Annotated in this window: 7 protein-coding genes (1 of these 7 running past the window's edge); all 7 read right to left on the bottom strand. The window is 54.9% G+C overall.

Annotation, left to right across the window (positions count from 1 at the left end; translation table 11 throughout):
* Positions 1-48,878, bottom strand: the 5' portion of a protein-coding gene (locus tag HYT79_01980; protein MBI2069345.1) for a DUF885 family protein. Its footprint begins 4,363 nt before the window's first position; the window shows 48,878 of its 53,241 coding nt (coding positions 1-48,878); its start codon is at positions 48,876-48,878; its stop codon lies off the left edge, out of view.
* Positions 48,879-49,122: 244 nt separating this feature from the next.
* A complete protein-coding gene (locus HYT79_01975; GenBank protein MBI2069344.1) occupies positions 49,123-52,299 on the bottom strand; it encodes a hypothetical protein in 3,177 nt (1,058 codons plus the stop codon).
* 63 nt (positions 52,300-52,362) lie between these two features.
* On the bottom strand, positions 52,363-54,219 hold the full coding sequence (locus HYT79_01970; protein MBI2069343.1) for a hypothetical protein: 1,857 nt from the start codon (positions 54,217-54,219) through the stop codon (positions 52,363-52,365).
* 178 nt (positions 54,220-54,397) lie between these two features.
* Entirely contained in the window at positions 54,398-55,906 is a 1,509-nt protein-coding gene (locus tag HYT79_01965; protein ID MBI2069342.1) for a hypothetical protein, read from the bottom strand.
* A 128-nt stretch (positions 55,907-56,034) separates the two neighbouring features.
* On the bottom strand, positions 56,035-56,718 hold the full coding sequence (locus tag HYT79_01960; protein ID MBI2069341.1) for a hypothetical protein: 684 nt from the start codon (positions 56,716-56,718) through the stop codon (positions 56,035-56,037).
* Between the two features lie 100 nt (positions 56,719-56,818).
* Positions 56,819-57,115: a hypothetical protein gene (locus HYT79_01955; protein ID MBI2069340.1), complete on the bottom strand. Its 297-nt coding sequence runs from the start codon at positions 57,113-57,115 to the stop codon at positions 56,819-56,821.
* 7 nt (positions 57,116-57,122) lie between these two features.
* A complete protein-coding gene (locus HYT79_01950; protein ID MBI2069339.1) occupies positions 57,123-57,656 on the bottom strand; it encodes a prolipoprotein diacylglyceryl transferase in 534 nt (177 codons plus the stop codon).
* Between the last annotated feature and the right edge of the window lie 15 nt (positions 57,657-57,671).

Genomic DNA, 57,671 nt, shown 5'->3' with positions numbered 1-57,671 from the left:
CGGATATCCGCCGGATCGAAACGATCCTGGGTCTTTTGACGGCGGAAACGACCGGTCAAACGATTAATAATCGCTTTTAGAGTCCAAGCCTTCTTTTTTTCCTTTGTGCCCGCGCTGTCCTGCTCGTTTTGTTTGACTTCTTTGACTTGCACGGCGTTTTTAAACCCGATCTTTTCAAAAGCCTTATTCCACGCCAGAACGCCGCGCCGCACCGCTTCTCTGTATTCCTGAGGGATGGTATCGTCCATCCAAAAAACAATGGGCTCCTTGGGCTCAGACAGCGCGGCCGAAGGGTCTTTCTTTTCAAGCTTCCACCGGTGAATAATGGCGGCGTTGAGATTGCGCGCCTGATCATTGCTCCAATCCTCGAATGCCGTGGCAAAATGCCCGATGCGTTCATCCGCTGGGCGGGCTTTTAATTCGCCTTGAGGCAGCTCAGAAAGGCTGTAGCGAAGGCCGATATCGACATTTCTTGTGTCCGCCAACGAGCTTCCATAGTCGCCGCTCTCCTTGCCGGAGAAAACAAGCCTGGATTTGATCTCAACGTTTTTCGGATAGGCCGACACATCTTCCAGACGACTTAACTCTTTGTCAATCTGTTTGTTTCCATAAAGCGCGGTCAAATACGATTCAAGCTGACCTGTCAAATCCTGAAGAAAGGTCTCGTCAATCTCAACAAGCAGGTTTCCGGAATTCTTTTGGGCGCCGGCGATTTTCGCCTTGGCGATGACTGAGTCGGGGAGGGAGCGTTTGATGGCCTTGGCCAGGGCGCCCCCCGGCGGAGCCCGGAAAGCGGTGTTTTTGATGACCAACTCAAGATGAGGGCTTTCCTTGGGACGCCGGAAATAAACCAAGAATTCCCCCAACGGCATTAAGGGATAAAGAAAGTATTCGCCCGTGCCCCGCTCCAGAGTGGCGGACAACAAAAATGGTTTCTCCAAACGATCCGGGCTGATTTCCATTTGCCAGCGGCCCTTCTGTTTGGAGACTTTAAAAAACGATTTGTCCGGCCCGCCGGCGATTTCTTTTTTGGGCGCGGATGGCTCCAACAGCTTGAGAACCGATTCCCCCATCAAAACGCCGATCGTCGCCAGCATGGCCCCGCCGATAAAATGAGACAAACGAAAAGGATTTCCGTCGAGCATGTAATTAAACGCGTGCGTCCAGCCGCTAAGACCAAGAATCAACAGGCTCGTCGTGATTTTCCACGGACCGGCGCCGATGCGGCTCTCAACTCCCCCCTGGGCCCTTGCCGTCAAATTAAGCATCAAATAAAACGCCATGGGCACGAAAAAGAAAAGGAAAAGATCCGCTATATTCATGACCCACCACCCGGGATCGCTGACCGTGCCCACGGCGATCCAGTTGATGGCGCTGCCCGCGCCCCAAGTCAATAACTCGAGCGCCGAGGAAATGGCGGCGCCGAATACAAAACCCAAGGCAATATCGAGGGCGCCGGCAACTTTGTGAATATAGGGAAGCTCGGCGCCGTATTTATGGGTCAGCATTCTAATCCCGGCCCTGATGATGAGCATGGTCAAGACAAAAGGCAAGGTCAGCGCCAACAAAGAACCGATCAATTGCGGCCGGACATGATAAGCAACACCCAGCCCATCCGTTGAATAAAGCGCAAACAGTTTTGTTCCCGTATCCAAGCCAAAAGCGACAAGAGCCGCGGCCATGAAAATCAACATACCGCGGCTCCACAACATTTCTCGAAGAAACGGGCTTTTAAAAATTGAATTCCCCGGCGAACGGATTTTGGCAAGAATCCAACGAACGATAGGGTAGCCGATGACCATTGTCGCTATGGAAACAGCGACGCCTAGAATAGCGCCGCCCGCGCCGTAGAGCTGATAACCGGTAAAAGCCGCTAACGCTGCGATTGAAAAACCGGCGATCATCGCCATGATCTCGATCAGAACAAAACCGCCGTTTCTAACGCCGCTGCGCCTGGAGCCGCCTGAAGCCGACGGCGAAGGCCGGCCGGTTTCCCCTTCCATGCCTGAGCGTAAACGGGCCAAATTCCCCATGGCTGAACGAAAAACATCAGACTCCTTCGCGCTTTGAACTTTTACCTTGGCCTGCATCCTGAGCGACTCAAGAACTTTGGGGTATGCCTCTTGTCCCCATCCCCTTGAAATATCGCTCCAACCTCCCACCCAGCGAACCATCTCGGCAAGCCCGCCCGGATAAATCTGATTATTGACAAGGAAGGCGATCCAGCGGGCGCGGGGCAACTCATAAACCCCTTTGGTATCGGTCAAGCGTTTTGCGAACGCTTCATTGAATTTTTGGCGCAAGTTTTCAGGAATGGGAAAACGCAGCGCCATGGCTTCAAAACGCTCGGTCGGTGAAAATGTCTCGTTTTTGGGCAAAGCATCGATGATCTTGCCCCAAACAACATCGAGTTTTTCCCCCAACGCCGCATTCCAATAAGCCCAGTCCACGACGCTGTCCACCCTGTCACCTCCATAACCGCGGGAGGCTTCGATCATGGCTTTAATGCTGGGCCGGAGGTTCGGCCACTCATCCGATCTCTCGGCAATGGCGACCAGGGCTTCATAAATTTGCGAAACCCGGGCTCTTGACTGACTGGCCATGGCAATCAGGCGCTCGACTTGCTGCCGATTCAATCCATCGGAACGAATCCAAGCGGCCAAGGCCTTGTAGTATTCCTCACGATTGGAATAATAAGGCTCCTGCCCCCGGCCCCAAAGGCCGAGGAGAAGGTCAAAAACCTCTTCCCGTTCTTCGGGAGGAATAATCGGCGCAAGATAGCCGACATAATTAACCAGATTGAATTCTCTTTCCTTGACGCTCCGGCCCTCATCTAAACGGGCATAAATTTTTTTCATTTTCTTCTTCCAAACACCCAAATACCGCCGTATTTCTTGTTGAGGTAAAGAATCCTTGGTAAGGACCAGGGCCCGGTCCAACAATTCCACGGGAACGCCTGCAAGATTCCCTTTGAAAGCCGCGTGAACCCAGCGCCTCGTCATCCGGATCGCGGCCGGTGTCTTTTGCGGAGGATCAAGATACAACTCATCAGGCCTCGGCACGCGGCGCATGCGGGCTAAACCCTGCGCGGCATAAACACCCCAAGAAGTTAAAACAATGAGTTGGGCGACGATCTCAAGAACAATGATAAAAACGCGCCCCGGCCATCCCCAGGCGGAAGACGGCCAAAAAGCCGGCAAACCGGTGAACGAAGCGTAGATGGAAAAACCGCCCAGGAAAAGCAAAAACAAAGACAAAGCGACCATGCCCACGACATTGGCGATGATGAATCGCCGTTGGGTTTTCATGGGTTTGACCAGGTTTCTCGATACCTGGCTCCACCGTTCGCCGAAAATTCTGGCGGCTATCGGCGTATAAAAACTGGCCGGCCAGGAAGGGCCGCTGCGATTCCAGATCTGCCGCAGCGCGCCGTCGAACTCATTCTTTGAAAAATCGCGCAATGATTTCAAATGGCCGTCCGTGACCAACGAAGGATGCCGCTCGAGCAAATCGAATAAATACGCGTATTCTGTTCCCTGCGAAGTCGGCAGAAAACGGTTGGCGGCCATCAGCTCCTGCATGGCTTCTTTGGGCAGCATTTCACCGGCCAAGTGCAGGCCGACAAGCCGGTTGACCGTTTCTTTAGCCGATAGAAGTCCGACCGTCAGTTGGCGCAATTCCTCAAGCTCTCTGGGATAGTCTTGAGTCAAAAATAAAAACATTTTGTCCGGAGACGAGCGGGCATCGGCGACGGTTAAAGGCGCCTGGACCTTTTTTTCTTTAGAGTCCTTGTTTGGCTCGGTCTCATCGATACGCCCCATGGTTTCGTCGATCCGCCGCTTAAACGATAGGCCGCCTTGCTCAACGGATGCAGAATCTTTTTGCTCCTTCGTTGCCGTGGTATTCTCTTTAGCCTGTGGCGGCGGTTCCGGCAACTCTTGAAGCGGCATCTCAAGCCAAAACTCCCAAACGCCGTCCTTATCGGATTTATAACCGAACAAGGCGTCCGGGATTTTTTCGATCAAATGCTTGACTTGAAGCATATCGAGATTCGCCTCTTTGCCTTCATTCTTGAGTTGGCCCCCGCGAGCCCGCACCGCCTGCTCATCAGTCATGGGAACGGAAAAATGATCTTTAAAAAAACGCAATAGACGCTGCTCGTCGGCGAAGTTAAGCCCCATAGGAATGCGCAAAGAAAAAACAACCGCCTGGCCGGCGTATTCGGGTTGGCCGTAGACGAATTCGATTTTTTTGCCCGGCGTGGCCAATCCTGCGAACGCTTCAAGCCAAGTCAAGACAGTTTCCAAAGAATCCGGACTTGTCCAACGTGATTGGGCCTCTTTGCTGAGATCAGACAATTTGGCTTCAAGCGCGGCATTTTTACCATCCTCAGCCGTCTGCTCCCAGCTCAAATCCCCCGAAATGCCGGCCATTGCAGAACGTCCCTGCACCATCTGGCGCTCATATTTATCCATCTGGCTCAACGATGTGTTAATTGCCGGCGCCAGGGTGTTTGGCCTGAACGCGCCCAGAGGATCCTTAAGTTCGATTTGAACGCGCCCGGGGAAAAGAATGGCCTCAAAAGCGCGCATGTCTTTGGTGATGCTTGAATTTTCTTTCAGCGACTCTTCAAGGAGGGTTCTGAGCTTGGCGCCTACCGGTCCCTCAGGCAGCGGCATCAGATCGAGTTTGGGAGGCGGATTCGGCTGCAAAGCAAAGTCAAGCCTGCCCTCTTTCAATTCCACATTAACGATGCCCCCGTTGATCAAAAGCCCTTCCTTTCGTTTCTGAAGAATGAAATCAGCCAACGGCGTGGTTAAATTCTGTTCAATAGCGCGTTTAATCGGCCGGGCGCCGTATTTTTTATCAAAACCGATTTTAGCCAGCCAAGCAACCGTCTCCGGGCTCACGTCCAAGGCCAAATCCTGATCCCTTAAGCGCAGGTTTAAACCCTTAAGAGCGATACGCGCGATCGCCTGGGCCTGGGATTCATCCAAAGCATTAAACTCGACGATTTTATCGATGCGATTAATGAATTCCGGACGCAGGCGCTGTCTAATGGCTTCCATCACATTGCCGCCCGCCCCTAAATTGGAGGTCATGACAATAACCGTATTTTTGAAATCAACGGTATTGCCTTTGCCGTCCGTCATACGGCCGGCATCAAGCATCTGAAGAACCGCATCCAGAACCTTGGGGTGCGCCTTCTCGATTTCATCAAGCAAAACAACGCTATAAGGCTTGCGGCGCACGGCTTCGGTCAACTGGCCGCCCTGATCGTAGCCCACATAACCCGGAGGCGCACCGAATAGGCGCTGGACCGAAAACTGCTCCATATATTCTTCCATGTCGATGCGGATAACGGCATCAGGGTCGTCAAAGAGAAACTCGGCGAGTTGCCGGGTCAACTCGGTTTTACCCACGCCCGTGGGCCCGGCAAAAAGGAAACTGCCGATGGGTTTGCCTGGGTCCGAAAGGCCGGCTTTGTTTTTTCTTATTGTGTCGGCCAAAGCCTTAATCGCCTCATCCTGCCCGACGATACGCTCAGTGAACCAAGGCTCCATTTTTTCCAGACGCTCATAAACATTGTCCTCCAGGCTCATGGAATCAATGCCCGTTTCCTGGGCTAATTTGCGGGCCACGTCTTCCTTGGTGACGCTGCGCAAGGCAACGGTTTGCTGGCGCGCCTCCAGAGAAATAATGGTTTGATAAATCGTGACGATTTGATTGTACAGGCGAATTTGCTCGGCCTCGCTGCTCTTAGGGTCTTTTTTGAGCGCGGCGTAACGCTCGATCAAAATCCTCATCCTGCCCATCAGCTGATCGATTTGCACTTCAAGGCCGTCCCGCTGAACCTCAGGCTTGATCTCCGTCATCACCGACTCAAGAAGCAGGCGTGCCTTTCTGGGTTGAAAACGCTCGGGTAAAAACCTGTTGGAAAGGCGAACCGCGGTCCGGATTGCGTCCGGCTCCACTTTAACGCCGATTTTTTCCTCTAAGTAGCCCTTGATCCCTTCCATAATTTCAATGGTTTCATCTTCGCTGGGTTCTTCGATCATCACGGTCTCAAAACGATCGGCGAAAGCCGGATCCTGTTCAACATATTTGCGGTATTCGCCCAGCGTGGTGGCGCCGATGACCGTGATTTCGCCGTTTCTTAAAGGGGATTTAAGAAGATCGGGGATGGAATTTCCGGTCGCCGTGTTTTTCAAAAGGGTATGCAGCTCATCAACGAACAGAATGACATTGTTTTTCGTCTTAGCCAAAACATCCCGAAGCATGATCAAACGCTCCTCGATCTCGCCGCGCACGGCGGTGCCCGCGGCCAAACGCCCCACGTCAAGCTCTAAAATGCGCCGCCCCTTCAAGCCCGGCAAACGATTCTCATAAAGATATTTGGCGACGGCCTCCACCCTGGCTGTTTTGCCCACGCCTTTATCGCCTAACAATAACGGGTTATTCTGAAAACCGGAAGGCTTAGAAAGAATAGTGACCATACGCTGAATATCCTTAACGCTGCCGATCACGGGGGCCATGTCCTTGGCGCCGATATCATTGGTGTACTCATAAAGAACTTTAATTTCATCGCGGGTCAAGCCCAATGAATCAAGATAAGAGTCCAGGGGTTTGGGCGGTTCGGGAGCAAGGCTGACCGTAGATAATGCCCCGACGCCCAACGCAAAACCAGCCAGCAGCAATGAGCCTGCGGACGGGCCGAAAAAAAACGCCGCTCCCAGCAAACCCAGCTCAAGAAAAGCCGCAATTTTAGCCCAGAGAGAGCCGGCCATAAATAAGAAAAATAATGAATTCAGCGAGCCGCCCCCGCCGCCTTTTTCTTTTTTCTTATCGCTTGAACCGGCCTGCTCGATAACGACGTCGCCGGAATGTTTTTTTGCGGCCGCCGCTTCTTCAATGTCTTTCTTTAGAGCATCCCAAGCCCCGTATTTTTGATCCCAATCAAGGAACTGCTGCCAAAAGCCGCTTTGATCGAACAACTCCTCGATGAGCTTCCCATCCTCTTTGGTCAATGTGGTCCGTTTAAGCTCCTTAAGAATGCCTTGTCGAAGCTCAATGAAAGCCGCGTCGCGGTCCAGATTCTCCCCGCCCTCCAAACGTTTGCGCCACTCAACCAACTTATCCAGCACAGGGTTTTCAGCCGCATGTTCCGCCTTATGCGCATTGACCGAGGATTGCACGCGCTCATCAGCCTTGGCCAACTCCTTCATTTTCTTGCCGAAAGCGATGAGGATATCATCCAGTTCTTTCTGAGCTTTCTGCTGGAGGTCGCGGTCATTGGGATTGGGCAAAATATTGGTATCTTTAATTTCCCTTTCCCGCATGGAATTGCAGGTGCCGATGGCGATAGCCAAAGACCCCAAGGTCCAAATGTCGACAGGCACGACGCCGCTGGCGCCGCCGGCCAGCCATACGGCAGCCAAAAAAAATCCCAAAATTTTCGTCCAGCTCGCCGATAACCCTGAGGGCGATTCGGAATTTCCGCCGGTTCCAGGACCGCCGCCGTTGTCTTGAGTTTTCAAAATTTTGTATGGGTCATCGGCCAGATCGATCAAATAAAGAGCCGGGTTTAAATTGTCTTTAAACGCCTTTTCGATCATTTTGGGCCCCGGATAAAATCCGCCTTCGCCCAAATCCCTGGGCGATAATTCGGTGGTGAAGGAAAAAATACCCAACTCATGATAAAGCCAATCCCCCCATTCACCGGACGCCAAATAAAGCTCGGAGGCGGGCATGGGCCGGTATTTATTCCACCTCGCCATCGTTGTCGCTGCTTTCTCAAAAACAGCCCGGTCCTTAACATTGGCCACCGGATCGTAAGTATGGGAATTGGGATAAAGAACCAACTCGCTGAAGGAGTGATACGACATCGCGGCTTTGATATTTTTCCTGGCCTTGAGAAAATCGCGGACAATTTGAGTCTCCGGCTCCGAGAACGGTTCCGGACCCCGGTAAGTCTCATCATCAGGATCAGGCGAGGCGCCGGGACCGCCCCATCCTTTGGCGTAATTGCGGTTTAAGTCGACGCCCACGCCGCCGGCTTTATTCTTCTGCCTATTTTTTCTCCACCATCGATAGCGCCCGGTCTCGATATCGTGTTCTACGCCGTCGGGATTAACCATGGGGATAATGTAAATATCCCGGTTCTCCAGAAGATTTTTCATCGCCGGATCGTTACGATTCTCGGCCAAATGTTTGGCCAAGAGCAGACTCATTTCCGTGGTCAAATGTTCCCGGGCATGATGCGTGCCAAAAAAAGCGACCCCGGGCTTTTGGCTCGCGTGGGGACTGTCACCTTCCCTTTCGCTGGTGTTAAAACGAAGAGCCCAAATATCGCGACCCTCCACGGATTTCCCCAAAGAGAATAGAGAAATCAGATCGGAATGCTCCTTGGCCAATTTCTGAAGTTCACCGATCATCTCCTGATAGTTGTGATAGATTTCATCTTTCTTTGGGAAATCATCCGGTCTAAAATCAGACAGGGCTCTTGCGCGCAAAACATCAAACCCGCCCTCTCGAATGCGCGCGAGCGAGCGTTCATGCGCCGTGCCTTCGACAAGCCCGCCGTCAAGATCGATTCTGCTGATGGCCAAACCTGATTGAATCAGTCTGGTGCGCTCAACGCGGTCCTTGGCGCGGACAACAACCCAGTATCGGCCGTCTGATTCAACGTCTTGGCTGCCCCATGTCCAAAACGCGAGCGAACTGAACAGCCATTTGAAAAAACCAAGGAATTTATTGTCCGGCTTTCGGGAGGGAGGAATTAAATCGGTGGGAGAAGAGACGCTTTGGGAGCCGTCTCCGGCCGGCGGAGCCCTTGAGCCGTCCTGTTGAGGACCCCGACGCCCGCTCATGGTGAGCTTGTCGAACCATAAGCCCGGGGAAGCCTTTCGCTCATCCTTCGACGAGCTCAGGATGAGCGGCTGGTTTCCAACGGGGCTATCTACCTTAGGGCGCTTTTTTTTTATCGTGGATGAAGAAAAGGGCCACTTGGTTTTGGCTTTTTTCTTCAAGTTTTCAGCGGAGCCTTTCTCTGAAACCGTAACCTCATCAACCTCGACACCGGTTTCCCCTAAGATATTCTCGAGCTTATTCCTGGCCTGCGCAAAATTGTCTCCGTAAACCAGGGCATAGGCCACATAATCATAGCCGGACGCAGGCCCGGTGATTTTGTCCCCGGCTCTCTTGACCAGGCGCAGGTAAACGTCTTTGCGCCGCGCCAATTTTTCAAAACCTTCAAGCTTGGTTATTTTTCCGGCGAACGGCGAAAGCCACATATAGGCCTCGGCGGCCCGCCGCGCTTTAGGCAAACCGTTCTTATCCATGGGCGGCAGATATTGATCGATGGGCATGCCCATGGCTATCATGGCGTTTAACACGGGAAAATCAACGCCCCAAACTTCTTTGGCGACAATGCCCACGAATTCCCCGCCCATTCGGGTGTTGTTTTCAATCAACTGAATCCCGCCGTCCGTCACCATCAACTCCACATGATAATGGCCGTCCGGAAAATCAGCCAATAGCTTTTCCGCGTACTCCTTGATTTTGACCTGCTCTTGGGCTGGAAGTTGAGAGGGGTAACCGTCGCGATAATCACGAGGGTCCTGGGCGCTGACTTTTTTGTTGTCGGCGATAAAAACAGCCTTGATTTTGCCGTTTTGCTTTAAAACATCAACATCATGCTCATCAATGCCCATGGCCCGGTATTCGGCTTTTTCCTGAAGATATTCTTCAAGCACCACGGGCCCCATGCCGTCGATGAATTCCGGATAATACCGTCGTACCACATCTTTAGGCTGTTCGGAAATCCATTTTTGCAGCCCGAGATAAACCTGTTCCAGTTCTTCCTGGGATTTGACATAACGATAGCCTTTGCCGGAGGCGGCGCTGGGCACTTTAAGCACGGCCGGAAAACCCGCGCTTTTGCCCGCTTCAAGGAGCCGCTCCTTTATGACCTCAGGATCAGAGGAAGGCATGATTCGGAAAAATTTTGCCATGGGAAGTCCGGTCGCCTTAAGGTAACCCCGCATTTCTCCCTTGTCCCGCGCCGTCAGAATCAGCTTAAGCTCCCGGTCCGAAAGATACCCCAGCGCGTTGCGAAGGCGGGCCCAGGCCACCACGTTTCTGTCAAAAAATACCCACGGCTGCCCGTCGATTTTATTTTGATCCAGATAACGGGTGACTGTTTCGACGAACTCTTTGTATTCGCCGGTGGGATCGGTCATGGAAACCGGAATGAACTCATCCGCCAGAATTTTCCATGGGCTCTCCGGCTCATCCACCAGAACGATTTTGACTCCCGCTTTTCTTAAATTATTCACGACGAATTCTCTGCCGTCTAAACCGCCGATCATCATCAGGCGCTTGCCGCGCAACTCTTTCGGCGCCGGAACAGGTTGAATAAATCGCCGGTAAGCCCATTGCCCGGCTTTAAATAAAAGAAACGGAACAATGGCCCCCGGCACAGCCACCATCCATAAAACGATCAGCACGTCCACCAAAGCAAAACCATAACTCTTGGAACGCGAACCGGATTGATCGATAAAATCGAGCCCCGACTGATCCTGATTGACATCAAGGCGAATGACATCGCCGTCCTTCCATTCTTCATCCAAAATCTGATCGGCTAAGGGGTCCTGCACCCAGGTTTCAACGGTGCGCTCAACCTCGCGCGCATTGTAATCCGGGTCATAAGCGGCTTTGGCCAAAAAATCAACCGCTCGCTTCGTCCAAACCAGTTTGATGCCTTTGTTTTCTTTGACCGCAGCGGCCACTTCGGCCAGCCTTAAACGAACGATGGGCTCCATATGCTCCGGCGCCAGAGCATCAAAAGTGATAATCCCCTTTCTCACGCGATTAACCAGCTCTTTGCCCAATAGTTGGACTAAAAACGGTTCGACTTGCGCGGTTGAGACGCGGCGCGGGCCCCCGTCTTGCAGGCCTCGGCCGAACCCGATTTCTTTTTGCCTGCCGAAAAGTTCCTGGCCCACATTGCTGGTCATAATGAAGATGGTTTGGCCGAATTTAGCCGTGCGGTTAAGGCCGTCCGTCAACGTCCCATAGTCGAAAATTTGCAGCAAAACTTTAAGAACTTTGGGGTGCGCTTTCTCGATTTCGTCCAACAAAACAACGGAAACCGGATTCTTAATCACATCATCAACCAGCGTCCCCTCTTGCTCCTCCTGCTTGTTGCCCACATAACCGGGGGCTGAGCCGATCAAACGGCTGACTTTATGTTCCTCTTGGTATTCGGACATATCGCGCCGCAGCAAAGGAACTTCAAAATAATCCGCCAGAGCCCTAGCCAATTCCGTTTTGCCGACGCCCGTGGGGCCGAGGAACACAAAATTGCCCAGAGGGCGCTCTTTGGCCCGCGCCGGGACTACGCCCGCGGCGCGAAGTTTAAGCCTATTGACGACATCCTTAATGGCGCCATCCTGGCCGACAATTTTTCCTTTTAAGGCTTCTTCCGCAGCTTCCAGACGCTCGCGATCTTCAAAAACAGAGGATTTGTCTTTTTTGACGACGACAAGAGCCGTGCTTTCCTGGACTTTCGGCGCCTCCAAAACGGGCTCTGTCGTGCGTTTGGTATACCCGGAAAGACTCTCAGGGCTCACCCCGTGCGCCAATAAATGCGCGGCAGCCATGGCTTTGACATAATGATCGACATCCTCCGTGCTTTTGACAAACTCAAGGCTTAGATAAATTTTCCCCTCATAGGGGAAAGCGCCGTATGTTTCCACATGCTCGGCCTCCAGCTCATTTAACGGGCTTGAAAGCGGAACGACGAAAACATTATCTAAATCGATGGCAGGCAGCTTGGATTTTTTAAGCGTTTGATTGTATTCATCCAAACGATTTTGAAGCGTGGGCAATGAAGCGACGCCGAGGGGTATCAACCCAAGGCTGTTCGTCAACAGCTTGGCGCCTGTAAAGCGCCCCTCTCCGGAAACCGTCAAACCGAACCACGGCGTCAACGCCGCCAGCAAAGGATTCAGCACTCCTGAAACCATAAGAATAAAAACAACAGTCAAAGCCCAAACAGGGCCATGCTTCTGCATTCTTTCGTAACGATGCGCCCAACGCCGGGGAAGCAGGTTCTGCGCAATCTGCCCGCCGTCAAGCGGCAAAAAGGGCAGCAGGTTGTAGAAACCAAGCAGCATATTAATCCCTGCAAACATTAATACGGCATTAGTCGTTATCAGCGGAAAAACAGATTGAAGACCGAGAGGATAAAGGAGAAACAAAGCTAAGCCGCCCAACAATAAATTGACTGCCGGGCCCATGGCTAAAACCGCAATATGCCCCCAACCGCGCAGCTCTCGTTTTAAATGATGCTCATCAATGGGGACAGGCGCAAAAATCCAAGGCTTTTTGAAGCTCAAATTTTTATTGAAATGAGCCAAGGGGTTAAGGCTTAAGCGGCCTGCTTGTTCGGCCGTTCGATCGCCCAATAATCTCGCCGTCAGCCCATGGCCCAGCTCGTGCAGGAGTCCGCTGACAATGACCATGGGTATAAAAAGAGCCACATAAAAAAGCTTGGTCCAATCCATCGCCGATAATAAAGCCAGGCCTCCGGCCATCAACATCAGCGGCAGCACGGAAATCCTGGCTTGGCCGCGCTTGTTGGCCCAGCGGAATTTAATTTCCGCGGCATTTTTAAAGAAAGGAGCCAGCTCGTTTTCTTGTTTTTTGGTGAATTCCCCCTCCTCCCACGCTTTCAAGAGGCTTTGACGCTTGAACGTCGTGGCCGAACGCCGTAAGCTGGTCAGTGAAAAGACAATGTCTTGAACCTGGGTCCAAAGAGCCGGGCTCTTTTTCTTGGTGACGACCTTGGCTTTAGTGGTGTAAAGAACGCGCGCCCGGTACTTCGTGCCCGCTAACTCCTCTTTGTTGGCCTGTTGCGCGAAATCAATCAGCGCGTTCTTGGCCGCGTCTTTATCCTGAATTCCTTTCCTGATCCCTTCGCCAAGAGATTTGGCCTGAGTCGTGAGTTTTAAAAACAGATCGACAAGCTGTTGGCCGTCCGTTTTTTTGAGCTCGGAGCGGGTCGGTAAATTCTCGGCGGTCATGACCTCCGCATCATCGCCGGGCTCCAAGACTTCTTCGACGGCCTCATCTTCATCCTCGTCCACCTCTTCCGCTTCTTCATCGCGGATGACGGCATGGTCGCTATCCATGGATTCCAGAATAACCAAGGCCTGAGGCAACAGTTCGACAAAATTCGAATTCTCGATGCCGTTGGGGAATAAAGCCTGCATTTCCTCTTCACCCAGGCCCTCTTCGATGCGGCGGGCCAAAGCGACGGTATCCAAGCGGGCGAAACGCTCGTCGTAAACTTTCAATTCCTCCAGTTTGCGCCGAAACGCATACCAGGCGTCCCGATCCCGGCTTTTCTTGGGGATATCCAATTTCTTGGCGCCCATTTCGATTTCCAGGACTTTATCCGATCCCGAGATCGATTTGACCTTGAATTTTTGGGCGTAGGCCAAGAGGGATTCCCGCACCACGGAAATTTCCGGCCGCAACTCGCGTAAACGTTCGAACAGGCTGGCGACATGCCCCACTTTCTGGGCATAGTCATCGACAAGGGTTTGCTCTTGGGTGGCGGGCTGATTGGAGGCCGCAGTTTCGGCCTTGCCGCCTGGCGCTTCTGGCGTCGAGGCAATCTCACGAACACTCTCCTTTTCCTGAGATGGCCTCGCCGTTTCCGGGCCGGCGCTCTCAACAAACGGCGGGGCCTGCGCCCCCTGGCCTTCGCCGACATTAACCTTATCGGAAAACTGCTTATCCGCGGATCCTGATGGATCGGAAACCGAGTCTGAACCGCCTTGATTGTTGGGGTCGATTTTGCTTAACGCATTTAAAATTTCGAGCGTAGCGCGCGGCCCGCGTTCCGCCTGAGTCCTGCCTTCGGTCGGCCAAACATAAAGGTTCGGCATTCTCGGATTGCCTGTTCCGCCGACGCTGATCGCCAAGGCGCCGGGCAAAGCGCTTGCCATAACTTCGTCAACGCTATTGCCGGTCACAGGCAAACCTAGCCGTTGAATCCAACCCGGACGCTTGGTCAACCACTCCCAATAATTAGGAGTAAAAAAACTGTCCCCGATGACCGCCGTCTCTTCGGGGCGCTCAAGGCCCAGAATCTCTTTAATGCGGCGCACGCTGAGACTCTTGTCGAATTTTCCAAGTTCAATGTAAGGCGGCCTTGTTTTTGGATCTTTAGCCTCTTTGGCCCTAGACTCATAGGATAAACCCTTGGCTTTGATCACGGCATTAAATTTATTCGCCAACGCCATCAGTTTCTTGATATCCGTCCCCAATTTAAATATCAAGACTTTATGATAACCGCTCTCGGATTCTTTTTCCAGCTCGATTCCTAACTCAGCAGCCTTCGTTTTAAGCCCGCCGAGAGCCTCTAGAAGAATCGTCTCCTCCTGGCCGGGTTTTTCCCAGTCCCAAGCCTCCTCAGTGTGAATCCTCACCAACTCTCCATTCTCATCGAATCTCCAAATCTTGCCGCCTTTCTCTCCGGCGACGATCATCCCCGCTCTCTGTTCGGGCGTCATGGGCATCAATGAAGCAGGAAAGTCGTCTTTTTCGGCGCGGTCGCTGATCACGACGACCTGCGTCCGTCTATTAACCTTAGCCAAAGCTTCGGCCATCTCCGGAGTTATGGGTATTTTCCATGGGCCGATGGTATCGTCATAATCCAAGAAAACGGCCTTCAATTCTTTATTAGCCAGCCTGCTGGAAAGAACTGTCTTATGGGGTTTGGTCATGGAGGGAAGGGAGAGCGTTAAACCTGCAAAACTCAAAGCGGCAAGAATCTTTCGTTTTGCCGCATAGCCCAACGTATCGAAAGGCGCGGATTTAAAGGCCAGCCAAAAAACAAGCGAAGCGGCGGCGCTCCCTACGCCAAGCAACGCCCACCAGGGCAACCCGGCGACAACGGCAACGGCGCCCAGCAAAAGCTCAGGAAACGCCAAGGCCGCTATGGTGACAAGGACGACAGGGAAGAAAATATTGCCCGCCACTTTCTGCCATAAAGGCATAGGCGCTTTGACAACCGGGGCTTGACCCGCTTTCTGCCCCCAATTCTTCCAGCCTTTCCAGTTCATGAATAGGCCAAGACCCATGGGTCCCAAGAGTCCCCACAAAGCCTGCATCCCGATAATCCAAACAATGCGCAAAACGCTGCCGACGCTGCTGACGATAAAACCGGTTCGATATCCTAGAGCCAAAAGAATAGCCGTGGGCAACCCAATAGCCGATGCCAGAAAATCAGTCACTCCAAGCAAAGTCGCCGGGTTCTTGACATACCAAAGATAGCCGAGTCCCCCGAGAGCCAACAAAACCAAAGGCGCAGCGATACGCCAGTCGCTCAACGGCGGCTTCACCTGACGGCCTTCTTCCTGTTTCGCCCACGTTCTCCAGCCAAGCCAGGACAAAATCGTATAGACAATGTTCATGGGCAACAATGCAAAACCCTTCCCGGCGGCCAAGACGGACAGCGTGATGAAAATACCCCCGAGGGAACCAAAGAAAAAGCTCTCTTTAATTTTTCTCGTCGACAGCCAAGAGGAAGCAAGAAAAAAACCCGAAGCAATCCAATCCCATGTTCCCAGTCCCAAAGACAAGGCCAAACCCGCGCTGATAAAACCGACGGCGGTCAACCAAGGATTTTTTTTGCGATGGCCCACGCCGAATGCGATGAGGCTGCCCAAGCCGGCTGCGCCGACGCCGATCAAGAGCAAAGACGAGGGAGCAAGTAAAGCGCCGACTCCGGCGACAGCCAAAACGCCGATCACTTCCACGGAAGCAAAGCCTCGCGACTTGCCCTTAGGCCTCTTGACGGTTTTTCTGGAGGAGTTTTCAGCAACGCGCAAGTCTTCCTTGGGCATCAAGGAAAGCACAGGGCTATATTCAATTTTAAAGAGGTGTTTGATCTTATTCCACAAGGCATGATCGCCATGACCCTGCTCCATGGCCAATCTCTTTAATTTAGGCAAGTCCAAATTAAAATGAGTTTTGGAGTCCACGCTGTTTTCGTGAATCTTCTCGATCATCTGGGCGTTGGCTTGAGGATCGCTGTCTTTGGTGGGCAAAACAACCGTCTGCGATTCTTTGACGATGGCGATTCTGCCCTGAGTGCCCTCGAGTTTTTTGAGACCCTCTTTTTTAGCCGCTTCCAGCAGCGCTTCTTCAACCAGCAAACGTTCGTTCTCAAGGCCGCGCAAATGATCCCTTTGCACGGATAAATCATTCGCGGCTTTCTGCCATTCCAAAACTTTCTGACGCTCTTTGTCGGCCAGCCGAACGATGGGCTTGATCTTGAGCTTCTGCTGATAATAAATTTCGTTCTGTTTAAACTCGTCTTTAAACTGAAGAATTTGGTGATTGACGCGCAAATCTTCCTTGGTTTGAGCCTCCACGCCTTCAGGCGTGACTTCATACCCCTGGGAAAACATTTCAAAGTCGTAAAACACCCGCACCTTGCCCTTAAAACCGGGGAACAGCTCGTTGACGGCGCGCACGTAGCCGACGGTCTGCGGATAACGTTTTTTAATGGTGCTGATCGTCGGCGCGATGCGGATGGTCTTAAAGTCGTGAATCTCGACGACCTCCGCCTCGCGGCCGCCTTCATCCTTCTCCTTAAAGAGCATGACGAAATCCGGGACGGCCTTTTCCCAAAACACGACGCCGTCTTCATCCTCGATGGGATAAAGAACCTCTTTTTCTACGGAAATCACTTTGACCAATTTGCGGTCGCGGATGATTTCATCATTGAATCGCTCCAAATACCGCTGGGCCCGTTTTAAACCGTCCGTTTTCCAATCATCAATCGTGAAATCAGGATTGGGAAGTTCGATGGCCACCTTGTTTTTCTTTAATTCAGCCAAGGTTTCTTGCCAATGCTTTGAATAAGAATCGGTGATTCTATCCTTGCCGAATTTCGAAGCATCGGGCTGTTTGCCGCGGCGCGCTTGGTCCATGACCCACCGGTGGAAATCCTCCAAAGCCAAATGCACCACTTTACCCACGACCAGTTCAGGCCGGGTGGAATGTTCCTCGCCGCCTATAAAGTAACGGCCGGCAAAGCGGACCTTGGAATAATCAAAGGTCTGGCGCCTGCTATGAGAAAAATACCCATCGCGGGCCACGGACGCGCTCGGATTGACCCGGGTGGTGGTTAGAACCAATAGGCTCGCCAACGGCGCCAGAATGGAAACAAGAAGGCCTAAAAGCCCGGATTTTTTCAAAATCTCAACGGCAGCCACGGGAATTCTTGTAACCCAGCGGCCGATTTTCTTTAAAAGCTTTTCGTCTTTTTTGACCGAGGCATAACTGAGGGATGAATAGTCTTTCCAGCGCCCCTCATCCTGAAGAACGCTGACGAGCTCGGCATAGCCCTCAGGGTTATCTTTTTTGGTCGGCGCCGCGACCGTAGTCTCATCATAAACCTCCACCTGATCTTCGTCATTAGCCACCAAGATCGGCGCGTTTCTCTCTTTGGCGATGGCGATTAAGGTTTCGGCTAAAACATTCTCCTTGTCGTTTAAGTCCTTGAGAATTTCCTTGGTTTCCCGAATTTCCGCGCCGACGGCGTACAGGCGGTCCACCTGCTGACGAATGAAACCGAGGCGATCTTTCTCGGGCACCGCAATTTTTAAGCCGTTTTTCTCGCGGTATTGATCCATATTGGCTTCGACAATTTCGGCAATTTTGTCCGCCTTGCGCATCCGGGCCGCGGCATCGGCCTGAGTTTGCTTTAAAATATCCAAAGAAAATGTCTTGCGGGAATATTTGGTTCGAAAAACCAAATTGCCCTCAAACTCATCCTCGGCCAATTCGGGGTATCCCCGCTGAATGATCAAGGCATACATCGCCTGCTGGAAAAACATCCGGTCGATTTCCGCATTGGAAGGCACCTTCAAATGGGTTTTCATGTCGACGATGGTCGTCTTGTGATAAACGCTTCCATCGGTCCGGCGCTTTCTCATGCGGATGGCAAAATCAGGAATACCCATGACGGATCTGCGCTCGCCGGTCGCCGGGTCCTCAAGGGATGAATGCAGAATGGTCTCGATAAAAATCACGTCCTCGGCGTCGGGTTCGATGATTTCCCCGTTCATCAGGTAATCCCAATAAATCTTCAAGAACAGCCGTCCGCCCCGGCGGTAATTCTCAACGCTTGAGCCCGGAGCAACGACTTTTTTGCCTTTGGATAATTCCTCGGCAACCACTTCGCGCCACATCCGTTCATAAGTCACCAAGGTATTGGCCAAACTCAACTTGCTCACAGGCTTATGCATGAGCAGGGCGCGATGAATCGTTTCCTCCAGCGTGCGATGAACTGCGGTGCCCATGACCAGTTGAGCGCCGATCGAATTCGGAGGGTCGTTCAAATGGGTTCTTAAAATATATTGGTTGATAAACTCGTCAAATTCATCGGGAAGCATCCCGTTTTTAAGGGGTTTGGGATCAGGCAGATCGCGCAGCATTTTGAGCATCGTCGGCGAATAAGGCTTCCCCGGACTTCCGGGTTTGGCTCTAAACCCGCGCCGTTGTTCCTCGGTCGGCGCCCGGTTGGTGACGGTGCCCGCTAACATGCCCAGCCCTAAGAGCACGGCCGCGGCCATCCAACCCAAGGCGAACAGCGTGCCGGCGGCCGCCAAAACCAGCATAACCCCAACGGTGGTGAAACCGCGCTGGCCCTTTTTGGCTCTCGTTGAGCGCGCCGCGCCGGCCAAAGATTTCTGACGTGAAACGCGAGGTGTCTGCTGGGGTGCATGTTCCTTTTCGCGTTCCACGCCAGAAACCTCCGACCGAGCCGGGGCGTTCGCGTTCTTTTTCTTGCGCACCGCAAGCCTGCCTAACGTCCCGGTATCCGCGGCCTTGGCCACTTCAAACACTTGCTCGAATTCCTGCTTGAATCCGCGAACATCCTCTTCTTCGGTCTCAAAAAGCACGTTTTCGTAATTAAATTGCTCGGCATTGTCCGTGTAATTGAACGAGCCGTTGACCAGCAATTCGCCGTCGACGATCATGAATTTATGATGCATCTTGTCATGAAGCTCATTGCCGTCGGGTCCCCCCCAGCGATAAACTTCAATATGGTTTTTCTTCAAAAAGTTATAGACGGAATCGGGCGTGGCTTGTTTGGCTTCCATGACCACGCGCACGGTCACGCCGCGGCGCTCGGCCTCGATCAACGCCTCGGCAATTTTCTTGGAAAAGAAAGTGAACATGGAAATATCGATGGAGCTTTTGGCTAGGGAGATAGCTTTGAGAATTTTTTCCTCAATGCCGCCGTTGGGCGAGAAAGCATAGGCCGGGAATTTTTCGCCGCGGAAGGTAACGCTGGGGTCGGGATCTTGGGGGGCGGTAACTTTAGGCTTAGCGGTCCGGTTTTTACTGTCGCCGGCAGCCGGCGGCGCCTCGGGTTGAATCTGTGTGCCCCGGCCTCCCTGCTCGGCCTTGGCCTCTTCGAACGTCTTGCTTCTGTTCCACATCCACTGCCAATACGCTTCAAAACCTTTGATCACTTTCTCCTTGTTTGTAAACACGGCGTTTTCATAATGATTGTCTTCCGCCGTATGCTTCCAGTTGTAGGAACCGGTGACCAACATCCGGCCGTTGAAGGAAGCGAATTTATTGTGCTGAATGCTGCGGCTGGTCACGCGATCGGCGATGCGCACATCAAAGCCTCCCCTTAAAAGGTTGTTGATGCCTTGATCCATGCTCGCTTCGTCTTTGGTAAAGACATGGGAATAATCCAGAATAACTTGGATGTTGACGTTGCGCTTTTTCGCCTCGCGCAAAGCCCTCATCACCTGGGGCAAGTCAAAATCGTAAAGGGCGATTTTGATGTATTCGCCCTCCTTCGTCTGATTGATGGCCTCGACCAACAGCGGCGCGACTTTTGTGCCCGGGCGAAAAGCGAAGGACGGGAATTTCTTGCCGTTGTATTCGATATCCCTGGGTTTTCCGGTGGGCAAATCAAGGTCGACTTCGCTTTCTTTCTGCTTGATGATGCTTTGATAAAGAAGGGCGTTGGGGACGCTGACGATTTGACTGTCTTTGCCGCCTGTGCGCAGCAGAGTCTCGCTTAATTTTTGGCGGACAACGATGCCGGAGTCCGTCCCGATCGCCACCCACTGCCCGATCCTGACTCGGCCGGTCACCATCAGTCGCACGCCGTAAATAATATTCTTGATGGTGTCCTGAAGAGCCAAGGCCAACGCGGCGCTGGCTACGGTGCTGATCGTGGCTACGGCCGTGGGGCTGACGCCCAAAACAACCAAACCGACCAGAATGCCCAAAACCCAAACGACAACGCCGGCCCCTTGAACCAGCCGCTCCTCAAGATCGCGGGGAAAATTGGATTTATCCAAGAATCTTTTGACCAAAAGCCGGACTCGCTTAGCCACAAAACGCGTAACTAAAACAACAAGGATGGCCCCGCCGATGCGCATGATCAAATCGGTCGGGATCAAGGTCGTCAGCGCCGACCACCAAGCCCCGGCGCCGCCCGTCAAACCTTGAGCGCCGGATGTGGCGCCTTGCGCGTCGCCGCCGGCGAAAAGAATGCCCGGAATCAAAATCCAAGGAAGCCACCCTGCGGCGCCCGGACCCGAACGTTTAATTCTTTGCGCCAAACGCTTTAAGAATCCGGGTTTGGAAGGTTGCTCTTGCTGCTGGTTCTTCAATTGCTCGGCAAGCTGTGCGGCTTTCTTGACAAAAACCAAATCGATGGATCCCGCCTCGCCGGCTGCGCCCTGCGCCTGATGGCCGCCCCCGACAAAATGAGCCATGCTCTCCAAGGTATCCGCCAATCGTTCTTTCTGCGCCTCGCTTAAGCGGCTGTTTTCAAAATCGGTCAGAGCCTTGATATAAGCGATTCTGGCGTTGGCTGTTTTGGCGCCCTCAAAGGCATCCCAAAGAACTTTAGGATCCGAAGATTTGAAATACCTGGCCAGCGTCGCTTGGATGCCCTCGGTTTCTTCGGCATCGGGAGTAAGGTCTTTCATCCAGTCATCAACCCTCGAGCCTTTGACCTTCTCGATCCAATACTGAAGTTTGGACAACTTGGGATAAATGAGGGCAGTATATACGGTCAACAGCACGGCCCCGGCCACGATCACGGCAATGGCCCAGTGGGATTGCCAGAACAGGCCGATGGTCACATCTTTCGGAAGCAAGGCTTTCAAAACCTTATTGCTGACGATCACGCCCAAAAACGTCATGGAAATTAAAGCGGCCGCGGCCTTGCCCTGATCTTTCTTGGGCACAACCGCATTGTCTTGAATCAACGTGCTGGCCAGAAGACCTTCGATGCCTTCATGGAGAATATAAGAACCGATCATGGCCGCAGCCACCGCCAGACCGGAAACCCAAACGGGCAGATAGCTGCCTACCGCCAAAATCAAAAATGTGAGCGGGAACAGGGCCACGAGCCGAACGATTTTTAGAATTCCGCTTACCGAAGAGCCGTGGATGCCCTTGCCCATGATTTTTCCGGCCACCATGGTTCCCAAATGCGGACCCACGCCCCAGGACAACAACAGGGAAAGCCACAGGGCGAAAACCCCAAAACCAACGCCGGTCGCCAAAAACAAAGCGCCGACGCCCAAGGATAAACCGGTCACGCTGATAATACGCCCGGCTGTTCTCAAGGGTGAACCCTGCGACATGATCTCAGCCTTCTTCTTCTCAAATTCCTCTCTGGCCGGATCTTGAGCCGGTTGTTCTTGATTTTTGGCCGCCGCCTGCTTGACGTCCGGTTTGCCCCCAGCTTCTTTGGCTTTAGGGATTTGAATGCCGAAAGCAAATAGAAGCGTAGCCAGCACCCGTAAGCCCACATAGCTGAAGAGAACAATGGCGAACATGGTTTTAACCGCGGCGGGCGTCGCGGCATCGGGATTCCCGACTAAAACCGCGCCCAGGGTCAAGCCGAAATAAGTGCCGAAATTGCGCCATCTGCTCGCCATGATATTGCCGGCTGAGCGCGCCTTGTCCTGGTCGCCGGCAATGGTATTTTGCAATCTGTTTTGAATGACTGAGCCGCCGATTTGCATGGCCAAGGATGCGCCGAACGACAAGAGCGCGAAAGCCAAGAGAGAAAATTTATCCAAAACCAGCATCATCGGAATTGCCGCAAAAATGACGAGCGAGACAAAGGACATGATGACATAGCCTTTCTTCATGTCGATTCTGTCCGCGTAAGCGCCGGTCAAGGGGCGATTAATGACGGTTGCGTACCAGGTGTAGTTCCTTAACTCTCCCACGCCGGTTTGCCCTTGGCCCAAAACCGCCATCAAAAAGCTCTGGATCATGGAGTACACTTTCTCGGCCACGCTCATGACAAAAGAGTTGATGGCCAAGATCGAAAAAGCGCGTTCCGGATTCTTGGAGAAATTGAACCCTCGTTTCTCCAACCAACGCTTCAACCAAGACATCGGACGTGAAACGCCCGTTGCTTTTTGCTGGGCTGTTTGCGAAGTTGCCTGACCGGTTGCCTGTTCATCGTTACGTTTCACGTCCGATGTCTTGGTTTGATGCTCTTGGGCGGCGGGCGGCGCGCGGGCTTGCAGCTCTTTAACTTGAGCCGCTTTTTTAGCTTTGTCCCGGCGCAGCATGATTTGACCCGCGACCAACATCGTTACCGCCAAACCAGCGCCCATGGCCGCCAACGGAATTCCGGCTACGCCGGCCGGCAAAGCGACTTGAGGCACCAAAGCCGGCAGCACAATAAACTCAATAATGTCCGAGACGTTAAAGGAGATCAAAAATCCGAGAAGCCCGGTGGCGAAAACAAGGGAATGAGGAGGGACATAACGCCATTTGTAAGGTTTCTGCGGGTTGCCGGTCGGCTCTTTTTTGACGGAGCCGAAAATATAGGAAAGAGTGGCGCCCAGTTCCAGAATAAAGGCCTTGATCATTCCGGGTTTTTTGGCAGGCTCGTCCTTGGCAGCTTCGCCGATGGGGGCGGCTGCGACACCGGCCGCTGCCGGAAGCGCCGTTTCAATAACAGCGGCTGTTTCAGCCGGCAATGCTACGGGCGCCGAAGCTGCCGCTTTGGCAGCCATCATGGCATCCATTTCTTTCTCGATCAAAAACGGAGATACGCTGCCGAAACCCAACAGCGCTTCATGGAAATCCTTCAGTGAGAACTTGTCCCCCAGGCGATCCTGCCAGCGCCGGCGCATCTCCATAATTTTTCTGTAGCCCAAGTAATAGGCGATGCTGCGCGTGGGATTCATGGCGACATCGAGGTCAGGTTCGTTTTTGGTATGAGGCTGATTGTGAACTTTCCTGAGTATCCCCTGGGCTTTGCGGGCCGAACGCCCGGTGTGAGCGGCCACGTCCGTCATCAACCAGGCCGCCCAACGCAGCACATCGATATCCGCCCACCAAGCCGACCGGGCATCATTATGGAAGCCTGTTTCCTGCATCAATTTTTGGGCATAAAGGCCCCACCCCTCGGATTGCACATTGCTGTCAGCAAGCCGGGAAACGCCGGAAAGCCTGGGATCGGCCTTGGTCGTGACCATCTGCGTATGATGCCCCGGATAGCTTTCATGAACCGCGGTCGTTTCAAGAGCGGCCTTGCTTTGCACGCTGCCGGGAGTCACATAAACGGCGCCCCTAAGCGATGAACCGTGCAACGGCAGGCTGTAAGCCGCAAAGGGATATTCGCTTCTTAACACCTGCGGCGTTTCAATAACGTCTAATTGTTCGCCGCGAACCAAATGCATCAAATTCTTTTCCGCCATATGCTTTTTAGCGCGTTCAATCTGCGTTTTATACGCGGCCAATACTTGATCCTCAGGAACCTGGTCAGCCTCAAGGATGTCCACAATCTCTTCCCAAGATTTTTTTGGGTCGATGGACTTGGCGCCTTCTTTAACCTTGGCCTCGAGCTGATCCAAATCATTTTTAGCCATGGCATAAAGCTCTTCGGCGCTTAAGGGCACATGCTCGAAAGCGAGAAGGCGGCCGTATGCTTCGTCGCCGACGGCCCACGCGCCCTTGGAACGCGGCAAAAGGTCGCTATTTAAAAACTTATGAAAATCAACGATCGCCGCCTTCGCCTGCGCTAGGGCCGCCAGCAACTCTTCTTTTTTCTTGGAATTTCTATTGATGATGGGGGCAAAAGCGGAAGGCAACCCGTCAAGGAGGTTCGGGAAACGTTCGGCCATCTCGATGGCGTCTTTAGTCCATTCTTTGGGCGGACCGCGCAAGAACTTTTTGCCCTGCTCTAAAAGGCCGGGCAATTTCCGGAGAAGGCTGATCGTGGCTCTATATTTGAGCCCGATCGAGGCATCCATGTTAACGGCCGTGTGCGTGATGATTTCAGCCGGCAGGTAAATTTGAGGCCGGTCGTGAACATGTCGGCCGTAAACGGGATGCTCCGATTCGAAAAGCTCTTTTTCGAGGCGCGCCTTAAACACGACAAAATCGCGGTTTGCGGCCTCGGAAAGGTTGTTTCTATTGATCCGCTCCAAACGGGCCAGGTATCGCCGTAAAAGCTTTTCATGAGTCTGGCGGGATTCGGGCGAATGGTCGTCAAGTTTGCCCTCCTGCCCTTCCATCCCATCCAAGGTCGCCTGTTCCGGATTCAGCGGCGCCCATTCGCTTAAAAAGGCCCCGTGATAGAGACTGAGCGCGGCTTCCTTTCGGCCCAGCGCCAGCATCAAACGGGCGAACCCCAAACGCAAGGCCAGGCTTGCTTTGGACAAACCCAGCGTCCGGCTCGTATTGCGCAGAACGCCGTTTAACCCATAGTAAATGCCCTCGCTCCAACGCGGCGCTTTTTTCGCTTCTTTCATCCCGTAAAGATAAGGAATGACCAATTCAAAAAACATCAACCCGACGGCAAACGTCCCGATCAGGATCGTGGAGAAAACAACGCCCTGAGGCATGGCCCAAAGCTCAAAGGCCTTGGCCGTCAAAGCGCCTAAACCCAAAAAGAAAATATCGCGGACGGCGCTGACCGACGCATAACCCCGATCCTGAATCTTTTCCCGGACGACGCCGTTTAAGATGCTGTGGTGGAAAGCGTCCAAAAATCCATTCAATGCCATATAAGCCGCAATCAAAGGCAGCATGGGCAAGCCGACCGCAAAACCAAAAACGCCCGGGATCGCGCCCAAGAAAAGAATCAGGAACAAAGGCCGCGTAAAGCCCACGCCGATGGTCATCCACATCTTGGCCGCGGGCTTCCTGTCAAAATAATGCGTTTGATTGGCCTTAAAAGAAAGCCAATTGCCCAAAATGTTGCCGGCCATTCGAATGGCCAAAATCAGGGCCAATCCCGCATGCTCAAGCCCGAAAATATTCTTCAAGTAAAAGGCCAAGAAAACATCAAAGAAAGTGACGCCAAAGACAATCAGCTCATAACTGGTGAGGATGGTGTCCCAGCGTATCGTCTTATTGCGGATGATCTGGCCGACGGCCTGCGGGATCGCTTTAAGGTGATCCCAGAATGATCTGCGCTGCGCCGGAGCGACGGAAACATTTTTGAGCCCGGGGGCCAGCATTTGCATCACCACAAAACTGAACAAGTGAACAATCGCCGAAAAACCAAAAGCGATCGCAGCCGCGGTAATCGGCGACACAAAGGCCAGCCCCATTACAGTAATCAGCCCGATCAACTGGGCGATATTTTTGCTGAGCCAATTGGCTGAATCCACCTGAGAGATGGCTCCCTGATCGCTTCCCCCCTGTTTGGGCATGTCAAGCGCCATACGCTGAAGCAATTTTGAGGAAGCGCGATAGTTGAAATTATTGGCCACGGCGATCACCATCAACAGGGCCAACAGCGGCGTCCATAACGACGCGCTCGACGTCACGGCAATAAGCGCGGCCGCAAGATAGGCCAAGCCGGCCGTGATCAAAGACACGCGAACAATCGTCAATAGATTATTGCCGTCGGCCACAGGACCGCTCGGCAAGGTGGCCACGGCATCCGTTCCTTGCTTGATGGCGGAGGCATGGGCCTTAGCATACTCGCTGCCCGTGGCATGGTCCGCAAAATTGGGAAAGGCCGCGCCGACGGCCGCCATGCCCGCCAAAGGCGCGGCATTGGCCAGAAGAAAACGCCTCAACGCGGCAGGCATTCTGCGCTTGGAAGGAATGGGCGGCGGTTTAGGCAATTGCAGCATATCCTCAGCGATCAACTCCGCGGAGCGGACATTGGTCAAACGCCGGGACAAATATGATTTGGCGATGAGCAAATCAGGCTGATCAAGAAGCTCGCGCGCTTTGCGGCCGACCAACGATGCTTGATCAACCACGATGCCGGCGCCGCCTTCGACGACCGCCTGGGCGTTGCCAACCTCCTGGCCGGCTGCGGGTCCCACGATAATCAACGGTTTGAACAGGGCTCCGGCTTCAGTCACGGTCACGGCGCCGGGTTTAGTGACCACCATCGTGGCATCCGCCATTTTTTGAAGCATCTCATCATGGGGCACAAAACCGAAAACCGTGGCATCAAGCCTAAGTTGCTTCACCAGCTCGTTCAACTCTTGGCGTTTCTTCTCATTGCGTCCGGCTACGATTTCCAAACGCACGTTCTCAATGCCGGCGAATGAAGAAACAACTTCGTTTAATTTTCCGGCTCCGAATCCGCCCATCATAATCAAGACCGTGGGTTTATCCAGCCTGAGGTCCCGGACGGAAATATCCGCCACCGTCGGATCAACCGGAATGCCGCTGACCGCGATTTTCTGAAGGGGCACGCCGCGGCGCATCAATTCCTGAACCATACGCACGCGGCTGTTTTCAGCGGGATTGGCGCCTGTCGGGTCCTCCACCACGCCGGCCACATAGTAACGATCCGCCATGGTTTCAGTCCAAACCGTATGAGGCGTCCAGTCCGTGATGGTAACGCCGATTTTCGCGCTAATTTTCCCCTCGAATCTCAATTTCTCCAACAGATCAAGAGGCTGGTAGTGAACCGCAATCACGATATCCGGCTGTTTTTCGATCAACGCCCGGGCTAATTTTCGATAGTTCCACCGATTCATCCAATGACGAACATCGCGGATAACGGGCCAGCGCAAGATGCGATCCAGCAAGTTGTAAACAAAATCGTAAACGCGGGGAATGCGCCCCTGGCCGAAATGATAAACATCCTGAGTCAATTTCTTAAAGCGCGGGGGCATATAAGAAGTGATGTCAATGGCTTCGGCTTTAATGCCTTTTTTGGCGTAGGCGGCAGTCAGGGCTTTGGCCGCCATTTCATGGCCGGCCCCGTAAGGAGCCCAAAGAATAACGACCTTCGGCTTGCTCGGCTCACCGGCATCGGCCGGAGGCTCAATGAAACCGGCCGCCCTGAGATTCTCTTCCTCAAGGCCGTCATAAGTCGCTCCCCAGCCGCCGGTTGGAAAGCCGGAGACTGTCAGCATGTCATCGGCCACGGCCTTGGCCGAATCCACCCGGCCTAATTGCCCGCTCTTAGCGGCCATGGCTTGAAGCCGCGCCGCATCATCGACAAGCTTCTTAACCTCTGCGCCGACTAAAGAAGACTTTTTAACGAAGAGCCCGCCGCCTGCGCCCACGACCACATCGGCATTGATGGTTTCATTGGCGAATGTGGGCTCAACGAAAATCAAGGGTTTGCCAAGGGCCGTGGCTTCGGTGACGGTGATGCCGCCGGGCTTGCTCACGATCACGGCCGAATCATTCATCAACCGCAGCATTTGTTCATGCGGCACAAAACCATGAACAGTCGCTTTGAGGTTATCGGCGGTTACCAGCTCTTGAAGACGCCGCTTCATCCCTTCGTTGCGGCCGGCGACCAGATCAAGGTGAATGTCCATGCCCTTGAAGGATTTGGCAATCTCAACCATGGCGCCCGCGCCATAGCCGCCCATCATGATCAGAACCCGGCGGCTGTTTTGAGGCTGATTCCGCCGCAGGGAGGCGACGCTCGGATCAACTGGAATGCCGGTGGCAATAATTTTATGTCCGGCAACGCCAAGACTTTGCAATTTGCGGATGATCTCATCTTGAGCCTTCCTGGCCTGCCCACCGGCAAGAATCGCCTCGACGCCGCCGGCGATATAGTAACGATCCGCCCGGCCGTCGACTAAAATGCCGTGCGGGTACCAATCCGTAATAACGACGCCTAATTTGGCCTTAAGCCGCCCCTTCTCTTTAGCCTTGAAAAGGCCGTCCAACGGGATATACGTCGAGATGACGATATCCGGCTGTTTTTGGACGATATCCTTGACAAGTTTCCTGTAGCTTAAGCGATTCAACAAACGGCGAATAAAGGAAACACCGGGCCAAAGCAAGGGCCTCTCTCCCCAGCGATAAGACCGGTCCCAAGTTCGCGGCATTTTTCCTTGCAAAAAGAAAAGAAGTTTTTGCAGGAAACGCGCGTAAAAAGAGTTAGGCAAATATTGACGGGCGTCGATCACTTCAGGTTCGATGCCCTTTTGACGATAGGCTTTGGCTAAGGATTCCGCGGCCATCTCATGGCCGGCGCCGAATGAGGCATGGAGGATAATGACTTTTGGTTTAGCAACCGTCTTTTGGGTCGGCGCCGCGGCTTGAGCTTGTGACGAAGCCGGCGAAGGAGGCGCTTGGGAACCTTGACCCTGGCCAGGCTCGGATGTTCCGCCGGATGGGGGAGCCTGGGGGGTCACGGGTTTGGCGATGTCAAAACGAACATAACGCTCATAACCGGGGAATTGCTTGATCACAGCCGCTTTGGCGCGGCTTAAATATCTTTTATCCTTGAGCGTCACAACAACGACCTTTGATTCAGGGTTGAAATTAACGCCTCTAACCGAACGCCACGGTTTTTTGGGGTTCAAAAATAAATTGCTTAGATTCCGGGCGATTTCCTGAAGAGTCGGCGCTGAGTTCGGCCGCTGAACCGCGGCGACAACGACGCCCGCAGCGCCGGTCATGCCCAGGACAACTTCCTGCAAAGCGCTGTTCAGCCGTTCTCTTAACTCCGGATTTTTTTCCTGATCGAGTTGTTCCTTCAAAACCTTGGCTAATTCCTTCTTTAACGCCGGAGCCGCATTTTTGCCTAAGGCCACCACCGCTTCGATGGTTAGACTGCGGGCATGAGCGCTGGAGGAAACCAATCCGCGCTTAAGCTCAAGCAACGGATCGACGGGCCGGGTATTGCCGCGAATTCCGGAGGCCACCAATGAGAACACCAAAACAAGCAATTGCGCCCCCAAAACCGCCAGCAGCATGGGCGCCAACCCGACGGTCAATCCCACAGCCGCGGCGGTGGCCACGGCAACACCTCCGCGCAGAATAAAACGGGCGACAACCATCACCAAGCTTCTGGGAATATTCAACGCCGTGGGCTGGCGCGCCATCATGGAACTCTGCATATCGGAAAGCAGCGCCTTTAAATAACCGGTGACGCGGCCGATCACGTTCTTGGGCGCGGCATCCCGGGCTTGTAAATTTCGCTCAGTGATCATCCTCTGCTGAGGCCAAGCCAACAACTGAGGCCGCCACCAATGAACAGAGCCGTTGGTCGCGCCCCAGGCAAAATTAAACAAATGATTCCGGTACGGCCGGTATTCGATATTGTCGCGCACAACGCCCATATGCCGCATCGCGCGCAAATGCTGGTAAAACTGCTCGTTGGAAAGCTTGGGCCCGCGAATCATGAGGTACAACCACGACAAAGACTCCCAAAGAACCATCTCAGCGAACATCGCGGCAAAACCCAAAGCGCCCATGACAAGGCCGACCGGCATGACGACTCCGGCCAACGCCAACCCTTTCAACGTGGCGACGATGCCGGTGGATACGACGTTTTTCACCAGAGGCGAACGCTTGGGATCGGTCAGCTTGGGGCCCTTGTCCGCGTCGGGCGGCACCTGAACCGGTTCGGCCGGGATATTGATTTGAGATTCTTTCAAAATCGCTTCAACATGAGGCCTAAGTTCGGGGCTGGCATAAGGAAGCAAATTTTTCACCCGCCGCCAGATGGAAGGATGGGTTGAGAAAAGCTGCAAATCCTCATAAGGCGGCGGCGTAATCCAAAGATACGGCGCGCTATAAAACGTGGAGGCGATGGGGCCGATGGAGAGCTGCTGCCCGTACATCAATTTCAAAAGCCCCTTGATCATGCCGTCGGACGTTCCCGCCTGCCAAGTTGAACGAAAATCAGCAGTGCTTTCCCGATCCCGGCCGACGGCCAAATTCGTGATTGTATTGACGACCGGGCCGAACAGCGTCAACACAGTGGCCGTCACAAATCGCCACACCGACGACAAAACGCCTGCGGGAAATTCTTTGCCTCGATAACCCACGGCCACGCGATCCAAAACCCCGCCGAAAACGCTGCCCAAGGTGTTGACGGCCACGTCGCCGTCGATAATATGGGAAAGCTCATGGCCGATCACCGCTTCCAAGGCTTCGTAGCCCTCCGGTGTTTTGGGATCCATCAGTTTCAAAATACCTTGCGTAACGGTAATTTGACCGAAACGCGCGATGAGGCCGGTGGCAAAAGCGTTGGCCATCCACGGCGGCATCATGAAATTCTCTTTGTCGACGATTTTGATCTTGATTTTTTTGATCAAGGTTTGAATCTTGCGTCTTTGCAGCCGGCCATTGGCGCGCTCAAGTTCGACGCCCAAACGCTTTTCCACCATCGCGTAAACTTCGGGAGCTTCTTCCCTGGGCAGATGACGCCTCTTAGTCAGAAAATCGAGCAATTTGTTGGAAAAAAGCGCCATCGCCAGGCCAAGCCCGAGTGAAATCGCCATCCCGGTCAAAAGACCTTGAATCGGCGCCCAGGAAGCGAACCCGAACGTCACGCCGATTAAAGCGCCGCCCAATAAATTGGCCATCATGAAAATACCCGCGGCCTTAAGATTCTTGAGCCAAATTTTCGGGCGGGCGGGTTTCAGGGTGGAATCATTGACGAATCTGTTGACGCTTTTACGGCCGGGGCCTTCCTGCGCGGCAACAATTTTATCAACGCCGGTCTTTTTAAGGACTTCCCCGATTTCGCTGACATTGAAAATCGTAACGAACTGCTCCGGGTTCATACCTCTGAGCGCTTTTTTGATGGTCCGCTCACGCAGCCAGGTTTTGGCGGAAATCCCAAGAAGCTCTTCAAAACCCGCCACCAACGGCGCATACCAAGACTCAAGCGTCCCCAGGCTCTTATGCAAGGCCGCGGCCTGAACGCGTACCCGGCGCCGGGCGTCCGTCACGTAAAAACGGCCGTTAGGGACAAAAATATTGCGAAGGATAAAATTCGTTTTGCGGCCGGAGATGAGATCGTCGAACGCCCTTGGGCTGATTCTAACCGGTGTCCCCGAAGCTAACAATTGAACCGGCAAATCGCCGTTCTCGGCGATGTCTTTTTGCATGCGCTCGATAATCGCGGTATTGACGTCTTTCGTTCTGGCGCCGGCCCCCACCTCGGTTTTATCGTAGGGCAGTTTGCCTTTCTCGGCGGTGATTGCCAGCGCGTAAGGAATATATTTGGCGACGAACGCAATAGGATTAAATTGTCGGCCCACGGTCTCATAAGCCTTAATGGCCGCCTCGCTGATGGCCGCGTCAAGCCCGGCCACATGAGGCGATGAAAAAGAAGTCCCATTAATCGGACGGCCGTCCACGACCACGCCTTGCCCGTAGCTCGCTTCCGTTGGTCGCAACGTCGCCAGCGGTTTGCCTCTGGCGTCCTTAGCCGGGCCGACAGCGGAAAAGTTAGCGCGGCCGTTTCTTTTGTTTAAAGCAGCGACAGCTTTGCCGGCGCGGGAGGCCGCGGGAATGCCGATGGTGCCCTCCCCTGGCCGCCCACCGTCATTGCCTGCTGCCATGACCACCAATAAACCCTTGGCCTGCATTTTTTCAACCAGCTTAGCCAAAGGGTGATCCGCGTTATTGATTGAAGCGCCCAGGCTCATGTTCACGACCGCAAATTTGACGCCTTCAGGTAAATTTTCACCTATTTGGATAGCCCGCTCCATGGACATGGCCACCGAAGCCTCGCTGCCCGAACCGGAGCGATGATCCAAAGCCTGAAGAGCCGCCAGCTTGGCTCCCGGCGCCATGCCCTCGGGCTTGCCCCCGACCGGCTTGGCCGCCTCGATCGTAGCTACGGAAAATCCATGAGAGCCGCGGTTCTTCTGAGCGCGCTTATTAGGATCGATATAGCTTTCCTCGTAAAGGACGCGCCCATCAAAACGCGCGTCGCCCAAATCCGAATTATCATCGATGGTGATGATTAAAACGCCGTCTCCGGTAAGACCGAATTTTTCCCTCATTTCAGGCGTCCCGCTTAAAGGACCCGTATCATGCATCAGGGCCTTGACTTCTCCGGCTATGCGCGAAGACATCCCCAGCGTCCTTAATAACCGGCGCACCTGCGCCGCCCGTCCCGGCTGATCAACGCGGATAATCAACGAACCGTTTCTTGTCTCAAAGTTCGGCAAAGCCGCAATCAACAGGCCGCCCTGGCGCCTGACGAGTTCCGGGTCAAACCCCAACGTTGCGCGCACGAAATTTTGCAAGGCCAAAGCGTCATCCGCAAACAGCGCTCGATTGATTTTTGTTCCTTTGGGCGGACGCACCACAAGATCGACCGGCCCGGCGCCCTGTAAAGGCGCATCAACGTCATCGCCATCCGTTTTAAACGGCTCAATGCGCGCCACTTTGAGGATCAGCCTCGACATGGGCGTTCCTTCTAAAATGGCCAAAATCGTTATAAAGAAACGGTCGGAACCCTCCCATTCGGCGTACCTCTCTAAAAACTTCCCCACGCCTTCGCTGAACTCTTGATCCGCAAAATAAGCGTCTCTGGCGTCTTTCCCTTGCCGGGCCATCAAACCCGCCAGCGTCAAAGCCAAATCGCGCACATAAGGCTGATTGCCGGGCCGGGCGAATTTCTCGATCATGCCCAGAAGGAATTTGGGCGTCAAAACATGAGCGACTTGATTGAGCGGCGTTGAATTGGCGATTTCAGCCACCGCATGGCTGGCGTAAGCGGCCAATTCCCTTTCCCCTTCATTGTCGGCGATATCGCGCAGAACCTCGGCAAATTGAGCGTTTTGATGCCGGAACGTCCCCACCATCCAGAGGGCATTAAGCGCCGTATAGGGATCGTCTTCTTTGACGGCTTTTTTCAAAGCTTCCAGGATAACGATTCTGGCTTGACTGTTCTTATTGTCATAGACGGCTAAAACATGGGCTTTATACAGGGCATCGGTTTCACTGACATCCGAAACCTTGAGGAGGGATTGAACTTGAGACCTAACTTTGGAGTCTTTTTGGTAATAAAGGGCTTCGTAAACCGCGCGACGGACTCTTGCTTGAGGATCGCCGGCAGCCACGCGCAGCAATGCTTCGACTTCGGGCCCGGCCCGGACGGGATGATTAATGAATCCTAATACCGCATAAAGCCTGACCAGCCAATCTCGATGACCCAAAAGCTCCAACAGCTTTTGCTGAGGCGCGCCTTCGCTCGCAGGAGTCAGGCCCGTTTCCATGGCCACCAAGAAATCTTTGTAGTCCTCAAGAACGGCGCCCCGGCCCTCGATCGTTTCCTTGGCTAACTGCTCCATCAGTTTCCACGCCTGTCCAGCCTGCACAAATCCCGCATTCTGAATATCGTGGATATAGCCTAAGTCTCGCGCTGTTTTCTGGATGATATAGGCGGCGCGTTCAACGGTCAAATCCTCGTCCAGCCCGGCATCCTTCATGATTTTGCCCCAGCCATTGGCCAAGCCTTCGACGATGCCTGTTTCGGCCGGACCGGACATGGAAGTGCCGGCCATATTGACTGCTAAAGGCTTTCCATCAACCATGACTTGATTGGCGTCCATGAACGGATCAGGATCGCCCTGCGTCGAGTTGATGGATGTGATGGCGTCTTTAAACACTCGAGATTTGGGGTGCTTCCAGGCGTCACCGCCCGGCGTAAGGGCCCCCAAACCGAAATTCAACAAACCATTGACCGGATTCTTGGCATAACCGATCGAAGCAAAATGAGAAAGCCGCTGGCGTTTTTTCTTATCGATGTAAGTCGAGCCGGATTTCAAAACTTTGGGGTAACCCGAAGGATAACCGACGGAATTTTTAAGCGGGCCGGAATTGCCTTTGCTGGCCACCGGCAAGGCGCCGATGCCGCCTTGCTTCTTGGGCTTGACCAATCTGGATAAGGCTAAGGCCTCGCGAGCGTTGCCGAAACGAGCGCCGTAGCTATGATTCGACGCCACGCCGCGCGTGATGCCCAGCTCAACGGCCTTTTTATCCGCCTCGATCAAGGAAGCCAAAAAATCGCTTTCCGTGGAGTGCCGGTCGAAAACGGGAAGAACCAAGCGGCGCCCGCCGACTTCAACGACGCGCTTTCTCATCCGCTCGTGGGAAGGGAAAATTTTAACGGAAAAAACACGGGCCTTGGGCAGCACGCCCGGGAAAGGCCAAGTTTTCAGCGCCTCTTCCGCGCCGGCGGCCGCGGCGTCCCGGGTTTCGCGGTTCAACCCAACGGCCCGCGCCAAAGCGCCGGCCACGTATTTGAGCCCGGCGGCCATAATGCCCATGACATGGCTGCCGTGGCGGATGCCGTCGACCAAACCCGTGCCGCTTAAATCAACGCGACCGGCCACGCGGTCTTCGGTCAACGCCGGATGAGGAGAAAGACCGGTATCCACGGCCGTCACCAGAGCGCCCTCGCCGTAATTGGAGCCCTGCCAAAACGCGTCCAAATCCATGGCTTCGCGCAACAAAACGGCGCGCGCTTCATCCGGAAAAACAGGAGGCTCGCCCGAGTCATCCCCGGTCTCGGCGTCACGCCACTCGCGGCCGTCGAACACGTGCAAATTGCGGACATTGACCGCTTCAACGGCGCCGTTTTTGCCGAGCAATTTTTGAGCCGCTTTGGTCATGGAACGGGGCACTAAAATATCGAACCATTGATCGCCGACGTCTTTTTTCGCGAAAGCATATTTGATTTTTCCGCCGACGGCGTCCAAATCGTTAAGAGATAGGCCCATGTCGGAAGCCATTTGCCTGAGCCTCTCTTGAACCGTCTCATCCCAAATCACCCGTTCCCCGTCCGTTCCCTGAACCATGCTAAAGGGCTGAGTCACGGTTTCGGCGATTTCTCCTTGCTTGGGAACCCAGCGAATCGTCACCATGGGTTCGTTATGTTCCATATCCCCGGAACCATCGGACGGCGGCTCGGATGGAGGCTCGTCCCCCGCGTCGCTTATGGACGCAAAATCATCGGCGATTGATGCAGACTTGGCTCCGGGAGGCAGGGCAGCCTCTCGCGAACGGCTCAAACGCCGGCCCAAAACAAATCCTCCTGCCGCTCCAAGAACGCCCAAATAAACAATCGCAATGCCTCCCGCAACCCCAAATAACATGGTCAGGCCTATACCGAGAGCCGCACCCAAGGCTCCGCCGCCCAAGAAACCCAAAACTTCAACGCTGACAAAGCCTGCTTGGCCGGACATTCGCTTTTGACCGCTTTTGGCCGCCTGCTGAGGATTTGCCGCTGATTGCCGGTCCGCGTTCTTTGAGGCATCGGCCTTGCGCGTCCAGGCAAGTCCTTGAATTGCTTCTCCCCGGAGTCGCGGTAAAATCCAATGCCAAATCGTCATGGCCGCGGCGATCAGACCGCCCATCGCCAAGGTGGGCCAAAGGTTGGCCGCCTGGCTCAATAAATAAACAAGAGCGACGACTATCGGCACGACGGCGAACCGCTGCCACCCTTTTTTCTCTTTATTCATCAAGTTTTCCGCCGTGGCTTTAGCGCCCAAAACCTTGGCTCCCACCAGCCCACCGATCAACTGGCCCAAAACAAAAGAAATTAAAGGATCGGCGGTTTTTTCAATGCCCGGAAACACCGCCAACGCCGCTTCAATGGGCAAACCGGAAACGATCATGCCAATGAGCATGGTCATGAAATAAAACATGCGGTTCGAGAAATACTTGCGCGAGGCGCCCAATTCCGCCGCCCACTTTTTCAAAGCGCCATTATGCGGGTCCTTGAGATCATGGACCTTATTGGCCAGAACCCGGTAAAACGCGTACGGCCGGTTCATGAGTTCGGGACGCATGAAAATGGCGTCCTGGTTTTGATCCGCCAAAGCGAATTTCCACATTTTCCACCGGCTGGTGAAATAGGGCCTTATTCTCGACCGCAATTGAGAATCGATGCCGCCCAATTTGCGGATATGCTCCAACGCTCGAATTTCAGCCTGACGAAATTCCTCAGGTTGCTCATGAATCACATCTTTCATGCGGCCGATTTCTTTCTCCAGCCGCTGGGGCATGACCACCAACTGTTTAAAACTGCCGAAAAAGCCATGGCCAACGCTTTCCAATTGAGCCAAAATTCGGACCGCGCTTTTTGCGTAAAGCGGATGGCTGATGATGGCGCTCAACACATGCTCGGCTTCACCGGGAGTCATCTGAGCGACCAGCGTAGCCGCGCGTTTTGAATCCACGCTGCCTAAGACAACCAGAACCGGCGCCCAGTGAAGACTGCTGATGTAATCATTCCCGGCATTGGCCTTCATCCTGGCCAGGATATTATCGATACCTTCTTTTTTGACAAGCTCCCTGACCATCTCAACGTCCAGGAACAACTCAAATTCCCGTGCTTTTTGCGTTTTAGCTTCATCGGTCAGCGGCCGGCCCATTTGCGGCAACAAAAATTGGAAGAAAATAACGAACACATCGGATAAAAGCCCGATACCGGCCACGCCGCCGACGATCAATCCGGCCAAGGTCACTAGATTACCGAAAATCACATTCGACGCTACGGCCTGAATTCCCAAGAAGGCCAAAAAACCGCCCATAAGAACCCATTTAACGTTGTAGAAAACGGAACGATTAGGACCGTTGGGTTGAGCAGGGGCAGGGGCCTCACCGGTGGATGCGGAAGGCGGCGCCGGTGGATTCTTGCGGTTCTTTTCAATAATCTCCCGTGCCAGCCAAGCGACCATCTGGGCTTCCCAGAAACGCAGGCTGACCTGGCGCATATTCTCCATATTGCCGGCTTGCGCCTCCTCGGCAATCCCTTTCCAGTCGATGGGATCGAGCAGGTCCCGCTCCATCAACGCGTACATTTGTGAGATAATTTTCTTGAGGCCCTCCCAGGGCACGCGCGAACGCTGTTTGAAAAGTTCCACAATATAAAGCTGCCTGAGACCGGAGGGCAATTCCCGGTTCAGCGCTTGTTTGACGAACTCCTCGGCCACATCCGCTTCATCAAGATATTGGCCCAATCCTTCGATGGCGGCTTGCGGCGCCGCCTCAAGGGCCTGCATTAGAACGGCTTTGATCGCCTGATTTTTGGGCGCCTTGCCCAATAAAATGAGATTCGCGACCAATTTATTGGGCGCAAGCTCTTGGCCCCCGGTCAATTCCTTAAGAGCGGCTTCGACGGTTGCGGCATCCTCGGCGTACGCCTTGGCGTTGGCCTTGGTCAACAGCATGAAATCGCCGATGGGCTGATCCGCATTTTCACCGTACACCTTGTCGAACAAATCCCTGCTGGTTTTATCCGAAAGATACGCGCCCAAACGCTCGGTCATCTGCATCACTTCCATGGGTCCCGCTTGCTGCATTAAAGAGGCCAGAGCTTCCCACAGGCCGGCGCCCTGGCTCTCGAGAGCCGCCGCAAAAATCTTGTACATGGCCCGTTTCGCCCTGAGAGAAATGTGCTTTGAGTCCAAAGCCGGAGCCAAGCGGGCCAACAGCACCGCCTGCTGAAGAGCCAACTGTTGATTAAGTTGAGCCAATTGCGCCGCCAGCTTATCTCTGGCCGACTCCAAAGCGGCCTTTCTCTGGGCGTCATCTAACTTGGCGATCTGCTCTTCAGCCATGCGAATTCTTGTGACGATGCCCATCTGCACCATGGACGCTTGGCTGGCCATCTGCACCAAAAGATTAAGCGACAATGCGGCGACATTCTCATTCGTCACTGCGTCTTTCAAAAGTTCCATTTCTTTAGAAGGCGGCTGGCCGTTGCGCAAAGCAGCCTCAGCCCTGGCCGCCCGCTTCTCAACCCAGGATTTCATGGACGGATGATCGGCCCAATAACCCGCGAGCTTCGAACGCATTAAATCGCCGAGGGTGATCGAGTCGTTTTCGCTGATCGCCACGCGCAAAGGCTCCTCGCGCATGTCTTCTTGTTCGGCCAAACCCCATAAAACGCCGCGCAAGCCGGGGTAAGCGGACAAAAAGTCCGGCGTCATCATGCTTAAGAGCTTGGCCGTCCCCTGATATGAATCCTCGCGCATCAAACTTTGAATATAAGACCTCACCTCGCTGGCCCAGACCCCGTCCGCGCCGTCTTCGATCTCTAAGAAATTGGCGATGCCCGCCAATGAATACGGGAAATCCGCCGCCAACAAATTAGCCAGAGCTCCATGCGCCCCGACTCCGGTTTCCCGGCGGGCCTTTTCCATGATTTCCCTCATGCGGGCGGTTTCCGGGCGCCTGACTTGGCCCGCCACCCTTAACAGGTCTTTGCGGGATATTTCGCCTCGTTGAAGCCGCCAACTCTCGTTGACTTCCTTTTGATAGCGGCCCATCAAATTGCGGATATCTTTGATTCGATGCCTGATCTCCGTTTGTTCGCGCTCATGTTTGGCGATATTCTGACGGGCTTCTTCCTGGGCTTGCAGATCGTTGCGATCAACAGCCAATTTGAGCAGGTCTTTCTGATACCCGATAACCTTGGCCACGGTTTCCAAATCCTTCTCCATGCGTTGTCGCGCGGCCTTGAGCTTGATCAACACCTGCTCGGCCCGAGCCAGCCCGAAATGATAAGGAAGATGCCATTCTTCGTAAGGCCTGGCCGCGTCTTCGGTAAAGAGAATAAATTCTTCCGGTTTCGCAAATTTTTTCTTCAAGGCCAGCATCTTTTTGGCGATTTCGTACATGTAGCGATCCACAAGATTCTGCGTGGGGAGATTCGTGTTCTTCAAAAGATCTTCCGCGATTTCCCCCATCACCCAGAAAGCCTGGCCTTCGTATTCCAAGGAATAGGGGATATCTTTGAAAGCCCGGTACATATGATCGATCTCGTGGGCGACGATCAGGACCTTGTAGGCGGTAAACACATCCCTGAATTCAATGCCCACCACAATTTCAAAAGTCTCCGGGCTGAAATAGGCCAACACGCCCGGCGGCGTCAAGCCGTAGCGATAGCGCAAACCGCCGGGCAGCTTTTCCGCGGCGCGCAGAGCGTCCAAAACTTGGGGCGCCCGCTTGGCGATCAAAGGCGAGGTTTTCAAAAACATCAGGTCTTCTCTGGCTTTGGCTTCGGACTTTTCATGCTCCTCAAGCATGCGCCCGAAAATCCTGCGAAGCGGCCCCTCATCTCCTTGGGCATAGGCCGTCCACGCCTGGTGCATTTCCGATGACGGCTGCGGCAATTGCGCCATTTGAGCGAGCCGCGCCTTGACCAAACTCCTGAATTCACCGGGCAAAATCCCTTGGCTGGCGGCCGGATCATGATGCAAGGTTCGCTCGGCAGCCTCCATGCGCATTATTTCTTCTTCGAAACTGATTTGGTCTTTGGCGTGAGCGGGCGCCTGGATATGGCCGGTCTTTGCCAAAATTTCTGCGGGTTGTCCGACCAATGTTTTTAAATCGACCGGCCGGCGGCGGCCGGCGGCCGGCGTCATCGCCGGAGCCTGCGATCGAACCGGGGCGACGGGCGAAGTTTCCGCCTTAACAACCGGCGCGGCTTGAGCCGCTTGCATGGCCTCAAGAGCCTGGCCGTCGACCACAAAATACTTGTTGCCGCCTTGATTGCCCTCCCGGTAAACAAGCAGCTCGCCGCGCAAAATTTGCGCCTGGGCTCTCTCCAAATCAGTTCTGTTATTAAGCTCAAGGTCGTCTTTCTGCAGCGGGAAAACAACCGAACCGCTCGCTAAACGCAGCAAAAGAATGCGCCGCTTGCCTTGCTCATAAAGCTCCTCAATAACCTGGGCCCCTTCCTTGGCCGGAAGTTGCTGATCGAGGTGCGAAAACCCCGCCGGTGAAAGAATCGTTCCCTGATCGCCGTCTTTAATCGTTCCCGGAGCCATCAGCGGCAGGAAAGCGAGCTTGCCGGCGATCAAAAATACGGCCAGAGTGGTGAACACATCGCCCAACAGCGGCAAGCCGAATTGAGCAAAAATACCTAAGCCGACTAAACTCATGGCAGCCCATAACGCTCCTCTGCCGCCGTCGCTTTTAAAAACATTCGGCCAGAACTCTCGCGCGGCGTTAAAACCATCCGAACGCCGAGTGAACAAAGCCCAAGGCATCAAATTAACCAACCCCATCAATAAATTAGCGACCGACAAATAAAAGAAAAAGGGATGAGCCAGAATGAGCGGGAATAGAAGGGCGCCGACAAATAAATTGCCCAAAGGGCCGGATAAAATGACTTTAAGAGCTGCGCCCCGGCCGGAATTGGCCCGGACAACGCCCAGCTTAACTGGAGCCTCTTTAATCAGCAGAAAGCCGGCCAGGAGCATCATCATGCCTAAGGTGGACCCCATCCAAGCGCCGACGGCGATTGGGATTAAGGAAACGACCGGGAAATGCGCCAATGGGTTAAGGCTCATGCGGCCTTGCTCTTTTGCCGTCAAGTCCCCCTGGCGGCTTGCGGTCCAGGCATGCATGGCCTCATGCAAACCGGCGGCCGCCATCGCGGCGCCGGTTGCGCCTAAGAGTTGGAGCATGGGATCGCCATGGGAAGCCGCGAGGAAACTTCCGATGAGGAAGGCGGCGGGCATCACAACGTTGCTGAAAACTCGCTTGGCGAAATTAAGGGCGGGATTGCGGACAACAGGGGCGGGTTTGACGGGCTGATCGCCGTTAAGCGAAGGCGGGGCCCTCACATCGACGTTTTCCACGGCAGACACGGCAGAAACTCCTGCCGCCGCCGGCGCAGCCGCCGATTGTTCAAGGCCGACGGCATTAACCGGCCGCGGGTCAAGCAAGACCGGTTCGACATCGCCGCTGCCGTCTTGCTTTTTAACATCGACAAGGCCGACCATTCCTTCCAAAATGTCGCGGATATCCTGCTCGGTCGCCACGCCGCGGCTGACCGGGCCCAAACGCGTCAACTCCTCGCCGCTTTGCATGCGGGTTTTGAGCAGGGTTACCGCATCTCGAATCTTATAGGTAAACGCGAACAGCTGCTCGGCCTGTTCGCCCGGCGTTGTCGTGCCGTCGGGAAGGGAATTCAAATACTCCCAAATCTCCTGGCGATGGCTGATCATGGCTTGGGCCAGACGCCGGTCGCCGTCCGTTGAGGCCTTGGCCGGATCCGTTCTCATCATCCATTCGATATTCCAGCCCGTCAACGCGCTCTTGGAAAAATTAGCGCTGCCGAAAACATCAACGTTCTGAGACTTAAGGTAGGCGTACTTGATATGCATGATGTTCTTTTCGGCAAACCCGTTGAGGATTTTGACCTCGGCGCCGGCGTCCTTAAGGCGCCGGTACTCGGAATAACGATTGGCGGCCTGCTGACCGTCCATAATAATCTCGACCGGAACGCCTTCGCTCACCGCTTGAATCAATAAATTGGCGAAGGCGCGCGAGCTGATGAGAAAAGCCAGCACGCGGATGCCGGTTTTCTGGGCGCGCTCTTTCTTGGACAAACCCCTGGCCGCCTGGATTTCATTGACGATATAACGCTCCAATTCTTTGCCGATTTCATCGCCGATCATCTGTTTATAGGGGCCTTCTTCCCAACTCTTGGCAGGCGGTTCGATCGTTTTATCGGCGACAACCGCCTGAGATTCGGCTGCGGCGATTGCGGCTTTATCGTGTTTTCTGCTCCAAGCTTGGGCATCTTCGCCTGCGCCTTCACCTCCGGTATTGCCGCCGTTGGCAACAGGCATGAAGAACCAGGACCGCAAGCCCCGTCCGATCCACGAAAAGAGCCCGCTTAGCCCCAATATCCGGAAGAGCTTGCCCAAAAATCCGCTGACAGGATCAGCGGGAACGGCCAACAGCGAATCCCCGCGCCCGCCGCCCGAGTAATCGTCGAAACCGCGCCCGCCTGAGGAGCCTTCGCCGCCGCGCTTGGGATTGCCCAATGCATCCAAATCCGCGACGCCCTCGGGATCAGGACGGGTGGAGCCATCCTTCTCATAGGTTTCCAGCTTAGAATCATCGCCTTCGGCAGGCTGCCCGCCCTTTTTAGATTTGCCTTTAACGGTTAAGGCCATGCCCGCGAGCATCAAAGCAACTCCCAAGCCATGGCCGGAACCAGGGATCAACGCCATGGCCGCCAAAGAGCCGCCCAGCACCAGGAGAGGCAAGAGCAAGCCCAGTTTGGCGCTGCCTTTAGCCAACTTGGCCAAACGCGAAGACGCCTTGGATTTCGCGGAACCTGCCGGCTCCGGTTTCGATGACGGAGAAACGACCGGGGTCGCTGCCGAATCACCGGCGGACGACGTTTGTCCCTGTTTAACTGCCGAGCCTTTTGATCTCTTTGCCCTCAAGGCTAACGGCACCTTAAGCGTCCCCTGACGTTCGCCTAAAAGCCGGGCAAGCCGCGGCCGGCGGAAAACCGTGCCTTCTTTATCTCTGGATTCAAGAATTTCCCCTATCGGATAGGAAACTTCTTTAACCTGAGCGGTGACTGAGCGGATGCGCTCAGCGCCCCTGAGACCGTAATGCTTGGCCAAGGCCTTGAAATTTTCCACGGAAGCCCGGCTCACGGCTTCAAAGTTAGGCGCGGCAACGCCCGCGAAGCTGAAATCGCTTTGCAATTCACTGGAGATAAAACTGTAAATCTCCATGGGAAGAACCGTATAGGGCTGTCCCTGGGCATTTTCCTCAAGGACAAGGAACGAAACCTCTTCCCGGCCTTCGGTTTGGGCTTGCCAAGCCAACGACTTCAAACCTTGGTAATCGACCTCGATGGTTTCGATGCTCTCCGGCTTTACGCGGCTCCGAGAAGCCTGGAGTCCCCATCCTTCAAGAGACCGTTTCAAGTCAGCAGTCCGATTCTCGGGCAACGCCAATAAAAGCTCGTGCTTATCGTTGTAACCCAGGACCTGGGCTTCATTGGCCTCAATAACGGTTTTTTCAAAATGGCTGTCTCGCTGCGGCGTTGGGATATACTGGGCGTTTCTGACCGCCACAACAACGCGAAGCTCGTCATTGCGAAGCGCCTCTTGCGCTGAAGCAATCTCATGAACAGAAGAATCATCCGCCGTCACCTTTTGACCGTCGACTTCAACGGCCGCTTGCTTGACTTTTTCTCTGAGCTCAGCCGCCAAATTCTTGGCCTTTTGGTCCTTATCATGACGAAAAGCCTTGAACACGCTGCCCGCAGCGCCCACGGCGCCCAACACAGGCAAAGTCCAAGCGCCGAACATGCCGGCGACCGGCAGAGCCGGGATTAAACTGCCCAACAGAAGCGGGGTGGCCACGGACAGCCCGGCGCCCAAGGCAACGGGGATTCCCCAACCTAAAACTTTTTGACCGGCGGTTCCCTTCGTCCGCCAATCGGAGAGCGTGTTCTTAATCTGATTGACTCTATTGGACGCTTTAACGATGACGGATTCGGTGACCCGGACTTCCAACCTGGGCAAAATCACTTCCTCGGCCAAACGAAGCCCCAGGGCATAAGACTCTACAAGCGTCTGCGCGCGGGCGAATGATGTCGGCGCCGTGCCATCCGGCAGCTTATTTTCTTTGACGGCCCGCTCCACGGCTTCAATTTGAGCCAAACTGTTTTCAAGAGCGGCTTTAACCTCGCCGCTCTTGGCGCGCCGCAAAGCCCGCTTGATAACCGGTTTAGAAAGCCGCGCCATTTGCCGGGTGACTTGATTGATAATCTGAGCCGGCGACTCGTAAACGCCTTCTTTAATCCCCAATTCGCCCAACGAGCGGCCCCGGTTCAATGCTTGCTCATAAACTTTTTCAAGGCGTGGCAATTCCCTGGCTGCGCGGCGCCTGGCTAAAAGATTGGAGAGGCCTTGGGACGCTTTAATCTCCTGCGCTCTGATCATGGCCTCCTGCAGAGGGCGAATCATCATCTGGGCATGGATATTCTGATGGTATTGATTGATGGCATCCATTGATTTGGACCTGGCTAAATCAATGTAAGAGGCCAGCTCCACCCGTTCTTGCGGGAGAAGAGACGCCACGCCCCGCTCTTTAGCCTTTTGCAGCAGGCTTAATGCTTGAGAAACTTGCGCCCTTCCTGAACTACCCTCCTCGGCCAAACGATTCAAATTCTCAAGTTTCTTTCCCAATTCCGCGACCAAGGGGCCTTCTTTCAGGAAAGAAGCCAAACGGCCGCCCACGCTTAGAGCGGAAGTCTCGCTGAAGTAAAGATGCCCGAAGGATTCCGTGTTCGGGCGCCGGGCGCCACGGCCCAACATCTGCTCGATTTCAACCGCATTCAAAAAATCCACCAAGCCATGCGTATCCACATTGCCTTTCCAGTCAACGCCTTCGATGGAACGCTTGGTGTAGTCGATGACCAGGGCTTTTTCCTCGGCCGCGCGATGAGCGATGTCTAAAAGCCCGTTGCGAGCCGCCGTGTGCCCTTCCGGAGTATGCGCATTGATCTCGTAAACTGTTTTCCCTTCTTTCCTGGCCGTCTCAGCCAAAATCCGGCCGTACTCGCCGGAAACATCCACAACCAAGGCCGCGCCGCGTTTAAGCGAATTCCTGACTTGCCCCCAAATTTGCGCGACGCCTTCTCCGGGCGTCCCTTCGATGCGGATGCTCGCAGGCGCATGTCGCGTGCCTAAGCCGGGCGCGCCCGGCAAATCAACTAATCTGGTCCCGATTTGAGCCGACACCATTTCAGCCACGGCTTGCAGGGACCCGGACATCGCGGAGATGGTGGCGTCCCTGGGCAAATCAGCGAACGATTCAGGCAACGTCGATGAACTTTGCGTCCTGCGGGTGCTTATTTTGCCCCGAATTTGATCAGCCGTAAAATTTTCAAGCAGATAAGCCGCGGCCTCGTAATAAGGATCCTGGAAGCGGGTTTCAAGAGGCTGGGCCGCGCCCGCCGGGTCCGTGGTGTGAATCATGCCCTGGGCATCGGGTTTGGACCAGGGCTGCCTGGCGTTTCTTTTCTCCCAAATGGCCCTGCCCACGGATTCAACGCGATCTGCGCGGAATTTGCGCCCCAGAAGCCGCTGAATCCACCCGGTCCACGTGCCTTGGCCGGTTAATGCCCTGACCGCGGCTTGGTTTAAAGCCGGACGGCCGTCCAAAGAAACCTCCCAGGAAACAGCCGGGGTTTTTACGGCGTCAAGCTGATCGCGCGCCACTTCAGGCAAGGCCTCGAGCGCCTGCCTGATGCGCGAGGCTCGCTCAATTTTTCTAAATGGGAACAGCTTGTCCGCAGCCTGAGCGATGACGTAAATCACGCGGGAATTAGCCACCCATTGGGCTTCATCGGCAATCACCAATCCGATATTTTTTCTGGCGGCGCGCAGCTGAGGATTAAAGAGCGACGCGGTTTTTAAATGACCCCAGGTATTTTGGGACATGGAAACGGTCTCGCCGCGCTCCAAAGCCCCGATGATTTCAGCGTAATCCCCGCGCGCTTGGCCGCGCTCATACAGAAGATCGCCGTGCGCAGCGTTCTCGATATTACGGTAAGGCACCTCGGCGCCGGTTTTTGAAGGAACGCTGCCCGTGGTGTATTGCCCTGCTTGATCCTTGGTCTTGGAAATGATAACCACGGCCTGGCCTTGCTTGACCTTTCTAAAGGCGCGCGCCGAAACCAAAGCAGAGAGGGTTTTGCCGAAGGCCGTGGCTGCGCGCACGCCTCGGCCCAGGACCAAGTGCATGGACAGGGCCACTTGCCCCGAACCTCTGGGCGTGACCGCATGCTGCTGGGCCAACTCGCCCCAAACTTCCTGAGCGGCGCGGGCCAACGACGCCTCTTTGGGCAAATCCTTGACTGATTCAAGAATAGGGTTCGTCTCATTAATCAAATCCCGGCTGACGCGCTGCGCTTCTTGCGCCGCATTTTCAAGGTTCTGCAGGGTCTCGCCTTTGGCGCCCCGGCGCATTTGCGCCACGCCGGACCCTTGGGCCGGAGGCGCCCTGGCTAAACGCCGAGAGGCCGGTGGGGCGGAGACCACAGGCTGCGGCGACGTTGGTTGGGCCCCAACTGCCGGTTCAACAGGCGCCTTGGCGGCCGCGGTTTCCACCACCCCGGCTGCCGGTTCGCTATTGCGAACAGCGGGTTTAAAATTGCCGTACCACCAGCGGGATTGAAGATTCAGATTGCGGATGCCCGGTGCGCGGTTGACAAAAGCGTCGACGCGTTCAAGGGCCCGGCTGATGACCGTCGGGCGTCCGCGCAAACCTTCATAAGCGCCGTGGAAAATAACCGCAGCCATGGTGGCGTCCGAGATAAATTGGCCGACATGCTGGTCTCGCCACATGGAAACCATCGGGACCGTCCCGCCGCGATTTAACGCCTCATTGTCGCCGAGGCGGAAAAACTCGACGGCGTTCCTGCCGGATTCCCAAACCATGGGCGCCATCATCACGCCCGCGATGCCCAAGCGAGCGCCCCGGTCGAGCCAGACGCTTTTAGCCGCCAATGTGCGGGATAAACCCTTAAACGCCACGTTCATGGCGCTGCCGAACACCATGGCCCCGGCCACGGTACTTAACGCGGTATGAATGTAAAAATTGCGCCGCATGGAACTCGCTTCTTCGTGATCTCCGCGCGCGTCGGCTAAGGCCGCGTTTTCCAGGAATACCTGGCCCATGTTATAGGTATTGATGCGATTGATGGTATTTTGGCGGTCTTCGTCCGTGATGGGGCGCTGCCGGTCGAAAGCATCAAGCAACGTAACCGCGGCTTCATAATCGCCGCCCGCCAACTTGAAATCTTTGTTTAAGCCTTGATCGCGGTCCACCTCAACCCAGCCTTCGAAAAATTGCTCATCGCGATCCGTCATCAAAGATCGCATAAAAGATTCATCCGTGGTCCCGGCGACTCTCAAGGCCGTGCGCGAAATCAAATTGTCCCGCATCATATTGCCGCCAAGGTAGCGGGTGAACGCCGCGGTTTCGTCATCAATGATGCCGAGCCCGCCCGCGGCCGAACCCACGGCGTAAATACCCAAGCCCGCGACGGTGCCGGGCAGCTTGACCAGCTCATTGCCCACCACGCCCATGGCATGGCCGAGCGTTGATAGGAAACTTGACGACTCCTCCGCCCGTCTCTTGGCCTCTCCGGCCAATTCATCCGCTGACGCCTGGGGGAGAGGTCCGGCGTCAACCCAATCGCCTTTGGCTTGGTCCCAAACCCGCCACTGTGTCATGCCCGCTGGGCGGCTAGCTCCTGGGATGAATTGCTCGATATTGGCGAGGGTGATGCCTTGTTCAGCCAGCAGCTGCTCAAGCGGCCGGCCGTAAGGATTAATCCCTTTTGAAGTCAAATAATCGCGCACCCGCCGCGTATCCAAATGCGCTACCTGATAAACGGACATGGTCGGGTGGTTGCCCTGGCGCTGATCCGTGCCATCGATGACAACAAGGCGGGCGCGCTGCCCGTCTTCCATTTCTATAAAAGCGCGCCGGTCGCCGTCCAAAACATTCTCTTCGCCGGGCACGTAATCTTCGACCCATTTTCCGTCGGGGCCCCGCAAGCGTCTTAACCCGGCTGAGACCCGGTAATAAGGAGCCATCTCGTCACGGATACCCTCCAAGGCGGAGGCGAATTCCCGGTAATCCTCGCGCCGCTCGAACAGTTGGTTTATTCTCTGGTGGACGTAAGCGGGTTTTTGGGATTCGTCGATGGTCAAAAAACGCAGATTCCCGGCCATACTGCCCGGTTCCAGGTAACGCCCCTGTTGCGCCTCAACCACGATGCGGGCCGAATCAACGAGAAGATCGCGAATGACTTGGCCTTTTCCGGAGAGGCGCGCCCGCTCCACGGTCAAGGTCAGGGGAGTAAAACGCCGCTCGGATTGATCGTAGAACCATTCCAAAGGCATTTCCACGCATTGGTTGGTCTCCGGGTCTCGAATCGCGCAGGCGCGATCAACGCCGACCGCTCTTAACTCCTGGTCCACCCGATCGATCCGGAGGCCTTCGGCGGTTTGGTCTTCAACCAAACCTTTCAGGGCATTGTCCAGAGGGGTCAAATAATCGCGATAAGGCCGGCGATTGATCATCTCGTTCAAACGCTCGTTCAAACGATCCATGCCCATTTGCTGGACATTGGGCCGGCTATGAGATTGGGCGGCGGCCTCCATGGCCGCGTAATCGCGATTGGCTTCGAGAACTTCCCTTAAAAATTCGATGGCTTGCGGCTCATTGCGGGAGAGAGGGCCTTCCAAGGTTCTGTAGAGTTCGCGCGGCGCCTGGCTTTCCCGGCTCCAGAGCATGGCCAACAGCAATTGATACCCGCTGTCCGCCTCGCCTTGAGCCGTGATGCCCGCGGCTTCAAGACGCGCGCGAATCGCTTCCAACGTCGCCGCAGGCGGTTGAGCCGGTGCGCTGGCCGGCTGTTCTGAAGAATCAACCAGGGGAGGTTCTGACGCGACCGGGGCTGTCCCCGAGGGGGAATTGCCCCCGCGGCCCGCCGGTTCGCCTCTGTCCCTATTCGGACATGCGGGGTGCGGCACTACCGAGCAATCCACCACCGTATCGTCCACCACGATCATCTGGGCGAAAACCTGATAAAAGTCTAAACCGGGGGTGGTGATCAGGAGCGCGATAAGGATGAGGAGGGAAATTGCGGATTTGGGATTAAGAACGAAAATTTTTTCTTTCTTGATCCTGAATCCCCCCCAGCGGTAACTCTGGGTTTCAAAATCTTTTTGAAAAACGGGCGATTGGCTCCGACGGGTCGAAAACCAATGTTCGAACGAGTCTGCTCGCTTCATTCGCTGACGAGTCAGCACATGCACCCCTTACCGTTGCGCATTCCTCAGAACGCGTAACAAGCGTTACCCAATTAGCATTCTCTCCCCTCCCAATCCCAACGCTCGGTTTAACAAGCGTCATCTATAAGATACGCCACGGCGTGGATTTTGACCAGTGACCTTCGGTACCAAAATAGTGAGTCGTCAGACCTATGAACTTTTGGGACTTCAGTCCCGGTCCGTCGGAGATCGAGGTTGGTTTATCTCAATGCGTACAGCCGGCCGGACGATTGAGAATTCTCCTGGTATCGCCCTGAATCACATACGTATGCTTATGTCCCCATGGCGGGGTGCTCCCTGATTCGGTGTATGTGTTCGCAACGCCGCCGGCGGAGGTTAACAACACGGAATTCGAACCGCAACTCGCCCGATACGTGCTTGCGCTGGTGCCGCTGATTGAAATTGTGCAAGCCTCCACGGGCGCCGTCGTGCTTCCGGGCTCAGGATTAGCCAGCGGCGCGACCGAAGAACCGCCGGACGTGCTGGAGTCGCTGTAACAAAGACCGGTTCGTGCATGGAAATGTTGATTTTCTGCGCAAGTCGGATTGCTTGAAGCATCATCCATGCAGTTGCCGTCATGAAGGTGACTGGGCGGATTGCAGGGCAGAGTTCCCAGTGTGGGCGTGGTCGTGGTCGTTGTTGATGTCGCTGTGCCCGATCCACTGCCGCTTCTTCTTCTAGTGCCGCTGCCGGAGCGTCTGGCCGGAGCTGCCGGGGTCGTGCCCACAACCGTGGTTGTGCTTGCGGGCACTGCCGCCGCCGGCGGCGGAGCCACGATCACTTGCCCCGTCGAACAATTGACGGTCGCCGTGTTCCAGCGATAACGTCCCGCAGCCAGGCCCGCGCTCTCGATCGAAGCGCAAGGCGAATCCGCGCCGCGGCCCAAACGGATATTGGCATTACTGGTCCGGTCGCCGGAATCCGCGCGGAAATAAACGACGCGGGGGCGCATCAAATCCGCGCCCGTCCCAACGTCAAAAATCGCCAACGCTCGATATTCCGGGCCCGTAGCCCGGCCTGAAGAATCGCGGCCGACATCCCGGCTGGATATGAAAGGAGAATTCAGAGGGCTGATCGAGATCGGCCTTGATCCGGCATTGGCCTCAATATACTGCCAAGAGTCGCTGGTGGCGCTATTGGTGCTGATGGGCCGGAATATAGGCAGAGTTTCCATCATATAACGCGGCGTGGAGCTTGAGGCTCCGGCCGCAAACCCTTCACCCGTCAAACCGGCGTTGATCTCTTCTTTCACCCGCGACGGGTACACCACGAACGTCATGGTCACGCTGTTTAAATACTGGCGAAGCGCCATGATGGACCGGACGGTTTCCGCAGTAATGCTTGATGCTTGAACCGTCGCCAAGCTTTGGCTGCTGACATAAACATTAAGGTCGTTTAGGTTGGTGACGACACGCCCGGTCAATTGAGCGTCAACGCCAGGATGCCCGCGTCCTTGGAGCCGGACCTCGTGCCTGATTTTCCTTAAACGCTGCCTAAAATTTGCGGTATTGTGAGCCAAAGTCAAGTCATTGCGATGATCCGCAAGAAAGGCTTTGCGGAAATCATTCACCACAACCTCAAAACGCCGCTCCAAATCCTGGTTCAAACTGTTGATTCGGGCTTGCGCCGCGTCCCGGCCGCCGGCATAAGTGGCCCTCAAAAAGTCCAGCTTCTGCTCCAGAATCGGAATATTCGCCTGGTATTTTTCAGCCCTGATGCGTTCATTGCCCCTTAATGTGGCAGGGTCAACTTTCAACCGGTTAAATCGCGTGTTGTTGGTGACATTGTTCATGACCGTCACCAATTCATTCATGGCCTGAGCCGCATCGCGGATCGCGGTTTGGCAAGCGACGAATGATTCAGGATCAAGCCCCACGCAAGGACCGCTCGGGTCCTCATCCGGGACAACGCGCAAGAACAAGCGAAGGGCCGAGTCCGTTTCCCGGCGGTTTCTGGCGCGCTTGATCAAGGCATTCAATTGAGTCCTGTTCGCGGCGCTGGGTCTAACCGGCACAGCGGCCTCAACGGCGCCGAGCCTGGCCGTGAATGAATCGCGCAGAACTTCATACTGCCTGATCTGATCCAAAATCGCCCGGCGATCCGGAGAATCGGTGGCGCCGATGGAAGCGGCCTGGACCTGCACGTTAAAAACATAGCGGGCCCCTGAGGCCAAAGTAGGCGCGATTTGAAAATTTAATTTCCTGTTGCCGAAGCTCTCCCACATGGGAACGACGCCGGCCCAATGCCGGGCCGCTGTGGCCGCGCCGCTGGCCAAATTTTTCTCGTAAAGATAAAGAGCGCCAGCCAACCGGGCCTCGGGATTGGTGCCGGTTGAGCTCTGCATCACGCCGACCAGAAGAGACGCTTTATCGAAAGGCTTATCCGCATCGTTGATGGCGCTAACGGGAATGTCCCGCACCACAACCGGAGATGTTCGGGACATATCCGGAGACGCGGCGCCGGAACTCGAAAGCGCGCCCGAAGTTGAAACGCGACGGGTCGGGGAAGCCGTGGCCCCGGAAGATCCGCCTACCAACGTTGAAGCGCCGGCCGGCGAAACCGTGACCGGCCCGCCGGCAAAAGCTGAACCGCCGCCTGAAGTTCCGCTGCCACCGACGCCGCCGGCTCCCGGCGATCCGGGAGGCGGGGGAGGAGGAACGGTTCCGCGCGCTGCGGCTACATGACCACTGCCGGTCAGCCCTGAACCAGGCGTTGCGCCGCCGGTCGTTCCATGGCCATCGGCCCGAACAGGAACGATGGCAGGATCGGCTCCGGTAGCACCCGGTGTCGTGGTGCCGCCTGTCCCCGATCCATGCCCGCTCGTGCCGTCGAATGTTGCGCTGGCTTCGGCGGCATCGCCGCCGCTCTTGCTTCCCGTATGCCTGATCCCGGCGCGCGCACGGCCGGCGCCCGTCGGACGGGGAGTCGTCGTTCTTGCGGGCGTCCCGCCGCCGGTTGCTCCGGTTCCAGGAGTGGACCCTCCGGTAGATCCGGATGCCGCCGAGCTTCGGCGGGCCGCAATGGCGCTTTTAATCGCATTGATTCCGCCGATAGCTGATCCGGCATCAGTACAATCTAATTCACTGCCGTCTGCATTGGATCGCCCGGAAGTAAACCATCCATCACTTAAATAACAATCAGCATGCCGATTGTTCAAAATCTCAAGGTGACTGCCGATGGCTGCAATCTCGGCGGACGTAGCGCCTTCCAAATCAGCGGAGGATAACGGATAGGCCACAACCGCGGAATTACCGGCCACGGCGTTGATTTCAGAGGAACTCGCCGGATCATCGGCGAAAACAGTCACAGGCCCAAGGGCCAGGCTGATCAAGCCCAATAAAATAAAAATCCCATTCCTGGGGTTTAACTTAGCGTTACGCACGGTATCCTCCTCGAATTTACCCTTCCCTATGCAGTTCCCAACCGCCGTAAAAATCTGTCATGTCTAAAGACCAAGAAGCCGGTTCAACTCCTGAATATGCGCTTGACGGTCCGACTCGCAATCCCCAGGAACCGGCGCAGCCGCGCAGTCCATGGCCGCAAGCGCCAAAGCTTTATCGTTGATATCCCGCAACTCATCCGGGGACTTGCCGTTGAGCGTCGCCGTAGTCACCCGGTCCCTGAATTCCGGAATATCGCGCAAATTATTAACCACCGCCTCAGCCGTGGGCGCGGGAGGAACGGCCGGAGGAGTTGGCGTGCTCGAATCGCCGCCCGGGCCGGCGCCGGGCGCGGCCGCGGCGCTGTCATCCTCGCCCCTTCGCGCGCCGGTAACGCTCTCGATATCGGAGCAGCGAACGCCGTTGAGCGTAAACGTGCTTTCTTGCCACTGCGTGCTGGTGCTTTTCTCTTTCGCCTCAGTGGTCGAGGAGGCCTGATAGCGCACCCGAACCTGAGGGATGCAACTTTCCGCGTCCGCTCCGAAGGGATCCGCGCACGGATCCCGGCCGCACATATGTTCGACGCCGATAATCGACGCCGTCTTTAATTCATCATCCGACAAAGGCACTTTGCCTCTTAAAAACTCTTTCGTGCTTGTCGTGCAGGTCGTTGAGCGCGGTCCGCGACGGCAAACGAATTGCGTGGGTTCAGGCGGAGCGTCGCCGGCTAAAGCATTAACCGCGCCCCCGACTAAATTCGCCAGCGGCTCGGCCAATCCTTTCTGCGCGATGGTCTTTAACCCCTCGCCCAAGGCATCATAAGCCCAAAGCCAATCAGTAATATTGTCCCTTTTTTTCTGCTTCTCAAGCTCCCAGTCAAAAAGCGCTTTGCGCATATGATCCGCAATCGGATCGCGTTCAATCTTGTAATCAATGCTGGGGCCTTCGCTTTTATCCTGTTTAGGCGTATCCCCGCTGGTCACGGCTCCGCCGCCCGGTCCTTGATTCGTTTCGCGGCCGCCCGTTGATTCGCCGAATTTTCCCGCGGCATTGGCCGCGGTCTGTTCGGGCTGCCCATGCAAGGCGCCCAAAGCTTGCCGCGCCGCTTCACGCGCTTTCCTGACCGCATCCCTGCTCGACGTTGTTCTCGATCGCCGGCCGCTGCCGCCCATGCCCGGAATATTCTGAGCGCCTGAATAACTCAAACGCCCGCCCGGTCCTCCGCGCGAAGATCCGGCAGGCAAATTTCGCAAACGGCTGGCGATTTCATCCCCGGACATAATCCTCACCGGAGGCGCGGCCGATGAAGCCCCACCCAAGCCGCCTAAAGCCGCATTCAATGCGCCCAGCATGCCGGGTAATCGAGGTGGTTTCCCAGTTTGTTTCTCCGCTTCTTTTAGCCCCGCCCAAAACGGACTTTCTTTTGTTTGATCGAGCGGACCGCCTGCTGCCTTGGATTTGTCTTCTTTAGGTTTGGGGACGAGCTCCGAAAGCGGTTGAACCAGGCGGGTCGTATCCCTGGACCCAGCGGCTGAGGTCACGATTTCATCCGTGGGTTCGCTGCCCTCCGGAGGACGCGTCACTTCTTCCATATCCGTGGGCGCAACCTCAAACGCCGGCGTCAAGGAAGGCTCCTTTGGGGCGAACAATCGCACCGCCGCCATGCCGCCGAATAACAACAAAGTCGACCCGAACAAAAACGCCCATTCCCGGTAACCGATGGAAAAAAGGCCGGATTCGCCCTCGCCTTTGGAAAAAGGCAAAACAATGGGTTTTCTTTTTTTCTCCTCTTCCCGTTTGACCGGTTCGCGGTGCAGAGTTGAGGATTTAGGAACGTCCTTGGCATGGCTTTCAGGACCTTGAGCCCCGCGCAACAAACGGGTGAAAGACGGGGAATGATGCCCCTCTTTTTCATCAGCCACGATGATTCTCCCGCCCTGATCGGTTCATGGGTTGCCTTCAACCTTTCCACAGCCGGCCGGGCTGGCCGAAAATACCCGTCAAATAGGGTTGCATAACTACCTTAATTTTAAGCCCGGAACAGGTGACTATCAAGGGGCAAAAGTCCTATTTTGTTAATAGGACTTTAGTCCTTTTTACCTAAAAACCGAAGCCTTTTGAGCCGCCGGGAATGGCGCTTGTCCCGCCTGCGGCAGGCAAAGAAGGACTGTTGAGTTGAGTGCTGTTGAGGGAAGTTTGATTCAACGCCGGTCCGCTGTTTAGCAGCGTGGTGGAGCCGGAATAAGTCGCCTTGCTTCCGGTTATCGTCGTCGTATTATTCAGCGCCAACGGCGCTGAATAGCTTTGCAAATCGGTTAGAGAAACGGATGACTGCAGGCTTGTTTGATCAAGCTGAACGATGGGTCCGGTCGGCGCCGCAGGGCCGACGATCAAACCAGGATCAAGATCAACCGTTCCTTGGCATATCGGGCAAACCGGATCGGTACCCGTAATAATGATCGGACCGCCCAACACTCCGCCCCCAAGAAGCCCCCCGATATCTCCCAAAGGAACGTCATAGTATTTAGGGGGTATGCCCTGATATCCTCCGGGGTCGGTGAGAATGCCCCCGTCCGAACCGCCGCCCCCAAAAACAACGTCCCCTAAATCAGTCAATACATCGCCGCCGGTGTCTCCGGTATCCCCGCCGGAATCATCAGAGCCCCCGGCAGCGGGACCCGCCCCGGTGCTCAACAAACCCGATCCGCCGCCTAAAGTATTCAGCAAATCTCCGGCCGATGTATTCACATTTTCAGCCGCAATGCCGCCGATCTCCCCACGCGAAGCCAAATTTTCCAAGGCCGGGGAAATATTGATGCCCGCCACCGGCGCCATGCTCAATGAAAGCGCGCTGTCCGCGTCGCTGGCGCCCAGGGCATATTGCCCCAAGGCGACGGCTCCGCGCAATTCTTGAATAAGCCGTTGCCGCCGTTGAACCGCGCCGCGCGCCGTATTGATGCCGGGATTCACGGCCTGACGCCCCTTGGCGAACTCCAAATTGGGCCGGGCGTTCGAGCGCTGCCGGGCGTCATCTTCGGTCATGGGCGTTGCTTTAGCTAAACGCTTCTCCGCGCCCACCAAAGCCGGAGATTCGACGTTTCTTTTGCTGCTATTGCCCGACGCCGTGTCGCCGATCGAGGGCAGCGGCTCAAGGGTGTTCTCAACGCCCATATCCAAGAGCGTTGAAGTGACATTCGATGCGACGACAGGCTTTGTCTCTTTTTTCACCAAATCGATGGGCGAGACCGCATCCGCGGCTTTATCCGGTTTAGCCGAGGCCTTATCCGTCCAATCCTTGGGCTTGCCGAAAAGAATGAACGAAATATCATAGGTCAAATTCCCCGGCGTACCCCGAACCGCCATCACCGCCGACGGCTGAGAAGCCCCCTGTTCGATGATCTCGGAATTGGCCGTCCGGTACAGCGTTTTGCGGAAGCTCTTGGTCACGTCCTGGCTTTTAAGCCCCATAAAATTCATGACCGAGCCTTGCGTAGAAAAACGGGCCAATAGCCCGAAGGAAGTGCCCAGGCCGATGCCGCCGGCAAGAACGCCGGCGATCAGTTTAGTCGCATTGATATTCGCTGAACGGTAAAGAAAATTCCTATTCATGGCTTAAAAAGAATATACCCCCTTATCAACGAGGCTTATCCTATTGCTTCTATTTTAACCCAGCCCCGGCTTTTTTACCAGGGGACTTTAGTCCTATTTTTGGGGAGTCCCTTCGTCTTTTTGGCCTATTATTGCCCCGGCGCCGCCGTGCTCGGCGTCGTCGGTCTGGAACTGCTTTTCGCCTTGCCCGAAGGCTTCCGGCCTCCTGATCGGCCCCGGCCTGGGAACAAACCGCTTTCCTCAACGGTCACCGGCCTGGCCGTAGCGCCCCGGCGCGACGGCGGATCAGGCCTCTTGCTATTGGCCGCCCCGCCCCCGGCCAGGGGCCGCAATTTCCCCGCTTTTAATGCTTCCTCTATATTATTGGGGAAATTGCTCTTGACTGGGATACCCCCGCCTTGGGCTAAACCGACTGAAGATTCGCCCAGGGTATTGCCCGCTTCTCCCCCGCCTTCGGGAACAACAAGGGACTTGGGAACCAAATCATTTTTATCCACGTCTTCCGGCTTATCCGGCGCATAAAGCGCCCGCCACTCGGGCGTGCCGATCATGGCCAATGACTCATCCGGCTTCTGAAAATAAGACGCGTCCAAAAACAACGGGCGGCCGATGGTGGCCATTGCGATTTTGTCGATCTTGCGGTACAGGGACTGAACGGGCCCTGATTTGATTACCTGAGTCCTGCCCGCCTGTCCGCCCGAACAAAAAAAAGAAATCACCAAAGCCATCAACCCGCCGCCTAACAACAGCAGCAAAAGAAGGGCTTTGCGTTTTAATTCCTGCCGCCGGTCCTCTGATTGTTCAATGACCATAATTTTGAATCTTAAATTTCAAATTCGAAATTGCCGATCAACTGCTCAATAGAAATAGCTTAGCGGCAAAAAAGGCCTTTTTCCAGGAGAGGACGGAAATTCAGCGCTTCTGCTTGCTTCGGAGGGTTTTCTTCTCTTCTTCGATGGTCTGATCTATTCGTTGTTTGGAGTAGGAGTCAAGAGATTTCATCTGCTCATCGATGCGGCGATCCAGCTCTCTTTTAACGTGCTCGCTCAAACTGTTCATTTGCGTTTCGGCCATTTTTTCCAGCTTGGCCTGAAAATCCTTGGATATTTTCTGAAGCTCTTTCGGCGGCGGCACCACCCCGGCGCCGAACCATCCGGCCGCAGCCCCGCCGGCAAGCCCGATTAAGAAACCAATGACGAATTTTCCCACGACCCGATTAAACTAAATTCGACACAGGCTCTTGAACGTCAACTTTGATTTTGCCCTGGCGCACTTTCGCAATCAGCCAAACTCCGGCGGGAATCAACAAAAACAGAATGATTGTTTGAGTGAACGACAATCCCGGAAGATTCGGACCCTTGAGGGTGCTCTCAGGCCTGAAAAATTCAATGCAAAACCTTAGAATCCCGTAACCGATCATATAGAAACCAAAAATCTGGCCTTTATATTTATCCTTGACGCTGTTTAGGATTAAAAAAAGAATAAACGCTCCCGCTGATTCATAAAGCTGCACGGGATGAAGCGGGATTCCCCTCAAATGAACCGGAACGGAACATAAGGCATTTGTATAAACAACGCCGAGCGGCGACTCCGTCGGAGCCCCCCAGCAACACCCCCCCGCAAACCAATTCCCCAGCTTTGTGTACACCGTTTGCCCCGACAACAACGGCACGCGGTGGACGATCACGCTTTGTTCAAACCAGGGGGCCATGTTTGCAACGCGTCCCGTCGGATCAATCACCGCCGTCATGATCGGATCAAGCCC

Source organism: Elusimicrobiota bacterium, from assembly GCA_016180815.1.
Lineage (GTDB): Bacteria > Elusimicrobiota > Elusimicrobia > JACQPE01 > JACQPE01 > JACPAN01.
Note: the sequence above shows the minus strand (reverse complement) of the source record. Positions and strands in the feature narration are given on the sequence as shown.

Excerpts from the sequence above, each read along its gene's own strand:
- HYT79_01965 (MBI2069342.1), bottom strand. The coding sequence starts at position 55,906 with ATGAATAGGAATTTTCTTTACCGTTCAGCGAATATCAATGCGACTAAA.
- HYT79_01960 (MBI2069341.1), bottom strand. The coding sequence starts at position 56,718 with ATGGTCATTGAACAATCAGAGGACCGGCGGCAGGAATTAAAACGCAAA.
- HYT79_01950 (MBI2069339.1), bottom strand. The coding sequence starts at position 57,656 with ATGACGGCGGTGATTGATCCGACGGGACGCGTTGCAAACATGGCCCCC.